The organism is Mesorhizobium sp. M0276 (genome assembly GCF_040321755.1).
Taxonomy (GTDB): Bacteria; Pseudomonadota; Alphaproteobacteria; order Rhizobiales; family Rhizobiaceae; genus Mesorhizobium.
This window is the reverse complement of the sequence record NZ_JAMYSC010000018.1, coordinates 1-55,483: the sequence shown is the minus strand read 5'-3', so window position 1 is coordinate 55,483 and position 55,483 is coordinate 1. Positions and strand designations below refer to the sequence as shown.

57 protein-coding genes (1 of these 57 cut by a window edge) are annotated in these 55,483 nt (G+C 63.1%); 36 read left to right on the top strand and 21 right to left on the bottom strand.

The genetic code is table 11. From position 1 onward, the window contains the following. Both NKJ01_RS16235 and NKJ01_RS16230 read right to left on the bottom strand, forming a co-directional pair. On the bottom strand, positions 1-589 hold the 5' portion of the coding sequence (locus NKJ01_RS16235) for a sugar ABC transporter substrate-binding protein (RefSeq protein ID WP_023761108.1). Its footprint begins 353 nt before the window's first position; only the first 589 of its 942 coding nucleotides appear in the window; the start codon lies at positions 587-589; its stop codon lies beyond the left edge, outside the window. A 296-nt stretch (positions 590-885) separates the two neighbouring features. Further along, positions 886-1,917, bottom strand: coding sequence for a LacI family DNA-binding transcriptional regulator (locus NKJ01_RS16230; RefSeq protein WP_352729339.1), 1,032 nt, complete (start codon positions 1,915-1,917; stop codon positions 886-888). A 168-nt stretch (positions 1,918-2,085) separates the two neighbouring features. Here NKJ01_RS16230 and NKJ01_RS16225 point away from each other — a divergent pair, with 168 nt between their 5' ends. The 3 genes from NKJ01_RS16225 to NKJ01_RS16215 are packed head-to-tail and all read left to right on the top strand — an operon-like array spanning position 2,086 to position 4,779. Next, entirely contained in the window at positions 2,086-3,177 is a 1,092-nt protein-coding gene (locus tag NKJ01_RS16225; RefSeq protein WP_352729337.1) for a fatty acid desaturase family protein, read from the top strand. A 52-nt stretch (positions 3,178-3,229) separates the two neighbouring features. Continuing rightward, positions 3,230-3,544: a Rieske (2Fe-2S) protein gene (locus tag NKJ01_RS16220; protein WP_352729335.1), complete on the top strand. Its 315-nt coding sequence runs from the start codon at positions 3,230-3,232 to the stop codon at positions 3,542-3,544. Continuing rightward, positions 3,541-4,779 (top strand): NAD(P)/FAD-dependent oxidoreductase, encoded by a 1,239-nt coding sequence (locus tag NKJ01_RS16215; protein ID WP_352729333.1) that lies wholly within the window; start codon positions 3,541-3,543, stop codon positions 4,777-4,779. The genes NKJ01_RS16220 and NKJ01_RS16215 overlap by 4 nt, the downstream gene beginning before the upstream one ends. Positions 4,780-4,823: 44 nt before the next feature. Here NKJ01_RS16215 and NKJ01_RS16210 read toward each other — a convergent pair whose 3' ends face one another. From NKJ01_RS16210 to hslV, 6 genes are all read right to left on the bottom strand, one after another. Beyond that, positions 4,824-5,783, bottom strand: a complete 960-nt coding sequence (locus NKJ01_RS16210) for a DUF1402 family protein (RefSeq protein WP_502898039.1) — start codon at positions 5,781-5,783, stop codon at positions 4,824-4,826. A gap of 235 nt (positions 5,784-6,018) precedes the next feature. Beyond that, on the bottom strand, positions 6,019-7,332 hold the full coding sequence (gene hslU / locus NKJ01_RS16205; RefSeq protein ID WP_352729331.1) for an ATP-dependent protease ATPase subunit HslU: 1,314 nt from the start codon (positions 7,330-7,332) through the stop codon (positions 6,019-6,021). A 4-nt stretch (positions 7,333-7,336) separates the two neighbouring features. After that, positions 7,337-7,936, bottom strand: a complete 600-nt coding sequence (locus NKJ01_RS16200) for a DUF2585 domain-containing protein (RefSeq protein ID WP_352729329.1) — start codon at positions 7,934-7,936, stop codon at positions 7,337-7,339. 49 nt (positions 7,937-7,985) lie between these two features. Continuing rightward, positions 7,986-9,140: a hypothetical protein gene (locus NKJ01_RS16195; protein WP_352729327.1), complete on the bottom strand. Its 1,155-nt coding sequence runs from the start codon at positions 9,138-9,140 to the stop codon at positions 7,986-7,988. After that, positions 9,137-9,649, bottom strand: coding sequence for a GNAT family N-acetyltransferase (locus NKJ01_RS16190; protein WP_352729325.1), 513 nt, complete (start codon positions 9,647-9,649; stop codon positions 9,137-9,139). Before NKJ01_RS16190 ends, NKJ01_RS16195 begins: the two co-directional genes overlap by 4 nt. A gap of 53 nt (positions 9,650-9,702) precedes the next feature. Beyond that, positions 9,703-10,254 (bottom strand): ATP-dependent protease subunit HslV, encoded by a 552-nt coding sequence (gene hslV / locus NKJ01_RS16185; RefSeq protein WP_023761119.1) that lies wholly within the window; start codon positions 10,252-10,254, stop codon positions 9,703-9,705. A gap of 213 nt (positions 10,255-10,467) precedes the next feature. Here hslV and hisB point away from each other — a divergent pair, with 213 nt between their 5' ends. From hisB to coaA, 9 genes are all read left to right on the top strand, one after another. Then, the gene (gene hisB, locus NKJ01_RS16180; RefSeq protein ID WP_352603109.1) at positions 10,468-11,067 is read left to right on the top strand and encodes an imidazoleglycerol-phosphate dehydratase HisB; all 600 of its coding nucleotides are present in this window, start codon (positions 10,468-10,470) and stop codon (positions 11,065-11,067) included. A 4-nt stretch (positions 11,068-11,071) separates the two neighbouring features. Continuing rightward, positions 11,072-11,548 carry a DUF2628 domain-containing protein gene (locus NKJ01_RS16175; protein ID WP_352729322.1) on the top strand — a complete coding sequence of 159 codons (477 nt, stop codon included), beginning with the start codon at positions 11,072-11,074 and terminating at the stop codon, positions 11,546-11,548. Beyond that, positions 11,548-12,198, top strand: coding sequence for an imidazole glycerol phosphate synthase subunit HisH (hisH, locus tag NKJ01_RS16170; RefSeq protein ID WP_352729320.1), 651 nt, complete (start codon positions 11,548-11,550; stop codon positions 12,196-12,198). The genes NKJ01_RS16175 and hisH overlap by 1 nt, the downstream gene beginning before the upstream one ends. 65 nt (positions 12,199-12,263) lie before the next feature. Further along, positions 12,264-12,554, top strand: coding sequence for a DUF1330 domain-containing protein (locus NKJ01_RS16165; RefSeq protein ID WP_352603115.1), 291 nt, complete (start codon positions 12,264-12,266; stop codon positions 12,552-12,554). Positions 12,555-12,558: 4 nt separating this feature from the next. Beyond that, positions 12,559-13,308: a 1-(5-phosphoribosyl)-5-[(5-phosphoribosylamino)methylideneamino]imidazole-4-carboxamide isomerase gene (gene hisA / locus NKJ01_RS16160; protein ID WP_352729318.1), complete on the top strand. Its 750-nt coding sequence runs from the start codon at positions 12,559-12,561 to the stop codon at positions 13,306-13,308. Beyond that, positions 13,305-14,141 (top strand): arginase family protein, encoded by an 837-nt coding sequence (locus NKJ01_RS16155; protein ID WP_352729316.1) that lies wholly within the window; start codon positions 13,305-13,307, stop codon positions 14,139-14,141. The genes hisA and NKJ01_RS16155 overlap by 4 nt, the downstream gene beginning before the upstream one ends. Next, entirely contained in the window at positions 14,138-14,932 is a 795-nt protein-coding gene (hisF, locus tag NKJ01_RS16150) for an imidazole glycerol phosphate synthase subunit HisF (protein WP_352729419.1), read from the top strand. Before NKJ01_RS16155 ends, hisF begins: the two co-directional genes overlap by 4 nt. 74 nt (positions 14,933-15,006) lie before the next feature. Then, the gene (locus NKJ01_RS16145) at positions 15,007-15,330 is read left to right on the top strand and encodes a phosphoribosyl-ATP diphosphatase (RefSeq protein ID WP_023761127.1); all 324 of its coding nucleotides are present in this window, start codon (positions 15,007-15,009) and stop codon (positions 15,328-15,330) included. A gap of 23 nt (positions 15,331-15,353) precedes the next feature. After that, entirely contained in the window at positions 15,354-16,313 is a 960-nt protein-coding gene (gene coaA / locus NKJ01_RS16140) for a type I pantothenate kinase (protein WP_023761128.1), read from the top strand. On the opposite strand, the gene NKJ01_RS16135 is transcribed toward coaA, so the two are convergent. The 3 genes from NKJ01_RS16135 to NKJ01_RS16125 form a co-directional block, all read right to left on the bottom strand. Further along, positions 16,300-16,944, bottom strand: coding sequence for an alpha-ketoglutarate-dependent dioxygenase AlkB family protein (locus NKJ01_RS16135; protein WP_352729313.1), 645 nt, complete (start codon positions 16,942-16,944; stop codon positions 16,300-16,302). The two genes, coaA and NKJ01_RS16135, sit on opposite strands and share 14 nt — an antisense overlap. A gap of 141 nt (positions 16,945-17,085) precedes the next feature. Then, positions 17,086-17,523: an alternative ribosome rescue aminoacyl-tRNA hydrolase ArfB gene (gene arfB, locus NKJ01_RS16130; RefSeq protein WP_352729312.1), complete on the bottom strand. Its 438-nt coding sequence runs from the start codon at positions 17,521-17,523 to the stop codon at positions 17,086-17,088. Positions 17,524-17,608: 85 nt separating this feature from the next. Then, positions 17,609-19,219 (bottom strand): phosphoenolpyruvate carboxykinase, encoded by a 1,611-nt coding sequence (locus tag NKJ01_RS16125; RefSeq protein WP_352729310.1) that lies wholly within the window; start codon positions 19,217-19,219, stop codon positions 17,609-17,611. Between the two features lie 343 nt (positions 19,220-19,562). Between NKJ01_RS16125 and NKJ01_RS16120 the strand changes: the two genes are divergently transcribed. From NKJ01_RS16120 to NKJ01_RS16050, 15 genes are all read left to right on the top strand, one after another. Next, positions 19,563-20,264, top strand: coding sequence for a response regulator transcription factor (locus NKJ01_RS16120; protein ID WP_013528337.1), 702 nt, complete (start codon positions 19,563-19,565; stop codon positions 20,262-20,264). Between the two features lie 201 nt (positions 20,265-20,465). Next, complete coding sequence (locus NKJ01_RS16115) at positions 20,466-22,250, top strand: sensor histidine kinase (RefSeq protein ID WP_352729308.1); 1,785 nt, start codon at positions 20,466-20,468, stop codon at positions 22,248-22,250. Positions 22,251-22,399: 149 nt separating this feature from the next. Then, the gene (locus tag NKJ01_RS16110) at positions 22,400-22,864 is read left to right on the top strand and encodes an HPr kinase/phosphorylase (RefSeq protein ID WP_352729306.1); all 465 of its coding nucleotides are present in this window, start codon (positions 22,400-22,402) and stop codon (positions 22,862-22,864) included. Positions 22,865-23,028: 164 nt separating this feature from the next. Next, positions 23,029-23,430: a PTS sugar transporter subunit IIA gene (locus NKJ01_RS16105; RefSeq protein WP_023761135.1), complete on the top strand. Its 402-nt coding sequence runs from the start codon at positions 23,029-23,031 to the stop codon at positions 23,428-23,430. Further along, positions 23,427-23,738, top strand: a complete 312-nt coding sequence (locus tag NKJ01_RS16100; protein WP_352729305.1) for an HPr family phosphocarrier protein — start codon at positions 23,427-23,429, stop codon at positions 23,736-23,738. Before NKJ01_RS16105 ends, NKJ01_RS16100 begins: the two co-directional genes overlap by 4 nt. Positions 23,739-23,914: 176 nt before the next feature. Continuing rightward, on the top strand, positions 23,915-25,315 hold the full coding sequence (ahcY, locus tag NKJ01_RS16095; RefSeq protein ID WP_352729304.1) for an adenosylhomocysteinase: 1,401 nt from the start codon (positions 23,915-23,917) through the stop codon (positions 25,313-25,315). 199 nt (positions 25,316-25,514) lie between these two features. Beyond that, the gene (locus tag NKJ01_RS16090; RefSeq protein WP_352729303.1) at positions 25,515-28,070 is read left to right on the top strand and encodes an ATP-binding protein; all 2,556 of its coding nucleotides are present in this window, start codon (positions 25,515-25,517) and stop codon (positions 28,068-28,070) included. Positions 28,071-28,078: 8 nt separating this feature from the next. Then, positions 28,079-29,590: a tRNA (adenosine(37)-N6)-threonylcarbamoyltransferase complex ATPase subunit type 1 TsaE gene (gene tsaE / locus NKJ01_RS16085; RefSeq protein WP_352729301.1), complete on the top strand. Its 1,512-nt coding sequence runs from the start codon at positions 28,079-28,081 to the stop codon at positions 29,588-29,590. Next, positions 29,587-30,315 (top strand): nucleotidyltransferase family protein, encoded by a 729-nt coding sequence (locus NKJ01_RS16080; RefSeq protein ID WP_352729299.1) that lies wholly within the window; start codon positions 29,587-29,589, stop codon positions 30,313-30,315. The genes tsaE and NKJ01_RS16080 overlap by 4 nt, the downstream gene beginning before the upstream one ends. Further along, positions 30,312-33,446 (top strand): double-strand break repair protein AddB, encoded by a 3,135-nt coding sequence (addB, locus tag NKJ01_RS16075; RefSeq protein WP_352729297.1) that lies wholly within the window; start codon positions 30,312-30,314, stop codon positions 33,444-33,446. The genes NKJ01_RS16080 and addB overlap by 4 nt, the downstream gene beginning before the upstream one ends. Further along, positions 33,443-36,961 (top strand): double-strand break repair helicase AddA, encoded by a 3,519-nt coding sequence (gene addA / locus NKJ01_RS16070; protein ID WP_352729295.1) that lies wholly within the window; start codon positions 33,443-33,445, stop codon positions 36,959-36,961. Before addB ends, addA begins: the two co-directional genes overlap by 4 nt. A gap of 74 nt (positions 36,962-37,035) precedes the next feature. Beyond that, positions 37,036-37,359 (top strand): thioredoxin, encoded by a 324-nt coding sequence (gene trxA, locus NKJ01_RS16065; protein ID WP_023761143.1) that lies wholly within the window; start codon positions 37,036-37,038, stop codon positions 37,357-37,359. Positions 37,360-37,581: 222 nt separating this feature from the next. Continuing rightward, positions 37,582-37,863: a cupin domain-containing protein gene (locus NKJ01_RS16060; RefSeq protein WP_352729293.1), complete on the top strand. Its 282-nt coding sequence runs from the start codon at positions 37,582-37,584 to the stop codon at positions 37,861-37,863. A 72-nt stretch (positions 37,864-37,935) separates the two neighbouring features. Continuing rightward, positions 37,936-38,184, top strand: a complete 249-nt coding sequence (locus tag NKJ01_RS16055; RefSeq protein ID WP_023761145.1) for a hypothetical protein — start codon at positions 37,936-37,938, stop codon at positions 38,182-38,184. Then, positions 38,181-38,594 (top strand): type II toxin-antitoxin system VapC family toxin, encoded by a 414-nt coding sequence (locus NKJ01_RS16050; RefSeq protein ID WP_352729291.1) that lies wholly within the window; start codon positions 38,181-38,183, stop codon positions 38,592-38,594. The genes NKJ01_RS16055 and NKJ01_RS16050 overlap by 4 nt, the downstream gene beginning before the upstream one ends. A 35-nt stretch (positions 38,595-38,629) precedes the next feature. On the opposite strand, the gene NKJ01_RS16045 is transcribed toward NKJ01_RS16050, so the two are convergent. From NKJ01_RS16045 to NKJ01_RS16020, 6 genes are all read right to left on the bottom strand, one after another. Continuing rightward, a complete protein-coding gene (locus NKJ01_RS16045) occupies positions 38,630-39,049 on the bottom strand; it encodes a VOC family protein (RefSeq protein ID WP_352729290.1) in 420 nt (139 codons plus the stop codon). A 26-nt stretch (positions 39,050-39,075) separates the two neighbouring features. Beyond that, positions 39,076-40,401, bottom strand: coding sequence for a bifunctional folylpolyglutamate synthase/dihydrofolate synthase (locus tag NKJ01_RS16040; RefSeq protein ID WP_352729288.1), 1,326 nt, complete (start codon positions 40,399-40,401; stop codon positions 39,076-39,078). A gap of 62 nt (positions 40,402-40,463) precedes the next feature. After that, positions 40,464-41,390: an acetyl-CoA carboxylase, carboxyltransferase subunit beta gene (gene accD, locus NKJ01_RS16035; RefSeq protein WP_023761149.1), complete on the bottom strand. Its 927-nt coding sequence runs from the start codon at positions 41,388-41,390 to the stop codon at positions 40,464-40,466. Between the two features lie 47 nt (positions 41,391-41,437). Further along, entirely contained in the window at positions 41,438-42,277 is an 840-nt protein-coding gene (trpA, locus tag NKJ01_RS16030) for a tryptophan synthase subunit alpha (protein WP_352729286.1), read from the bottom strand. A gap of 2 nt (positions 42,278-42,279) precedes the next feature. Further along, positions 42,280-43,500, bottom strand: a complete 1,221-nt coding sequence (gene trpB / locus NKJ01_RS16025) for a tryptophan synthase subunit beta (RefSeq protein WP_352655364.1) — start codon at positions 43,498-43,500, stop codon at positions 42,280-42,282. A gap of 78 nt (positions 43,501-43,578) precedes the next feature. Then, entirely contained in the window at positions 43,579-44,238 is a 660-nt protein-coding gene (locus tag NKJ01_RS16020; RefSeq protein ID WP_352729283.1) for a phosphoribosylanthranilate isomerase, read from the bottom strand. Between the two features lie 104 nt (positions 44,239-44,342). Between NKJ01_RS16020 and NKJ01_RS16015 the strand changes: the two genes are divergently transcribed. After that, entirely contained in the window at positions 44,343-44,561 is a 219-nt protein-coding gene (locus NKJ01_RS16015) for a hypothetical protein (RefSeq protein WP_352729281.1), read from the top strand. 3 nt (positions 44,562-44,564) lie between these two features. Here NKJ01_RS16015 and NKJ01_RS16010 read toward each other — a convergent pair whose 3' ends face one another. From NKJ01_RS16010 to NKJ01_RS15995, 4 genes are all read right to left on the bottom strand, one after another. Next, positions 44,565-45,323: a M48 family metallopeptidase gene (locus tag NKJ01_RS16010; RefSeq protein ID WP_352603157.1), complete on the bottom strand. Its 759-nt coding sequence runs from the start codon at positions 45,321-45,323 to the stop codon at positions 44,565-44,567. Positions 45,324-45,435: 112 nt separating this feature from the next. Continuing rightward, positions 45,436-45,915 carry a DUF2852 domain-containing protein gene (locus tag NKJ01_RS16005; RefSeq protein WP_352729279.1) on the bottom strand — a complete coding sequence of 160 codons (480 nt, stop codon included), beginning with the start codon at positions 45,913-45,915 and terminating at the stop codon, positions 45,436-45,438. A gap of 75 nt (positions 45,916-45,990) precedes the next feature. Further along, a complete protein-coding gene (locus NKJ01_RS16000; protein ID WP_352729277.1) occupies positions 45,991-47,175 on the bottom strand; it encodes a benzoate/H(+) symporter BenE family transporter in 1,185 nt (394 codons plus the stop codon). A gap of 4 nt (positions 47,176-47,179) precedes the next feature. Continuing rightward, complete coding sequence (locus NKJ01_RS15995; protein WP_352729275.1) at positions 47,180-47,968, bottom strand: alpha/beta hydrolase; 789 nt, start codon at positions 47,966-47,968, stop codon at positions 47,180-47,182. Positions 47,969-48,175: 207 nt separating this feature from the next. Here NKJ01_RS15995 and infC point away from each other — a divergent pair, with 207 nt between their 5' ends. From infC to NKJ01_RS15955, 8 genes are all read left to right on the top strand, one after another. Beyond that, a complete protein-coding gene (gene infC / locus NKJ01_RS15990; protein WP_013528312.1) occupies positions 48,176-48,712 on the top strand; it encodes a translation initiation factor IF-3 in 537 nt (178 codons plus the stop codon). A 205-nt stretch (positions 48,713-48,917) separates the two neighbouring features. Beyond that, positions 48,918-49,544, top strand: coding sequence for a methyltransferase family protein (locus NKJ01_RS15985; protein WP_023761159.1), 627 nt, complete (start codon positions 48,918-48,920; stop codon positions 49,542-49,544). Positions 49,545-49,749: 205 nt separating this feature from the next. Next, positions 49,750-49,953 carry a 50S ribosomal protein L35 gene (gene rpmI / locus NKJ01_RS15980; RefSeq protein ID WP_006201248.1) on the top strand — a complete coding sequence of 68 codons (204 nt, stop codon included), beginning with the start codon at positions 49,750-49,752 and terminating at the stop codon, positions 49,951-49,953. 93 nt (positions 49,954-50,046) lie between these two features. Next, positions 50,047-50,448 (top strand): 50S ribosomal protein L20, encoded by a 402-nt coding sequence (rplT, locus tag NKJ01_RS15975; protein WP_006201247.1) that lies wholly within the window; start codon positions 50,047-50,049, stop codon positions 50,446-50,448. A gap of 146 nt (positions 50,449-50,594) precedes the next feature. After that, positions 50,595-51,692, top strand: coding sequence for a phenylalanine--tRNA ligase subunit alpha (gene pheS, locus NKJ01_RS15970; protein ID WP_352729273.1), 1,098 nt, complete (start codon positions 50,595-50,597; stop codon positions 51,690-51,692). Next, positions 51,689-52,111: a GFA family protein gene (locus NKJ01_RS15965; protein WP_352729271.1), complete on the top strand. Its 423-nt coding sequence runs from the start codon at positions 51,689-51,691 to the stop codon at positions 52,109-52,111. Before pheS ends, NKJ01_RS15965 begins: the two co-directional genes overlap by 4 nt. After that, positions 52,108-54,516, top strand: coding sequence for a phenylalanine--tRNA ligase subunit beta (gene pheT, locus NKJ01_RS15960; RefSeq protein WP_352729269.1), 2,409 nt, complete (start codon positions 52,108-52,110; stop codon positions 54,514-54,516). Before NKJ01_RS15965 ends, pheT begins: the two co-directional genes overlap by 4 nt. Before the next feature lie 118 nt (positions 54,517-54,634). Next, positions 54,635-55,237 carry a nucleotidyltransferase family protein gene (locus tag NKJ01_RS15955; RefSeq protein WP_023761163.1) on the top strand — a complete coding sequence of 201 codons (603 nt, stop codon included), beginning with the start codon at positions 54,635-54,637 and terminating at the stop codon, positions 55,235-55,237. The last annotated feature ends 246 nt before the right edge of the window (positions 55,238-55,483 follow it).

The following is a 55,483-nucleotide window of genomic DNA, read 5'->3' as shown; positions in this document are numbered from 1 at the left end:
GGTTCCAGTTCGACGTCTGCTTGTCGATGATCTTGATGAAATTGCAATCCGGCGTCGCGATCACCTCTTCGATATCCTTGGTGCGCTGCACGGCGGCCTGGTTTGAGAGCTCGCCCATGATCACGTAGACGTTGGCTTCCTTCTTGCCGGCTTCCTTGAACAGGCGGCAGACTTCCTTGGTCTCGAGCGTGCCGGAATCCGCCTCGTTCGAGGCGACGAAGGCCTGGTTGTCGGGCAGCGTGTCGACATTGACCGGCTCGCGGTTGACGTAGACCAGCGGGATCTTGGCTGCGGCGGCAGCGTCCGACATCGCCTGCGTGGCCGAGGTGTCGACCGGATTGACGATGATCGCGTCGACGCCCGAGGCGGCGAAGTTCTTGATCTGGTCGAGCTGCTTGGCAACGTCGTTCTGCGCGTCCTCGACCTGCAGCTCGACGCCGCTCATGCCCTTGGCCTGCGCGATCATGCCGTTGCGCAGCACGGTCAGGAAGTTGTCGTCGAACTTGGCCATCGACACGCCGACCTTGGCGGCCATGGCAGATGAACTCATCAGCGCCGCGAAGGCGACGCCCAAAAGCAGTTTCTTCATTGTGTTTCTCCTCCACATATTGGTGTCCGGTTTCACCGATTTATCCGGAATCCCCGATCTCCCCGGGGAATCTCTCCCAACGGCCTTTTCTGCTCCGGATGGCGTTTTCCTAGGGGGAACGCCAGGCTCCCAGTTTGAAACAGATGTCCGGAACGAAAGGACCAAAATACGTAGCTGATGAAATATTTATTCCATTTCACATCGGGGCGTCAAGGGCGATTCAGCGGCCTGCGGGCCTATTTACGCATCGCCCTGATGGATTCTATCATTTGCCTCGGCGGCTCGCGCGACGGCAGCTAGATGTTTTCCGGCAGATAGATGTCAAAGGGCAGGAAGGTCTGGCCTGGAGCGTTGGCGGCGCCGGTTTCGATGGCATGCGCCATCAGGTCGACAAGCTCACGACATAAAGCGGCGAGCGGCGTCGAGATCACCATGGTGAGGATGTTGTCGGCGAGTGCCGCGCGCGATTCGGCGTTGATCTCGTTGCAAACGACAACCGGCATTTTCGCGGGCTTTGCTGCCCGCAGCGCCGAAACCGCGCCTTCCATGCCCCCGCCGGCGACGTAGCAGCCGACAAGATCCGGATAGCGCGCCAGAAGATCGATCATCGCATCATGGGTCACCTGGTTGGCTTCCAGATTGACCAGCGTTTCAAGCACGCTGAAGTCCGGCGCATGCTCGCGGAAGAAGGAGCGAAACCCGATCTCGCGCAGCTCGTGGCCGTGGAAGCGGTGGCTGCCGACGAAGAGGGCGACCTTGCCGGGTTCCTTCGCTGCCTTGGAGATCATCCATGCGGCGGTGCGCCCGACCTTGCGGTTGTCGAGGCCGATATAGCCCTCCCGGATGCCGGCGGCAAAGTCGGACAGCACCGAAAAGACTGGCTGACCTCTCGCCTTCAAGGTTTCCACGACCGCTGTCAGGGTCGGATGGTCCGGGCCGACAACGGCGATAGCCCGCGATTTTGCCGCCAGCCTGCGCATCTGCGAGGCGATCTCGTCGGGAGCCAGGGAACTGGCGAAGTCGATGGTCGCAACGCCACGGAAGCGCTGCGATTGCGAGATGGCCAGCTCGAGTTCCCGCGCGAAGTCACCGTAGAAGGCATCATTGCCCCGCAGCAGCAGGAAGCCCAGCCGGTACTCCGGCAATTCCTGGCGCATGCGCTGCTTGATAAGTCCGGCGGCATGATAGCCGATATCGGTAGCGGCCTCGTAGACGCGGCGCGCGGTTTCCTCGCGCACCGGCAGCCGGTTGTTCAGCACGCGGTCGACGGTGGCGACACTGACGCCCGAGACGCGCGCCAGATCGGTGATGGTGGGCCGTTTCGCCATGCTTGCCTCATTGGATCGCCTGAGGCTTCCTACACCATTCTGATGGGAAATGATAGAAACTATCTTTATGATGTTGAGTCTATCATGATCTGGCACTATTTTTCAGGCTCGAAGCCAAATGGATTTCGGGCATTCGTTCCGACGAGTGCCTCGCCGAGGGAGGCAACCATGCATGCTGCGCCGTCCCGGCGTGACTACAGCCTGATCGGCCGCGACGCCAAGCTCGCCGTCGAGACCGGGCTGTCGGCGGCCGAATGGTATCACACCGAGATTCCGCGCAAGCAGATAAAGGAGCTGATGCAGCGCTCCGACGGGCCGGCGATCCGCGATACCATCATCTGGCTCGCTGCCCTGCTCGCCAGCGGCGCCGGCGGTGCCTGGTTCTGGGGCACATGGTGGTGCGTGCCGTTCTTCTTCGTCTATGGCGTTCTCTACGGCTCCTCGACGGATTCACGCTGGCACGAGTGCGGCCATGGCACCGCGTTCCGGACGCAGTGGATGAATGATGCGGTCTATCAGATCGCCTGCTTCATGATCATGCGCAATCCGGTGACCTGGCGCTGGAGCCACACGCGCCATCATACCGACACCATCATCGTCGGCCGCGATCCGGAAATCTCGGTCATGCGACCGCCGGACCTGGTCCGCGTCGTCCTGGGGTTCGTCGGTGTGCTCGACGCCTGGCATGCGATGACCGACATGCTGCGCAACGCCGCCGGCAACATCAGCGCCGCGGAAAAGACCTTCATTCCCGAGCAGGAGCAGTCAAGGGCGATCCGCGTCGCCCGTATCTGGACGGCGATCTATGCCACGACCATTGTGTTGGCGCTCTACACCGGCTCGTTTCTGCCGCTGATGCTGATCGGCCTGCCCAGGCTCTATGGGGCCTGGCATCACGTCATGGTCGGCCTTCTGCAGCATGGCGGCCTGGCCGACAATGTCACCGACCACCGGCTCAACAGCCGCACCGTCTACATGAACCCGATCAGCCGCTTCATCTACTGGAACATGAACTACCATGTCGAGCATCACATGTTCCCGATGGTGCCCTATCACGCGCTGCCGAAGCTGCACGAACTGATCAAGCACGATCTGCCGGCGCCGACGCCGTCGATCCTGGCCGGCTACCGCGAGATGATCCCGGTCTTCCTACGCCAACTGCGCAACGAGGACTATTTCCTCAAGCGCGAGCTGCCGCCGACCGCCAGGCCATACCGCGAGGAATTCCACAACGATGCCGTCGCGGTCGCGGCGGAATGATCGCTCGGTCGTCCGGATTTCCAGGCGAGCCCCGATTTTTGAGGAGGAATTTATGAGCGACTGGGTCGAGGCCTGTGACACCGGCGACATCGACGAGGAGGATGTGATGCGCTTCGATCATGGCGGACGCACCTTCGCCATCTATCGCAGCCCAGACGATGAGTTCTTCGCCACTGACGGCCTCTGCACGCATGAAAAGGTGCATCTGGCCGACGGGTTGGTGATGGACGACATCATCGAATGCCCCAAGCACAATGGCCGCTTCAACTACAAGACGGGTGGCGCCCGCGGCGCGCCGGTCTGCGTCAACCTGAAAACCTATCCGGTCAAGGTCGATGCCGGCAAAGTCCTGATCCAGGTCGGATGACCGACATGGCGCGAGGAATGGTCATTGTCGGCGCCGGCGAATGCGGTGGGCGCGCAGCGTTGGCCCTGCGCGATCTCGGTTATGAGGGGCCTGTGACGCTGGTCGGCGACGAGCCGCATCTGCCCTACGAACGCCCGCCGCTGTCCAAGGACGCCATGGTCAGCGATACGCCCGAGATCAAGGCAATCGCCAGCGATGCAATTCTGGCCGAGAAGTCGATCCGGCATATCCATTCCGTCCAGGCAGTCGCGATCGATCGCGCCGCGCATGCGGTTCGCCTGTCGGACGGCTCAGTCCTGCCCTATGACAAGCTCCTGCTGGCAACCGGTTCGACGCCGCGCAAGCTGCCGATGCCGGGATTGGGTTCGCGCTGCGTTTATCTCCGCACCTTCGCCGATGCACTCGCCATTCGCGCGCATCTCAAGGCCGGCAATCGTATCGCCATCATCGGCGGCGGCTTCATCGGCCTCGAACTCGCCGCCGCGGCGCGCAAGCTCGCAGCGTCGGTTACCGTCATCGAGGCGCAGCCGCGCATCCTGATGCGCGGCGTGCCGGCCGAAATCGCCGAGATCATCCATGAGGCGCATGTCGCCGAAGGCGTGAAGATCCTGTGCGGGACCGGCATCGCGTCCATCGCCGACGATGGCAACGAGGTGCGCATCACGGTTGCCGATGGACAGGAGATATCAGCCGACCTCGCCGTCATCGGCATCGGCGCCGTGCCGGTGACCGGGCTTGCGGCCGAAGCCGGCTTGGCGATCGACAACGGTATCGCTGTCGATGCCGAGCTGCGCAGCAATGATCCCGACATCTTTGCCGCCGGCGATTGCTGCTCGTTTCCGCTTGCCGTCTATGGCGGCCGCCGCGTCCGGCTGGAAGCCTGGCGCAACGCCCAGGAACAAGGCGCGCTGGCGGCCAGGAACATGCTGGGTGCCGGCGAGGCGCATGCGGCGGTGCCGTGGTTCTGGTCGGATCAGTACGGCCTGAGCCTGCAGATCGCAGGCCTCTCCGACGAGGGCCGCAGCACGGTGCGCCGTGATGTCGGCGATGGCGCCTTCATCCTCTTCCATTTGGCCGAAGATGGCAGGCTGGTGGCGGCCAGTGGCATCGGCCCCGGCAATGCGGTCGCTCGCGACATCAGGCTGGCCGAAATGCTGATCGGCAAGCAGGCGAAACCGGCATCGCAAGCGCTTGGTTCGCAATCCGTCAAGCTGAAGTCATTGCTGGCGGCGTGAGCTTGCGAAGGCGAAGACAGTCAGGAATGGAGGGCTGAGGCTCTCTAGAACAGCGCCTTCAGCTCCGGCAGCTTGTCGTTGACCAGCCAGCCGTAGTAATTCTCCTCCGGCAGCTTCTCCGGCTCTCCAGCAGCACGGCGCCTGTCGTTCTCCGCCTTCAGCGCATGCGCGCGCTGCTCCGGATTGCCGACATTGTAGAGCGTGGCGGTCAGCCCCGGATTGCCCGAAATATCGAAGCCGGCAATGCTCTTGTAGGCATCGATCGATTTCCTGATCGTCGCGGCGACGTAAGGCAGCGTCAGGTCTGGATCCATGATGGTCTTGTAGACCGAGTTGGGATCGGCGACATCGAGCTCCGGCAGGCCGGAAACCCTGTGCACCAGGTCGCTCATCTGCAGGGCGGTCAGCGGATTGAGCTGGCCGAGGCCGAAGGTCTGGCCGGCATAATAGGGCTGGAAGAAGGTTGCTCCGAAGCGGTCGTCTGGAAAGCTTGTCCCGCCAACGCTCTTGCCGCGAAACGAATGGTTCCACACCTGCTCACGGCATTCCCACAGATCATAGCTGTCCGAGACGCCGGCGCATTTCTTGAATTCCGGCCGCTGCACGAAATCAGTGACGTCCTCGCCGTCATAAGCGAAGGACAGCTTGCTCGACAGGTAAGAGATCGCCTTGACGTAATAAGTCTGCAGCCGGTCGTAGGCGTCGACATTGTAGGTGTGCTCGCCGACGATGGCGCCGACGATGTGCATAGGATCAATGCCGTAGGTGGCTGCTGCCTTCTTGATCTTACCGCGCAGGTCGGCGTCGTTCTGTAGCAGGGCGTAGACCTTGCGGTACTTCGCCTGGAAGGTGGTGTTGGTCGCCTGCGTGCGCCGGCTTGAAGCGCCGGGAATGTCCGGCTGCACGGCATTGCGGTTTCCCGCCGGCACCAATGTCGCGGCTTCAGTGGCGTACAGCGTCGCCGCCAGCGTCAAGCCGAGAATGAGCAGGATCAGTTTTTTCATGCGCCGCCGCCCAAGCAATTCCAGGAAAAGTGTGAAACGGTTTTCCGCCCGGAATTGCGTCAACCAAGAGATCGAGAATGCCGCGCAAACTAGGTAAAGCTCTTGATCGAGTCGAGAGCACCCCTTCGCCCAGCACTACGAAAGATGGCCAGATGGTACCATCTGGCCACACCCCAAACTGTTTGCCGGAACCGTGTCGTCCGGACCGGCGCCGGAATGACCCCGGCGCCGTCGTTTAAAGGATGAATCGCGACAAATCTGTGTTTCGCGACAGATCGCCGACATGCTTTTCCACATAGGCGGCGTCGATTGTGACGCTCGTGCCGTTGCGGTCCGGCGCGTCATAGGAGATTTCATCCAGCACTCGCTCCATCACCGTCTGCAGCCGCCTTGCGCCGATGTTCTCGACGCTGGCGTTGAGGTCGACGGCGATGCCGGCCAGCGAATCGATGGCGTCGTCGGTGAAGGTCAGGTCGACGCCTTCGGTCTTCATCAGCGCGATATACTGCTTGATCAGGCTGGCCTCGGTCTCGGTCAGGATGCGGACGAAATCGTCCTTCTCCAGCGCCCGCAGCTCGACGCGGATCGGCAGGCGGCCCTGCAATTCCGGCAAAAGGTCGGAAGGTTTGGAAACGTGGAACGCGCCCGAGGCGATGAACAGGATGTGGTCGGTCTTCAACGGTCCGTATTTGGTCGCCACCGTCGTGCCCTCGATCAGCGGCAGCAGGTCGCGCTGCACGCCTTCGCGAGAAACTCCGGCGCCCATGCCGCCTTCACGCGACGCGATCTTGTCGATCTCGTCGAGGAAGACGATGCCGTCATTTTCGGTCGCATCGAGCGCCCGGCGCACCACCTCATCCTGGTCGAGCAGCTTGTCGGACTCATCGTTGACCAGCAGCGCGTAGGATTCCTTGACCGTCGTCTTGCGCGACTTGGTCTTCTTGCCGCCCATCGCCTTCGACAGCATGTCGTTGATGTTGAGCACGCCGATATTGGCGCCCGGCATGCCGGGAATCTCGAAGCCGGGCATGCCGCCAGTGCCGGTGTCGGCGACTTCGATCTCGATCTCCTTGTCGTCGAGCTCACCGTCGCGCAGCTTCTTGCGGAAGCTATCGCGGGTGGCAGGGCTCGCCGTCTTGCCGACTAGCGATTCCAGCACGCGTTCCTCGGCATTGATATGGGCGCGCGCCTTGACGTCCTCGCGCATCTTCTCGCGCACCAGGCCGATGGCGATCTCGACCAGGTCGCGGATGATCTGCTCGACGTCGCGGCCGACATAACCGACTTCGGTGAATTTGGTCGCCTCGACCTTGACGAAAGGCGCACCGGCCAGCCGCGCCAGGCGGCGCGAAATCTCGGTCTTGCCGACGCCCGTCGGCCCGATCATCAGGATGTTCTTCGGCATCACCTCTTCGCGCATCTGGCCTTCCAGCTGCTGGCGGCGCCAGCGGTTGCGCAGGGCGATGGCCACGGCGCGCTTGGCGTCCTTCTGGCCGATGATGAAGCGGTCGAGTTCCGAAACGATTTCGCGGGGAGAAAATGTGCTCATATGACTAAATTCCACTTTGCCACTGCTTGATGGCCTCTAACGGATGCAGCAGCATGATCACGTTGAGTGTCAGATTGTCCCGGATCAGATAGCCGGTACCCAGTTCGAAGATGACGGCGAGACTGACGATCACCCATATAGGTAGCGTTCGCGCCATCACAAATCCCAGCACCATGGCCAGTGTGTCGGACACCGAATTGATGATGCTGTCGCCGTAATAATCGAGCGAAATGGTGCCGGCACGGTAGCGGTCGATGATGAAAGGGCTGTTCTCGACCAGCTCCCAGCCGCCTTCGATGAGGACGGCGAATGCCAGCCTCAGTCCGATCGGTGAGCGCGGAAACAGGAATCGCGCCAAGGCATAGAACAGGAAGCCGTGGATGAGATGCGAGGGCGTGTACCAGTCCGAAATATGCTGGGAATTCTCCGAACTCTGCACGACGCCATGCCAGAGCTTGACGTAGCCGCAGGTGCAGATCGGTGTCCGTCCCATCAAATAAAGCGTGGCGGCCTGGATGATGATCAGGCCAAGCACGATGAGCAGCCCCATCCGCCAGCTGTTTTCGTAGGCCGAGAGGTTTTTGTCCTCGCCGGATGCTTTCATGCCCTCATTCCCCCTCATGCCCGTCGTGCTCTTCGGTCATCACAGCCCGCTACGCCTTCAGCGGCGGCAGCCAGCGGATTACGGCCGCCGGCAAAGTGGGCTTGACGACAATTCGCCGGATACGCTGCCAGCCCGCCCCGAAAAGGATGATCAACGCGCCGACAACGACCAAGATCAAGGCAAAAGGTGGAATGCCAGTCGAATGGGAGGCGGAGTTGACCAGATAGTAGATGCCCAGCGAGCCGAAATAGGCCAATGTGGGAACCAACAGCGAACGGCGATCTATGGCGAGCGCAACATAAACGAAGCCAAGGATCAGGATCGTCAGCATGATGGTCGCATTGGCGTCGGGCGCGATATGTCCGAATGCGACGTTCTGGCCAGTTGCCATGATAAAGAGCGGATGCACCAGCATGGGCGCCGATACGACATGCAGCCAGAACGCACAATCGGACCAGATCTTGCGTCGATCCCGGTCGTGGATGTCGAAAGCCACGGCCGTCGAGAATACGATCAGGCCGCAGATCAGCGGCATGTAGAGTGCCGCGCGGAGTAATTCGGGAACATCCTCGAGGCTTGGCGGCGCAACCGCGCCTGTCGTCACGCCGTCGTACAGGACTATCGCCGTTTGCAGGAAAGCAAGTAGGGTGAAGGCGATGGCGATGACCCCGGCAAGGACGGGGACGCGAAAGCGCCAGAAATAGATCGCCGCCGCCGCTATTCCCCCGCCGAGAAACAGGTATCCGGCCCGGGAAGCCGTCTGGCGCAACGCCAATAGCTGCCAGATGGTCTCCGGCATGCGGATGTCAAAGCTGGCCTCAACCCGCAGTGCCAGCGCGACCAGGATGGCGACCGTGAAGATCAGGGCAAGCACGGAAGAAGACAATTTCATCCGATGCTGACGCGTGACAATTTCGGCGAGCGCCCAGGCGAAAACCGCAAGAATGCCCGCAATCCAGAACGTCTGACCAGGAAGCATGGTGATGAGGATGAAGAAAATACCGGCGTTGAGCAGAACAGTCCCGACGGTGATGAAGAGATCATTGCCGCCGCCGACCAGCCGCAGGTTTTCCTCGTCACCCTCATCATCGACGAGCTGGGCCTCAGCCGCGAACGAGCGCTCCATGGCCTCAAGTTGATCCCGCAGCGTCTGCGAAATCAGACCCGAGGCGATTGCCTTGTCGAGTGTTTCCGCGCGGATCAATCGGGCTCCTGTGGCGCGTCGCGCGCCATCATCAATGCTGGCCCGTATTCCGATATTCTGGCGTCAAAGGCAACAAAGCCAGCCTTTTCATAAGCGCGGATAGCCCGCCCGTTGGCGGGATCCGGGTCTATGATGACGCGCGGCACGCCTTCCTCTAACAGCTGTTCGACGAACTGGCGCACGATTGCCGAGCCATGGCCGAGCCCGACCAGCTCCGGCCGGCCGATCGACAGGTCGATGCCGAGCGTTCCGTATGGCTGGTCGGCATAGGGGTGGTCGTCTTCCAGATGCGGGTCGTAGCTCTGCAGATAGGCGATCGGCTTGCCGTGGAGTTCGACAATCAGCGGCTCGACGGAGATCGAGTCGATATGATCGCGAATCTCGGCGATTTCCGTTTCGGGATCGTCCCACCACTCTGCCACATGCGGCTCGGCGAGCCAGCCGGCGATCATCGGCAGGTCTTTCTCGGTCACCGGCCGAAAATCATATCTATCTTCTTGTTCAACCATGATCTTTCCCGAAAACCGGTTTCCACTTTTCGGGATCATGGTCGGCGGCCGGGTCAGCCGGCATCGAGCGTTTCGATGACGAAATTGTTGTTGGTGTAGACGCAGATATCGGATGCGATCTGCATCGCCTTGCGGGCGATCTCCTCGGCGTCCTTGTCGCTGTCCATCAGGGCGCGCGCCGCGGCCAGCGCGAAATTGCCGCCAGAACCGATGGCCATGACGCCATGTTCGGGCTCGAGCACGTCGCCGGTGCCGGTCAGCGCCAGCGAGACCGACTTGTCGGCAACCAGCATCATCGCTTCCAGCCGGCGCAGATAGCGGTCGGTGCGCCAGTCCTTGGCGAGTTCGACGCAGGCGCGCGTCAGCTGGTCGGGATATTGTTCGAGCTTGGCTTCGAGCCGCTCCAGAAGGGTGAAGGCGTCCGCCGTGGCGCCGGCAAAACCGGCGATCACATTGCCGCTCTTGCCGATGCGGCGCACCTTTTTGGCGTTGCCCTTCATGATAGTCTGGCCAAGGCTGACCTGGCCGTCGCCGGCGATCACCACCTTGTTGCCTTTGCGCACCGTCACGATGGTCGTGGCGTGCATGGTCAGTTCGTTCGACATTTTCCGGCTCCGAGCAGCGCTATCCCAAAAGGCGATTGGCGCGGTACGAGTGACTTGATCGGCCATATGTATGCATGGGCCCGATGATTGCAAACCGCTCGATACCCACCCGGATGGCAACTGGCAATCGCCGGATCATGCTGCTAGAAGGCTCTCGTTTTCAAGCCGGTGCAGGCTTGGAACGCGTGAAAACCCTGGGACAAGGACAAGGTCATGTCGCCCCGCTCCGCCGAAGCCAGCCGCAAGACCAAGGAAACCGACATCGCGGTATCGGTCCATGTCGACGGTTCGGGCAAGTCGGACATTTCGACGGGCGTCGGCTTCTTCGACCATATGCTGGACCAGCTTTCCCGCCACTCGCTGATCGACATGACGGTCAAGGCCAAGGGCGACCTGCATATCGACGACCACCACACAGTCGAGGACACAGGCATCGCGCTCGGCCAGGCGCTGGCCAAGGCGCTCGGCGAACGGCGCGGCATCATGCGCTATGCCTCGATCGACCTTGCCATGGACGAGACACTGACGCGTGCCGCGATCGACGTGTCCGGCCGTCCGTTCCTGGTCTGGAACGTTTCCTTCTCGTCGCCGAAGATCGGCACGTTCGACACCGAACTGGTGCGCGAGTTCTTCCAGGCGCTGGCGCAGAATGCGGGCATCACGCTGCATGTCACCAACCATTATGGCGCCAACAACCACCATATCGCCGAGACTTGCTTCAAGGCGGTGGCGCGTGCGCTGCGCATGGCACTTGAACGCGACCCGCGCCAGCCGGACGCGGTACCCTCCACCAAAGGATCTTTGAAGGGATAGCGTCATGACCGCCTATGTCGTCATGGAACCGCCGGGCCGCAGCGAGAGGGCCGATACAACGGCCTTTGTCCGCGACGGCTTCGCCTGGCTGGGATTTCTGGTGCCGCCACTCTGGTTCGCCTGGCATCGGCTGTGGATCGAGGCAGCCCTTGCCTTCGTCGTCATGGGCCTGCTTTCTATGCTTGGCCAAAAGCTCGGCCTTGGCCCGGCCGCATCGCTGCTCTCGTTGCTGGTTTCGCTGTATGTCGGACTGGAAGGGCAGGGGCTGCGCATATCGGCACTTCGCCGGCGCGGCTGGCACGAATGGGGCGTGGTCGAGGCCGGATGGCTCGATGATGCCGATACGCGCTATGCGCTCGAGACGGAAGCGCTTTTCGATCAGCCCGCACCGGGACCGCGCATGGTCCCGGACGCTGCCCTGGCGCGGCCATCGCAGCCGGGCATGGCGCTGGGGCTGACCCACATTCCGGGAAGACGCTGATGCGGGTTGCCATCATCGATTACGGCTCGGGCAATCTGCGCTCTGCCACCAAGGCTTTCGAGCGTGCCGCGCGGGAAGCCGGCATATCCGCGGACGTCGACCTGACCGCCGATGCGGAGAGGGTGCGCACGGCCGATCGCATCGTCCTGCCCGGCGTCGGCGCCTATGCCGACTGTGCGGCCGGCTTGCATGCGGTCGAAGGCATGTGGGAGGCGATCGAGGAGGTCGCGATTGCCAAGGGCCGGCCTTTCCTGGGCATCTGCGTCGGCATGCAGCTGATGTCGCAGCGCGGCCTGGAAAAGATTGTCACCAATGGCTTCGGCTGGATATCAGGCGACGTCAAGGAGATCAGGCCGGCCGATCCGGCACTGAAAATCCCGCAGATCGGCTGGAACACGATCGACCTCAAACGCCAGCATCCGCTGTTTGCCGGCATTCCGACCGGGCCGGACGGGCTGCATGCCTATTTCGTCCATTCCTACCATCTTGATGCGCGCCAAGCGGACGAGGTCCTGGCGGTCGCTGACTATGGCGGCCCGGTGACGGCCACGGTCGCCCGTGACAATCTCGTCGGTACGCAGTTCCATCCTGAAAAGAGCCAGGCGCTGGGCCTGGCGCTGATCACCAATTTCCTACGCTGGAGGCCCTAGAGCATGATCCCGAAAAGTGGCCCCCGGTTTTCGGAAGAGATCATGCTCAAGCGAAGGGATAACCCATGAGTAAGAAAGGCTACTGGATGGCGATGATCGATGTCCGCGATCCCGATGTGTACAAGCAGTACATCGAGGCGAATGCCGTCGCCTTCGCGAAATACGGCGCGAAACTCCCGGTGCGGGCCGGTCGTTACGAGAGCCCCGAAGGACCGACCGGCAACCGTCACGTGCTGGTCGAGTTCGAGTCCTACGACAAGGCGGTCGAATGCTATCATTCGCCGGAGTATCAGCACGCCTCGAAGTTTCGGCTTGCCGCCTCATCAGGCCATTTCGTCATCGTTGAAGGCGCCTGAACGGATGATCCTTTTCCCAGCCATCGACCTCAAGGACGGCCAATGCGTGCGCCTCAAGCACGGTGACATGGCCACCGCGACCATCTACAATGACGATCCGGCGGCCCAGGCCAAGGCCTTCGAAAAACAGGGCTTCGAATGGCTGCACGTCGTCGACCTCAATGGCGCCTTCCAGGGCCAGAGCGTCAACAGCGCGGCGGTCGGCGCCATCCTCAAGGCGACGAAGAATCCGGTCCAGCTCGGCGGCGGCATCCGCACGCTGGCGCAGATCGAGGACTGGCTCGATCGCGGGCTGGCCCGCGTCATCCTCGGCACGGTGGCGGTGCGTGACCCCGGCCTGGTCAAGCAGGCCTGCATGGCTTTCCCCGGCAAGGTGGCCGTCGGCATCGATGCCAAGGGCGGCAAGGTTGCCGTCGAAGGCTGGGCGGAGGCGTCGAGCCTCGGCGTCATCGAACTGGCGAAGAAGTTCGAGGGCGCCGGCGTCGCCGCCATCATCTACACCGACATCGACCGCGACGGCGTTCTGACCGGCATCAACTGGGATGCCACCATCGACCTTGCCGACGCCGTGTCGATCCCGGTCATCGCTTCCGGCGGCCTCGCCTCGATCGCGGACATCGTGCGCATGACCATGCCCGACGCGCAAAAGCTCGAGGGCGCGATCTCCGGCCGCGCGCTCTATGATGGCCGCATCGACCCGACCGAGGCGCTGGCGATCCTGAAAGGCCGGCCTGCGGCGGAGACGCGGTCGTGAAAATCTCCATCATTCTGGCCTCTTATGACAGCGGCCACTACCATGGCGGCATGGGCCAAGGTCCGGATTCGCTGATATCGGGCGGTCTCGTGGACGCGCTGACCATAGCTGGCCACGATGTTGCCGTGGAAGACATCGGCAAGGTCGGAGACATTCAGGAGCGCGAGATCGCCACCGGCTTTGCCGTCTGCAACGCGGTTGCCGCCGAGGTTCGCCTTGCCCGTGACGCCGGTCGGTTTCCCATCGTTCTTGCCGGAAACTGCCTGACCAGCGCTGGCGCGGTCGCCGGCGAGGACGCCGATGCGATCATCTGGGCCGACCAGCATGGTGACCTCAACACGCCCGAGACATCCATATATGGCTTTCTCGACGGCATGGCGCTGGCCACTGTTCTGGGCCTGTGCTGGCGCCCGATGGCGGCGGCCATTCCCGGCTTCAAGCCGATCGATCCGTCACGCTGCGTGCTCATCAACGCACGCGATCTCGATCTCGCGGAAGAGCGACTCCTCGAGACATTGCCGATCGTCCAGACGGAATGTCCGGGAGTGGCCCAGGCGACCGAAAGACTGAAGGTCGCCGGCGCCAGACGCGTGCACATGCATCTCGACCTCGACGTGCATGACCCCCAGCAGCTGCAGGCCAACCGCTACGTCAGTTCCGGCGGGCCGAGCCCGGAGCAGTTGCGCGACGCGGCTTGTGCCGTGGCGCTTGCGGTGCCGGTCGTCGGCATCACTGTTTCCGCCTATGATCCGGCCTTCGACGCGCAGGGCGATGTCCCACCGCTGGTCGGTCAGTTGCTCAACGATCTCATCGCCACGATAGAGGGCCGCTGATGCTGAAAGCCCGTGTCATCCCCTGCCTCGACGTCAAGAACGGCCGTGTCGTCAAGGGCGTCAACTTCGTCGATCTGATCGACGCCGGCGATCCGGTCGAGGCGGCCAAAGCCTATGACGCCGCCGGCGCCGACGAGCTCTGCTTCCTCGACATCACCGCTTCGTCGGACAATCGCGAGACTATCTTCGACGTCATCGCACGCACCGCCGAACAATGCTTCATGCCGCTGACCGTCGGCGGCGGCGTGCGCCAGGTCGCCGATATCAGGAAGCTGCTGCTGGCCGGCGCCGACAAGGTGTCGATCAACACGGCGGCGGTGAAGAACCCGGATTTCCTCGCCGAGGCGGCCGACAAGTTCGGCAACCAGTGCATCGTCGTCGCCATCGATGCCAAGAAAGTGTCCGGCGCCGGCGAGGCCGACCGCTGGGAGATCTTCACCCATGGCGGGCGAGAAAAGACCGGCATCGATGCGGTCGAGTTCGCGCGAAAAATGGTCGATCGCGGCGCCGGCGAGATCCTGCTGACCTCGATGGACCGCGACGGCACCAAGACCGGCTACGACATCGCGCTGACCCGCGCCATTGCCGACGCGGTGCGGGCGCCGGTCATCGCTTCCGGCGGTGTCGGCACGCTCGATCACATGGTCGAAGGCATTCGCGATGGCCATGCCGGCGCGGTACTGGCGGCCTCCATCTTCCATTTCGGCACCTATACGATAGCGCAGGCCAAGGCGCATATGGCCGCCGCTGGGCTGCCGATGCGGCTGGACTCGCTTGGCAATCGGTCCTAAAGCATGATCCCGAAAAGTGGGAACCGGTTTTCGGCAAAAAGATCATGCTGAAACAAGCAGATAGATGAACGGTCATGACCGAGTTTTCGCTATCCGACCTGGAAAAAATCGTCGGGGAACGCGCCCATTCCGGTGATCCGGACTCCTGGACTGCAAACCTGTTTGCGCGCGGCATCGACAAGGCGGCGCAGAAGCTTGGCGAAGAAGCGGTCGAGACCGTCATTGCCGCCGTCAAGGGCGATAAACAGGCCCTCGTTTCGGAAAGCGCCGATCTTGTATATCATTGGCTCGTCGTTCTCGGCCTCTCCGGGGTTCCGCTGAGCGACGTGCTTAGGGAACTCGAACGCCGCACCGGGCATTCGGGCATCGCCGAGAAGGCGTCACGGCCCAAGGGCTGACCGCGAGGAAGGCAGGTATCTCGATGGATCAGCTCGCGCCAACCGAGAAATATTCCCCCTTTCGCTTCTTCTCCGCCGAGCAATGGTCGCAATTCCGCGCCGACACGCCATTGACGCTGAGCGCGGACGAATTCCGCCGCCTGCGTTCGCTCAACGACCCGATCGACCTCGAAGAGGTCAAGCGCATCTATCTGTCGCTGTCGCGGCTTTTGTCCGCGCATGTCGAGGCGAGCCAGCTGCTGTTCAGGCAACGCCAAGCCTTTTTCAACGCGGTGGACATAGTCAAGACGCCTTTTATCATCGGCATTGCCGGTTCCGTCGCGGTCGGCAAATCGACCACGGCGCGCGTGTTGAAGGAGCTGTTGGCGCGTTGGCCGTCGAGCCCCAAGGTCGACCTTATCACCACCGACGGCTTCCTGCTTCCCAACGAGGTCCTGCGCCGCGAGAACCTGATGGAGCGCAAGGGATTTCCGGACAGCTACGATGTCGGCGCGCTGCTGCGCTTCCTCTCGGGGATCAAGTCGGCGCTGCCCGATGTCCGCGCGCCGGTCTATTCGCATCTGACTTATGATGTCATTCCCGGCGAGTTCGTCACCATCGATCGGCCCGACATCCTGATCTTCGAAGGCATCAATGTCCTGCAGCCCGGCAAGCTGCCGCAGGACGGCAAGATCGTGCCCTTCCTGTCGGATTTCTTCGACTTCGCCATCTATATCGATGCCGACGAGAAGCTGATCCACAATTGGTACATCTCCCGCTTCATGCGGCTGCGTGAGACCGCTTTCCGCAACCCGGAGTCCTTCTTTCACCGCTATTCGCAGCTCTCGGAGGGTTCGGCGCGCGCCATCGCCGAAGGTCTGTGGACCAACATCAACCTGAAGAACCTGCGCGAGAACATCCTGCCGACGCGGGCCCGCGCCGACCTCATCCTGCGCAAGGGCGCCGACCACCGGGTCGAGGAAGTGGCGCTCAGGAAGCTGTGACGGCCGGCTTCGTCACCCGTCGCAGCGTCAGATTGATGCGGCCGCCATTTTTCAGCAGCGCCGAAGTCGAGGGATAGATCCGGTCGACGCCGTGGAAGCACAGGCGGCCTTCGCCGCCGAGCACCACGACATCGCCGCTTTTCAGTCGAAACGACTTTGTGCCGCCCTCGCGCGTCGCCCCCTCGCGCGTCACTTGGCCAACCCTGAACAGGCAATCGTCGCCGAGCGAGACGGAAACCACCGGCGCCGAAAAATCGGCCTCGTCGCGGTCCTGGTGGAGGCCCATCTTTGCCTCCGGCGTGTAGAAATTGACCAGGCACGCTTCCGGCGGATGCGGATAGCCCGAGACCTGCCGCCACAGCTCGATCAGGCTGTTCGGGATTGGCGGCCATGGCGCTCCGGTCACTGGGTGCGTCGGCTGGTAGCGGTAGCCTTGCTCCTTGTCGGTAACCCAGCCGAGCGGGCCGCAATTGGTCATGCGCACGCTCATCTCCTTGCCGGTGCGCGGCATGGCCGGCACGAACAGCGGCCCCTGCTGCACGATGCTTCTCACCTCATCGACCAGCGCTTCCTGCACGCTGCGTGACAGGTAAGCCGGCATGTGGCGGACGCCTTTGGGCAGGACGAGCATAGGCTTGGTCGCTAGATCCGTTTGTCAAAAGTCAAGCATGCCATCGCCAAATGAAAACGGCGACCCGAAAGTCGCCGCTCATGTCATTTGCGGTTCGAAATTGGAAGTTGTTTTGTGCGCTCGCCATTGGGTGTGTAGTGCTTAATCGTTCTCCACCCGGCCGCGCAGTTTCTTGATCGTGCCGCGTCCGGCCTTGCTCTTCAGCCGCCGCTCCACCGCACCCTTCGACGGCCGCGTCTTCTTGCGCGGCGGCGGCGGCGGTTCGGCGGCCTTGGCGACCAGCGCCGTGAGCCGTGCCCGTGCGTCCGCCCGGTTCTGTTCCTGGGTGCGGAAGCGGCCTGCTTCGATGACGATGACGCCGTCCTTGGTGGCACGCTGGCCGGCAAGCTTGATCGTGCGCTCGCGCACGCGCTCCGACAGGCCCGTTGCGTTGGCCGCGTCGAAGCGCAGCTGCACCGCCGTCGCCACCTTGTTGACGTTCTGGCCGCCCGGGCCGGACGAACGGATGAAGTCCTCGTGCAGGTCGCCCGGGTAGATCACCGCTTCGTCGGCAATGATGATGTTGTCGTCGCTCGCCATGCCGCAGTCATGGCGCGGCGGATCAAAAAAGAAAAGGCCCGATCGAGACCGGGCCTTTCAACGACGGCTAAGCCCGATGGCGTGATTACTCCGCCGCTTCCTGCATGCGTGGCGCGGCGCCCAGCACCACGGCGTCGACATGGCGTTCGAATTTCTCGAAGTTGACGGCGAACATGCCGACCAGTCTTGCCGCCTGCAGGTCATAGCCGGCCTTGTCAGCCCAGGTCGAGCGCGGGTCGAGAATGGCGCTGTCGACGCCGCGAACCGCCACCGGCACCTCGAAACCGAAATGAGGATCGGTGCGGAACTCGGCCGTCTTCAGCGAGCCGTCGAGTGCGGCGGCAAGCAAGGCCCGCGTCGCCTTGATCGGCATGCGCTTGCCGGTACCGTAGGCGCCGCCGGTCCAGCCGGTGTTGACCAGCCAGCAATCGGCGCCATGGCGGGCGATCAGCTCGCGCAGCAGGTTGCCGTATTCCGATGGATGGCGCGGCATGAACGGCGCGCCGAAACAGGTGGAAAACGTCGCTTCGGGCTCAGTCACGCCCTTTTCGGTTCCGGCCACCTTGGCGGTGTAACCGGAGAGGAAATGATACATCGCCTGCGCCGGGCTCAGCCGCGCGATCGGCGGCATCACGCCGAAGGCGTCGGCGGTCAGCATGATGATGTTGTTGGGATGGTTGGCGCGTCCCGTCTTGCTGGCATTGGGGATGAAGTCCAGCGGATAGGCGCAGCGCGTGTTTTCGGTGAGCCTCCCATCGTTGAAATCCGGCACGCCATCGACATCGAGCACGACATTTTCCAGCACGGTGCCGAAGCGCCGCGTGGTGGCAAATATTTCCGGCTCGGCTTCCGCCGACAGCTTGATCGTCTTGGCGTAGCAGCCGCCTTCGAAATTGAAGATGCCATGCGGCCCCCAGCCATGCTCGTCGTCGCCGATCAGCGTGCGCGAGGGATCGGCCGAAAGCGTCGTCTTGCCGGTGCCCGACAGGCCGAAGAAGATGGCTGCATCGCCGGCCGCGCCCTCATTGGCAGAGCAATGCATCGGCATCACGCCTTTCGCCGGCAGCAGATAGTTGAGCATGGTGAACACCGACTTCTTCATCTCGCCGGCATAGGAGGTGCCGCCGATCAGCACGATCTTGCGCGTGAGGTCGACGGCGATCACCGTTTCGGTACGGCTGCCGTGGCGGGCTGGATCGGCACGGAAGGACGGCAGGTCGATGATGGTCATGTCCGGTACGAAATGCTCGAGTTCGGCGGCATTCGGACGGATGAGCAGATTGCGGATGAACAGCGAGTGCCAGGCAAACTCGGTGACGACCCTGGTCGGCAGCTTCAGCTCCTCATCGGCACCGCCAACCAGATCCTGGACGTAAATATCCTTGTCGGCGGCATGCGCCTGGAAATCGGCAAGCAACGCGTCGAACTGGGCCGGCGAGATCGCCTTGTTGTTGTCCCACCAGATATGCGGCTCGGTGGCGCCGTCGCGGACGACGAATTTGTCCTTCGGCGAGCGGCCGGTGTGCTGGCCGGTCTCGGCGAGCAGCGCGCCGTGCGCGGTCAGCCTGGCTTCGCCGCGTCGGATCGATTCCTCATAAAGGGCTGCCGCACCGAAATTATAGCGCACCACGCCGGTGGTTTTCAGGCCGATATGATCGATCGCGCAGGCAGGATTGCGTTTGCCGACTTCCGACATGGGTGTCCCTTCTTGGATTTGCCGCATCTTTGCCGGCGTGTTTCCGACAAGCCCGCACCGCGGACTGAAATGCTCAGAAACAGAAAAGGCGAATGATATCAAATCATTAATCGATTTAAATATTTTGAAAGTTGTTTAAATCGTTTATATGTGCAAAAAGTTCGGCGGTTGCCCAAAGGATTGGCGATGTACGTTCGTCCAATCCATATCGAGGTAGGATTGTGGCCGCCGGCATGCCGCGCGTGACAGCGGGCAAGGCCTATGCCACATTTTGTACCTAATTTGTCCTGCAAAAGCCCCTTCTCTACGAAAGAAGGGACAGCTCATGAGGGAGCCGCTTGAAATGGCAACAATCGCGCTTGTCGACGACGACCGCAACATTCTGACATCGGTGTCGATCGCGCTCGAATCCGAGGGGTATCGCGTCGAGACCTACACGGATGGTGCGTCAGCGCTGGAGGGATTGGCGGCACGCCCGCCTAACCTTGCCATCCTCGACATCAAGATGCCGCGAATGGACGGCATGGAACTGCTGCGCCGGATGCGCCAGAAGTCCGACCTCCCGGTGATCTTCCTGACTTCCAAGGACGACGAAATCGATGAATTGTTCGGCCTCAAGATGGGCGCCGACGATTTCATCCGCAAACCGTTCTCGCAGCGTCTGCTGGTCGAGCGGGTGCGCGCCGTGCTGCGCCGTGCCAGTGCCCGCGAGGCCGCCGCCAAGACACCCAGCCAGCAGGCCCGCTCGCTCGAACGCGGTCAGCTCGTGATGGACCAGGAGCGCCACACCTGCACCTGGAAGGGCGAGCCGGTGACGCTCACCGTCACCGAGTTCCTGATCCTGCATTCGCTGGCGCAGCGTCCCGGTGTCGTAAAAAGCCGTGATGCGCTGATGGATTCGGCCTATGATGAACAGGTCTATGTCGACGACCGCACCATCGACAGCCACATCAAGCGGCTGCGCAAGAAGTTCAAGGCCGTCGACGACGACTTCGAGATGATCGAAACCCTTTACGGAGTCGGATACCGGTTCCGCGAGGCGTAAGATGCATGTCGCCCAAAAGTGGTTCCGGTTTTGGGAAGACGACATGCACCAGAGCAAGGTGATGCATGTCGCCCAAAAGTGGTCCCGGTTTTTGGGGTGACGACATGCACCAGAGCAAGGTATTTCATGTCGCCCAAAAGTGGTCCCGGTTTGGGATGACGACATGCATCTAACTAGAGACTAGGCGGGAGCTGCTATTCGATGGCAGTCGAGGCACAGCGAAGCAGACCGGCGGGCGCCTCGAGGCGGCCGTCGCGGATCATGCCGTCCTTCGTGTCGAAGATCACGGTCCCGATGCGCCGCTTCCTCGGCCATCATATCTTTTCCAGCCTGACGCGGCGTATCCTTTTCCTCAACCTTGCCGGCCTTGCCGTCCTGGTGACCGGCATTCTCTATCTCAACACCTTCCGCGACGGGCTGATCGACGCCCGCGTCGAAAGCCTGATGACGCAGGGCGAGATCATCGCCGGCGCGATCGCGGCGTCGGCGACGGTCGAGACGGATTCGATCAGCATCGACCCGGAAAAGCTGCTTGAGCTGCAGGCCGGCGAAAGCCTTGGACCGGGCTCCGACCAGCTCGACAATCTCGACTTCCCGATCAACCCGGAACGTGTCGCGCCGGTGCTGAGAAGGCTGATCTCGCCGACCCGGACCCGCGCCCGCATCTATGATCGCGACGCCAACCTGCTGCTCGATTCACGCCATCTCTATTCGCGCGGCCAAATCCTGCGCTACGACCTGCCGCCGGTCGAAGAGGAACAGCCCGATCTGCTCGAGCGCATCCAGAAATTCGTCTTCGACTTCTTCCGCAACACCGAGCTGCCGGTCTATCACGAGCAGCCGGGCGGCAATGGCGCCGCCTTCCCGGAAGTGGTCAAGGCCCTCACCGGCAGCCCGTCTACCATCGTGCGCATATCGGAACAGGGTGAGCAGATCGTTTCCGTGGCGGTGCCAATCCAGCGCTTCCGCGCCGTTCTCGGCGTTCTGATGCTGTCGACCGAAGGCGGCGATATCGACAAGATCGTCGCCGCAGAGCGCAAGGCGATCCTGCGCGTCTTCGGCATCGCGGCCTTGGTCACCGCCATCCTGTCGATGCTGCTCGCCTCCACCATAGCCAATCCGCTGCGCCGGCTGTCGGCGGCGGCGGTGCGGGTGCGGCGCGGCGTCAAGAGCCGTGAGGAAATCCCCGACTTTTCCGACCGCCAGGACGAGATCGGCAATCTGTCGATCGCGATACGCGACATGACCAAGGCACTCTATGCCCGCATCGAGGCGATCGAAAGCTTTGCGGCCGACGTGTCGCATGAATTGAAGAACCCGCTGACGTCGCTGCGCAGCGCGGTGGAAACCTTGCCGCTGGCCAAGAACGACGATTCGCGCGGTCGGCTGATGGACGTCATCCAGCACGATGTCAGGCGGCTGGACCGCCTCATCACCGATATTTCCGATGCCTCCCGTCTTGACGCGGAGCTCGCACGCGAAGATGCCGGGACCGTCGACTTGAAGAAATTCATCACCGATCTCGTCGTCGTTTCGCGTGAAGCCACGCGCAACAAGAAGGCGGTCGAGATTGAGTTCAAGGTCGCCAAACTGCCGCAGGGCGTCAAAGGCTATTTCGTCGTCGGCCATGATCTGCGCATCGGCCAGGTCATCACCAACCTGATCGAGAACGCCCGCTCCTTCGTTCCCGAGGACCATGGCCACATCGGCCTGTCGCTGGCGCGCGCCGGCAAGTTCAACATCATCACCGTCGACGACAATGGTCCCGGCATCCGGGCCGACAACATCGACCGCATCTTCGAACGCTTCTACACCGACCGGCCGGCCGGCGAGGCGTTCGGCCAGAATTCCGGCCTTGGCTTGTCGATATCCAGGCAGATCGTCGAGGCCCATGGCGGCACCTTGACCGCCGAGAACATCCCCGGCACCAAACCCGGCGAGATCAAGGGCGCGCGCTTCGTCGTGACGCTGCCGGCCGAAGCATGATCCCGAAAAGTGGAAACCGGTTTTCTCGGACGAACGGTTCCGTTCGTCCAGAGATCATGCTTCATTCAACAGGCATGATCCAGCAAAGTGGAAAACGGTTTTCGGACAAGATCATCATGCTTAATCCAAAAACATGATCGTGCAAGATCGTGCCTGATCCAGTTGCGCAGCCTGAAAACATTCACGGAACCGCGATCCTGATCGGCGAGCGCGGCGTCCTTATCACCGGGCCGTCCGGCGCCGGTAAGACGACGTTGGCGCTGACACTCCTGGACCATTGCCGCGCGCGCGGACTGTTCTCGCGGCTGATCGGCGACGACAGGCTGCTTGCCGCGGCCCGCGCCGGGCGGCTGGTCTGTCGCGTGCCGGCGACCATCGCCGGTCTCGCCGAAGTGCCTGGGTTCTTGCCGCGACCGCTGCCGTTCGAGCCGGGCGGAGTGATCGACCTGCATGTGAGGCTGGTGCCAAAGGTAGAGATGGCCCGTTTCCAGGAGGAGGAAATCAGCGAGCCTGTCGCAGGCTGCCCGGTGCCGCGTATCGACCTTGCCGAGCGTAACGCCGCCACGGCACTGCCCGCCGTGATGGCGCGGCTGTCGATCGCGCCTTTTCTATGATCCGCCCCGGCTTTTTTGCTGCAATGCGTCAAAATGGCATGGACCTGCGCAATTTTGGGCTTGTCAACGGGCCGTGCGTCGACAAGATAGCGCTCCCGCCGCCTGGAATGGCTGGCGAGCATAAAATGCGCCTGTGAAGCGGCGATGACGGGAGCCACCAAAGAATGATCGGACTCGTGCTTGTAACGCACGGTCAACTGGCCGCCGAGTTTCGACATGCCGTGGAACATGTCGTCGGGCCACAAGACAATTTCGAAACCGTGGCGATCGGCGCCGATGACGATATGGAGCAGCGTCGCCGCGATATCGTCGACGCTGTTGCCCGTGTCGACACAGGGGCGGGGGTCATCGTGCTGACCGACATGTTCGGCGGCACGCCCTCCAACCTTGCCATCTCGGTGATGGAGTCCGGCCGCACCGAAGTGATCGCCGGCATGAACCTGCCGATGCTGATCAAGCTCTCCTCGATCCGCAAGGGCGACAATATGGCCGCCGCGCTCGACGAGGCGCAGGCGGCCGGCCGCAAATACATCAATGTCGCCAGTCAGCTTCTGAGCAGCAAATGAACGCGCTGTCCCCGGAAAAAGATCAGATCGCCAAGGATACCATCACGAGGGACTTCCCCATCATCAACCAGCGCGGCCTGCATGCCCGCGCCTCGGCGAAATTCGTCCAGCTGGCCAGCGGTTTCGACGCCTCGGTGCATGTCGAGAAGGACGGCGTCCAGGTCGGCGGCACCTCGATCATGGGCCTGATGATGCTGGCGGCAAGCCCCGGCTACTCGATCCGCGTCACCGCCAGCGGGCCGCAGGCGCGGCAGGTGATCGACGCTCTGGAGCAACTGGTGGCATCCCGCTTCGGCGAGGAAAGCTGATCCGCCACACCGCGAACGCATGTCCGAGAGACATGCACGAATAAAGATTTCTTTATATCCCATTGTCGTCCCGGTGCCGATCTGCTAGTCAACCCGGCAATTCGCGCCCTTCAACGCGCCTGCCGGCGTGGGCGCATCCGCAACCAATTCGCAGCACAAAACTTCGGAGCACTGCCATGACGGGTAGCAAGGACTATGTGGTCGCCGACATCTCGCTTGCCGGCTGGGGCCGCAAGGAAATCGAGATCGCCGAGACCGAAATGCCGGGCCTGATGGCCAGCCGCGAGGAATTCGGCGACAAGCAGCCGCTCAAGGGCGCGCGCATCACCGGCTCGCTGCACATGACCATCCAGACGGCGGTGCTGATCGAGACGCTGAAGGCGCTCGGCGCCGATATCCGCTGGGCCTCCTGCAACATCTTCTCGACCCAGGATCACGCGGCCGCGGCCATCGCCGAGGCCGGTATCCCGGTGTTCGCCGTCAAGGGCGAGTCGCTCGAGCAGTACTGGGACTACACCGACAAGATTTTTCAGTGGGCCGACGGCGGCCTCTCCAACATGATCCTCGATGATGGCGGCGACGCCACCATGTACATCCTGATCGGCGCCCGCGCCGAGGCCGGCGAGGACGTGCTGTCCAACCCGCAGAGCGAGGAAGAGGAATACTTCTACGCGCAGGTCAAGAAGCGCCTGAAGGCCTCGCCCGGCTTCTTCACCAAGCAGAAGGCGGCGATCCGCGGCGTCACCGAAGAGACGACGACCGGCGTCAACCGGCTTTACCAGTTGCAGAAGAAGGGCCTGCTGCCCTTCCCCGCCATCAACGTCAACGACTCGGTCACCAAGTCGAAATTCGACAACAAGTACGGTTGCAAGGAATCGCTCGTCGACGGCATCCGTCGCGGCACCGACACGATGATGGCCGGCAAGGTCGCCGTCGTCTGCGGTTACGGCGACGTCGGCAAGGGCTCGTCGGCCTCGCTCAAGGGCGCCGGCGCCCGCGTCAAGGTCACCGAGGTCGATCCGATCTGCGCCCTGCAGGCGGCGATGGATGGTTTTGAAGTCGTCACGCTGGAAGACGCGGCACCCACCGCCGACATCGTCATCACCACCACCGGCAACAAGGATGTCGTCACCCTCGACCACATGCGCTCGATGAAGGACATGGTGATCGTCGGCAACATCGGTCACTTCGACAATGAGATCCAGGTGGCCGCGCTGCGCAACCTGAAATGGACCAACGTCAAGCCGCAGGTGGACATGATCACCTTCCCGGACGGCAAGCGGATGATCCTTCTGTCCGAAGGCCGCCTGCTCAATCTCGGTAACGCCACCGGCCACCCGAGCTTCGTCATGTCGGCGTCTTTCACCAACCAGGTGCTGGCCCAGATCGAGCTGTACACCAAGCCCGGCCAGTACGAGAACCAGGTCTATGTCCTGCCCAAGCATCTCGATGAAAAGGTCGCGCGCCTGCATCTCGACAAGCTTGGCGCCCGCCTCACCGAATTGTCCGGTGAGCAGGCGGCCTATATCGGCGTCACGCCGCAGGGTCCGTTCAAGCCGGAACACTACCGCTATTAACGAAATCTAAAATTGCTACCAGATATTGAGGCCGGGCGATTGACTTTTCGCCCGGCTTTATTTTTGCGCGCAATCGCCTTCACGACGATTCGGCGAGGGTTTATTGTCAGCTGATTCGCGACGCTTCCAGCCCGAGAGGGGTTCAAGAGAGGTGTGCATCAGGGCGGTCTTGCATTCAGGCGGCGGAGAGGACCAAGACATGCCGGGGCAACACCCGCACAGAGCGGGACGGGCCGTTTCCGGCGGCCATGACGATTCGAGGATCACTGGCTCCGCCTTGCAAAGCGGGGGCCTGTCCTGGCGCGTCCGTGCGTCGATATTCCTTGCCACTTCCGCGCTTGCCGGCCCGTTGGCAGGTGCTGTCGCGCATGCCGAGACCGCTGGTTCCGCCGTCGCCGGATTGTCGATGAGCGCCGTCGAGGTGATGCAGCTTGCCGTGTTTGTCGGGGTGACGGGCGCTGCGCTTCTCTCGGCCATCGTTCTCATCCGCGAAAGAGCCCGCACCTCGGCGGAAAATGTCGAGCTCAGGAGCCGCCTCGCCGATATCAACGCGGCGCTCCGCCGCTCGGAGGCGCTGCTCAATCTGCGCGACCAGCGCGTGGTCGTCTGGGCCGCGGAAAACAAGAAGCCGGAACTCATCGGCACATTGCCCGTCGAAAGCGGCGCTCCGGAGGACCGGGCCGCTTTTCTTGCTTTCGGCCGCTGGCTGATGCCGCGTTCGGCGGCAGCACTTGAACATGCCGTTGCGGGATTGCGCGAAAAAGCCAAACCCTTCGACCTCGTCATCGAATCGCAGGCCGGCGCTCCGCTCGAAGTGCATGGCCGCAAGAGCGCGGCGCATGTGCTCGTGCGTTTTATCTCGCTTTCGGAGACGCAGCGCAGCCAGGCCAGGCTGAAGATCGAGAACCAGCGACTGGCCGCCGACCATGATACGATGATCGGCCTGCTCGACGCGCTGAACATGCCGGCCTGGCTTCGCAGCGCGGATGGGCGGCTGAAGTGGGTCAACCGGGCCTATGCCGATGCGGTCGAATCCGAAAATGCCGAAACCGCGGTTCGGGAGGCAAAAGAGTTCCTCGGCGGCCAGGCACGCGACGCGATTGCCGCCCAGCACAAGACACATCCGGTCTTCGAACAGTCGCTTTCCACCGTGATCGAAGGTGATCGTCGTGTGTTTGCGGTCACCGATTTCGCCGGCAGCGATGGCTCGGCCGGCCTCGCTTGCGACACCAGCGCCATCGAGACGGTTCGCGGCGAATACGAGCGGACCGTCAGGAGCCACGCCGACACGCTCGATCAGCTCAATACGGCGGTCGCCATTTTCGACACCGACGAGAAGCTGCGGTTCTTCAATCAGGCCTTTCAGAAGCTGTGGGGCCTCGACAGTGGTTTCCTGCACAGCGCTCCCGACAATGCGCTGCTGCTCGACCGGCTGCGCAGCGAGGGCAAGATCGCCGAGCAACCGGAATGGCGCCGCTGGAAGGAAGGTCTGCTCGGCGCCTATCGTGCCGTGGAATCGCAGGAGCATTGGTGGCATCTGCCGGACGGCAAGACCATCCGCGTCGTTGCCAACCCGCAGCCCAAGGGTGGCGTGACCTGGGTGTTCGAGAACCTGACCGAGAAGATGGACCTCGAAAGCCGCTACCAGACAGCGGTGCGGGTCCAGGGCGAGACGCTCGACAATCTTGCCGAAGGCGTGGCGGTGTTCGGCCCCGACGGCAGGCTTCGGCTGTCGAATCCCGCCTTTGCCACACTCTGGGGTTTGAGCGGCGAAGCGGCCAAGCCAAATGTCCACGTCTCCACGATCCGCGACCTTTGCAACCGGCAGGCGGCGGACAGCCCCTGGCCAGGCTTCGTCGCCGCCATCACCGGCTTCGACGACGAGCGCCGCGACCGCCACGGCCAGACCGAACTCAACAACGGCAATGTGCTGAGCTACGCCATGATCCCGTTGCCCAACGGGCAGGTGATGATGACCTTCGTCGATGTTACCGACAGCGTCCATGTCGAAAGGGCGCTGAAGGACAAGAACGAGGCGCTGCAAAAATCCGACCAACTCAAGAACGAATTCGTCCAGCACGTCTCCTATGAACTGCGCTCGCCGCTGACCAACATCATCGGCTTCACCGAACTGCTGTCGCAGCCCACGACCGGTCCGCTGACGCAGAAACAGAGCGAATATGTCGAGCATGTCAGCTCGTCGTCCTCGGTGCTGCTCACCATCGTCAACGACATCCTCGATTTGGCGACGGTGGACGCCGGCATCATGCAGCTCGACATTTCCGAGGTGCACGTCGATCGCACCATTGCGGCCGCGGCCGAACTGGTCGCCGACCGGCTGGAAGAGCATTCGATCAGGCTTGAGGTCGACGCCAGGGCTGCGCCGAAGACGTTCCACGGCGACGAAATCCGCGTCCGCCAGATCCTCTACAATCTGCTTAGCAACGCCGCCAACTACGCCCCGGAAGCCAGCACCATCCGGCTCACTTGCCGCAATCTGGCGGACGGGGTGGAATTCTCGGTTCATGACGACGGCCCCGGCATGCCGCCGGACCTGCTCGATTCTGTGTTTCGCCGCTTCGAGCCGCGCGCCAATGGCGGCCGCCGGCGCGGTGCCGGTCTCGGCCTGTCGATCGTCAAGAGCTTTGTCGAGCTGCATGGCGGCAGCGTTCGCATCGAAACCGGCAAGGACAAGGGCACGACCGTCATCTGCACTTTTCCCGACATGCCGGGCATCCGCGCCGCGGCCGAGTAGCACGCTCGATGACGGGATTGGTGCTGGAGCGTTTGCTCGCCGACGAGACACAGACAGCACGGCTGGGCGAAGATCTTGCCCTGTCGCTGCGCCCGGGTGATGTGCTTGCCCTCAAGGGCGATCTCGGCGCCGGCAAGTCGACGTTGGCGCGGGCCTTGATCAGGACCTTGGCCGACGATGCCAGTCTCGATGTTCCGAGCCCGACCTTCACGCTGGTGCAGAGCTACGACACGCGCATCCCGGTCCATCATTTCGATCTCTACCGCCTGTCCTCGGCGGCCGAGATCGATGAGCTCGGCTTCGACGAAGCCCTGACCCAAGGCGCCGCTTTGGTCGAATGGCCGGAACGGGCCGAAGATTATCTGCCGAAAACCACGGTCCTGATCGAGCTCGTCCAGCATGGCGACGGCCGGTTGGCGAGATTGTCGGGGCAGGGCGCTCCCTTCGATCGGGCGGCACGATCGCTGGCCATGCGCGACTTTCTCGTGAACGCCGGCTGGGGGCAAGCGCAGCGCCGCCATTTCGTTGGCGATGCTTCGGCCCGCTCCTACGAGATCGTTTCGCTGCCGGACCGGAAGCCGCGAGTGCTGATGAACTCGCCTCGGCTGGTGCTCGGCCCACCCGTGCGCGACGGCAGAGCCTATGCCGAGATCGCTCATACCGCCCAGTCGGTCTCCGCCTTCGTCGCCATCGACCGCGCCTTGAAGGCCGCCGGCGTCAGCGTTCCGGAAATCCATGCCGAGGACCAGGAGCAGGGATTCCTGCTGCTCGAACATCTTGGTTCTGAAGCATTTCTCGGCAGCGATGGCCAGCCAGTGGCCGAGCGCTATGCGGCGGCGGCCAAACTGCTGGCCATGATGCATGGCAGGACCTGGCCGCAGCGCCTGGAAACAGGGCACGGCGGCTTCCATGATGTGCCGCCTTTCGACCGCGACGCCATGATGATCGAAGCCGATCTGCTGGTCGACTGGTACGTGCCGGCGCTATCGGGCAGCCCGGCAAGCGACAGCTTGCGCTCCGGCTACCACAGGGAGTGGAATGCGCTTCTCGACCGTCTGCACGGCCGCGAAGTCACGCTGATGCTGCGCGACTTCCATTCGCCCAACATCATCTGGCGCGGCGATCGTTTCGGGCATGACCGGCTTGGCATCGTCGATTTCCAGGATGCGCTGATCGGCCCGTCCGCCTATGACGTCGCCTCGCTCGCCATGGACGCGCGCGTCTCGATGTCAACCGAGATCGAGAGGGAGACGCTCGATGCCTATATCGCGGCGCGCCACGCAGCGGGCGCTTTCGACGAAGCAAGTTTCCTGGAATCCTACGCCATCATGGCGGCGCAGCGGAACTCCAAGATCCTCGGCATCTTCGTCCGGCTCGAAAAGCGCGACGGCAAACCCTATTATCTGAAGCATCTCCCGCGCATTCGCGATTATCTGCGCCGGGCTCTGTCTCATCCGGCGCTGGCAAGCCTGCGCGAGTTCTACGACAGCCACGGTTTGCTGGAGGAGCGAGCGCTGTGACAGCAAAACCGGACACTGCCATCGTACTTGCCGCCGGGCTCGGCAAACGCATGCGGCCGATCACCGACACCATTCCCAAGCCGCTGGTCAGGATCGCCGGCAAGACGCTGCTCGACTGGAGCCTCGACAGCCTGGCCGCCGCCGGTGTCGGCAAGGCCGTGGTCAACGTCCATTATTTTCCCGAACAGATCGTCGCCCATGTCGCGGCGCGCACTGCGCCACGCGTCGTCATTTCCGATGAGAGCGAAAGACTTCTCGATTCCGCCGGCGGCATCGTCAAGGCGTTGCCAGAATTGGGTGAGCAGCCCTTCTACATCCTCAACGCCGACACCTTCTGGATCGACGACGGTCCCCTCAATCTCGAGCGCCTCGCCCTTGCATGGGACGCGGCGAAAATGGATATTCTGCTGATGCTGGCGGATCTTAATCAGGCGACCGGACACTGCGGCAGCACCGATTTCCTGGTGGCACCGGATGGTGCCTTGCGGCGCTCGAAAGGCGATCCGGCGGGCCTGATCTATGCTGGGGCGGCGATCGTCCATCCGCGCCTGTTCGGGCAAGCAGCGGCCGGGCCGCACTCGCTCAACGCCTATTTCGATTCGAGCATCGCCGCCGGGCGACTGTTCGGCATGCCGATGCACGGCCAGTGGATCACCGTCGGTACACCCGATGCCATTGCGCTCGCCGAAGCGGCGGTCGCCGGCGCGTTAATCGAGTCGCAATGAGCGGCTCAAGCCGCGTTTTCTCGATCCCGCCCGGAGCGCCGTTTCTACCGACGCTTGCCGAAGCGCTGCTTGCCGGACGCCTTGTTCCTGGCTTTCGCTTTGACGGCGATCCGCTCGCTTTGGCCGATGTCACCATCTATGTGCCGACGCGCCGCGCCGCGCGCGCCTTGCGGGGTGTCTTCGTCGACAGTCTGGCGGCGCGCGGCGGCGGCGGTTCGGCGATCCTGCCAGTCATCCGCCCGCTCGGCGAATTCGACGAGGACGAGGCCGTATTCGAGACCGAGGCAGCGGCGGCCATCGATCTCGCGCCGCCGATCGCCGCGACTGAGCGCCTGTTGCTGCTGACGCCACTGGTGCGCGCCTGGAAACGCCGGCTGCCGGCCCATGTCGCCGCGCTCTTCGCCGAGGAGATCGTCATCCCGGCCTCCACCGCCGACGCGATCTGGCTGGCGCGCGATCTCGCCCGGCTGATGGACGAGATCGAGACGGAAGGAACGGATTGGGCCAAGCTCACCGATCTGGTGACCGGCAATCTTGCCGGATGGTGGCAGGTGACGCTCGAATTCCTCGGCATCGTCACCGACGCCTGGCCGAAATTCCTTGCAGAAAGCGATCGCTCCAATCCGGCCGCGCATCGCAGCGCGCTGATCCGCGCCGAGGCGGCGCGGCTGCAGCGCAATCCGCCCGCTGGACCGGTCATCGCCGCGGGCTCGACCGGCTCCATTCCGGCCACCGCCGAACTGCTTGCGGCGATCGCCCGCTTGCCCGGCGGCGCCATCGTGCTGCCAGGCCTCGACCGGTCGCTGGACGAAGCGTCCTTCCAGGCAATCGCCGCGCCCGGCGCCCGCCCGGCGGTGCTTGGCCATCCGCAATATGGTCTGGCCAGGCTGATCGGCAAGATCGGCGTGCTGCGCGGCGATGTCGAGGAGATCGACGCGGCCGAGCCACGGCTTGCGCTTCGCGCCGCCCTTGTCGGCGAAGCCCTGCGGCCGGCCGAGACCACCGAATTGTGGGCCGAGACGCGCAATGACTTTTCGGCGTCTGACGTCGCCGGGGCATTCGCCGGCGTGACCTTGCTCGAAGCAGCCAGCGAGCGCGATGAAGCCGTGGCCATCGCCGTTGCGCTCAAGCGCGCGGTCGAAAACCCAGGCCAAAAGGCCGCTCTCGTCACCGGCGACCGCGCGCTGGCGCGACGCGTTTCGGTCGAGCTCCAGCGCTTCGGAGTTGTTGCCGACGATTCCGGTGGCACGCCGCTCGCCAACACCCCGGCGGCCAGCCTGCTCAGGCTGGCACTCGAGGCGGTGTTCCGGCCAGGCGATCCCGTCGGCCTGCTGTCGCTGCTCAAGCATCCGCTGCTTGGCCTTGGCCTCGAACGGGCTGATGTGCGCCATGCGGCGGAGCTGGTCGAACTGGTGGCGCTGCGCGGCGGCACCGGCCGCCCCGACATCGTTTCGCTTCCGGAATTGTTCGAGGCTCGCCTCACCGGCCTGGGCAGCGGCAGCCGGCCGCCCTTCTGGTTTTCCCGGTTGACCGTGCGCGCCATCGAAAGCGCACGGAATTTGCTGGACCGTCTCACGCAAGCACTGGCGCCACTTGCGGCTTTCCGGGGCCAAGGTGACGCCGACCTTGCCGCGCTGGTCACAGCCAGCGTCGTCGCACTCGAAAATCTCGGCCGCACCGCCGATGGCGGCCTTGGCGAACTCTATGCCGGTGACGCCGGCGAAAAGCTTGCCGACCTGCTGCGCGGGCTGATCGCGGCTTCCGCGCCCTTGTCGTTCGCGGCGAACGAATGGCCCGACGTGATGGCGGCGCTGGTCGCGCCTGAAACGGTAAAACCGGCGCAAGGCACCGACAGGAACATCTCCATCTGGGGTGCGCTGGAAGCACGCTTGCAGACTGTCGACACGCTGGTCATCGGGGGGCTGAACGAGGGCGTATGGCCGCGCAAGCCCGAGAGCGACCGCTTCATGTCGCGGCTGATGAAGACCGGCATCGATCTCGAACCGCCGGAACGGCGCATCGGCCTTGCCGCGCATGATTTCCAGATGGCCATGGGCGCGAAGAAGGTGCTGCTGGCCCGCTCGGCGCGTGCCGGCGATGCACCGGCGGTGCCGTCGCGCTGGTTGCAGCGCCTGCTCACCTTCATCGGCAACGACCAAGCGGCAGCGCTGCGCCGCCGTGGTGATGAACTGCTCACCTGGGCGCGCGCGCTCGACTCCGGTCCAAGACAGGATTTCGCGCCGCGGCCGCAGCCGAGGCCGCCCTTGTCAGTGCGCCCTGGCCATTTCTCGGTCACCGAGATCGAGACACTGCGCCGTGATCCCTATGCCGTCTACGCAAGGCGAATCCTCGGCCTGATGCCGCTCGATCCGGTCATCCGCGACCCCGGTGCGGCCGAGCGCGGCACGCTGTTCCATGCCATCCTGCACCTGTTCGCGGCGCGCGTCGCCGACCCACGCGCGCCCGACGCGCTCGCTGGCCTCATATCAGCCGGCCGTGCCTGTTTTGCCGATGCAGCCCTTCCAGTCGATGTCGAAGCGGTGTGGTGGCCGCGTTTCGAAAAGCTTGCCGCCAACATCATCGAGTGGGAGCGCACGCGCGCCGGCGCGGTGATCCGGCGGCATGCCGAGGAGCGCGCCGGAAAGACCGTCGTTGGCCAGTCCGGCGTGACGCTGTCCGGCTATGCCGACCGTGTCGACCTGCTGGCTGGCGGCATGGCCGACATATTGGACTACAAGACCGGCTCCTCGCCGTCCAAGGCGCAGGCGCACACGCTGCTGGCGCCGCAACTGGCGCTGGAGGGCGCTCTGCTCAGGCGCGGCGCCTTCAAGGATTTGGGCGCGCGTGAACCGTCGCAACTGGCCTTCATCAGGTTGAAGCCGAATGGCGAGGTGTTCGAGGAATCGATCCTCGAACACAACCGCCAACCGCGCACCGCAGCCGATCTTGCCGAAGAGGCCTGGGCGCGGCTGGAAAAGCTGTTGATCCACTATGCCGACCCGGCGACCGGTTACCTGTCGCGCGCGCTGCCGTTTCGCGAGGGCGAGACCGATGGCGATTACGACCATCTTGCCCGCGTGCTGGAATGGTCGGCCGGCGGCGACGCCGGTGACGAGGGAGGGGAGGCATGAAAAAGGCCTATCCCATCCCGAGCGACACCGCGACCAGCCAGGCCCGCGCCGCCGACCCTCAGAATTCCGCCTGGGTGTCGGCGAACGCCGGCTCCGGCAAGACCCATGTGTTGGCCCAGCGCGTCATCCGGCTGCTGCTGCGCGGCACCGATCCGTCGAAGATACTGTGCCTGACCTACACGCGCCCCGCTGCCGCCAACATGTCCAATCGGGTGTTCTCGACACTGTCGGAATGGACGACGCTCGGTGACACGGATCTGGCGGCAAAGGTCGAGGCGCTGGAGGATCGCCGGCCCGATATCGAAACCATGCGCCGGGCGCGGCGCCTGTTCGCCGAGGCCCTGGAAACGCCCGGTGGGCTGAAGATCCAGACCATCCATGCCTTCTGCGAATCCGTGCTCCACCAGTTCCCGCTGGAAGCCAACATCCCGGCCCATTTCGAGATGCTCGACGGCCAGATGGAGGCATCGCTGTTTGCCGCCGCGCGCCGCGACATGATCTCCGGCACCGCCGCCGGCGATAAGGGTCTGGCTGAGGCCTTTGCCACCGTCCTCGACCGGGGCGGCGAAGCCGGGCTCGATGCCTTGCTGGGCGAGATCGTGCGCAAGCGCGACGGCTTGCGCACTTTCATCGACGCGGTCGGGCGCGACGGCACGCGCTTCCAGGTGCTGTTCGACGAATTCCATTTCCGCTCCGGCCAGACCGCCGAGGGCATAGCGGCATCGGTCTGGCCGCTGCCGGGCTTCCTGCCTGACTATTTTGCCGGCTTTGCCCAGGCTGCTGAAGCCACCGACGCCAGATCGGTGCTGAACAACATCCTGCCCTATGCGCGCCAGGCTTTCGCCGAGGGCGACCCCATTCGCCGTCTGCAATTGCTCGCAAGAGCCTTCCTCAAGACCGATGGCGATGCCTACGACCCGGCGAAGGCCTTCAAGAAAGCTCTGGTCGATCGGCTGCCGGATCTGGCGGAGCGCTATCTCTCGGCGACAAAAGCCATCATCGAAACCGTCGACCGGCTGGCTCTGTTCCGGATGCTGGAAGGCACGGTTGCCGCGCTGACCATCGCCGACTGGCTGATCGCCCGCTATGAAGTGCTGAAGCGCAGCCGCGGCTTTCTCGATTTCAACGACCTGATCACCCGCACCGTCAATCTTCTGGCGCGGCCCGATGCCGGCCCCTGGGTGCAATACAAGCTCGACCAGGGAATCGACCACATCCTGCTCGACGAGGCGCAGGATACCAGCCCGGATCAATGGGAGGTTGTGAAGCGGCTGGCGGAAGAGTTCTTTGCCGGCTTCGGCGCCCGCGACAAGGTCCAACGCACCGTCTTCGCAGTCGGTGACGAGAAGCAGTCGATTTATTCGTTCCAGGGTGCGGCGCCGGATTCCTTCGCCGACAGCCGGCTGTTGTTTGCCGGCAGGGTGCGCGACGCCGAGGCGTCCTTCGCCGATCTGAAGCTGACCTGGTCATTCCGCTCGACCGACGATGTTCTGGCCGCCGTTGACCGCGTCTTCGCCGATCCCCTGGTGCGGCGCGGCATCAGCCACGATCCCGATCCGCTGAGCCACAAGGCGATCCGCACCGATGCGCCGGGATATGTCGAGGTGTGGCCGTCGGTCGGCGCCGACGTCGTCGACGAGCCCGACGATTGGACGCAAGCCATCGACCATGCGCATGCACCGGCGGTTCGCGTGGCCGAGAACGTCGCCGCCACCATTGCGGGCTGGATCGGCACCAGTGAGATCATCGAAGGCCGCGGCAAGCGGCTGCGGCCTGGCGACGTGCTGGTGCTGGTGCGCAAGCGCGACCGCTTCGTCCATGCGCTGACTCGCGCCTTGAAACGCCGCGACATTCCGGTCGCCGGCGCCGACCGGCTGAGCTTGCCCGGTCATATAGCGGTCAAGGACCTGATCGCGCTCGGCCATTTCCTGATCCAGCCGCAAGACGACCTGTCGCTCGCCGCCGTGCTGCGCAGTCCGATCTTCGATTTGCCCGAGGAGGAATTGTTCACGCTCGCTGCGCAGAGGTCGGCTGGGTTGTCGTTGATCGCATCGCTGCGCCAGCTTGCCGGCGAAAGCGAGCGACTGACAAAGATCGTCGCGCAACTGGACATCTGGACAAATGAGGCCGCGTTCAAGCCGGTCTTCGAGTTCTATGCCGGGCTGCTGGCGCGCGATGGCGTGCGCAAAAAAATGATCGCGCGGCTCGGGCCTGAAGCCGGCGACATTCTCGACGAGTTCCTGAGTTTCTGCCTTGCCGAGGAGCGGACCGGCCTGCCTGGGTTGGAAGCCTTCCTGTCGACACTGGAAAACGCCGGTCCCGAGATCAAGCGCGAGATGGACCAGACCCGCGACGAGGTCCGGGTCATGACCGTACACGCAGCCAAGGGCCTGGAAGCGCCGGTGGTGTTCCTGGTCGATGGCGGCTCCGCCCCGTTCAGCGACCAGCATCTGCCGCGCCTGATGCCCTTTGATGGCTCCGGCGCCACCTGGGATGGCAAGGGCTATCTCTGGCGCTCGGCCAGCCACGTCGCCAACGGCTTTTCCAAAGCAGCGGCAGCGCGGGCACGAGAACTTGCCGACGACGAATACCGCCGGCTGCTCTATGTCGGCATGACCCGTGCCGAGGACCGGCTGATCGTCTGCGGCTATCACGGCAAGCGGGCGCCGAACGCCGGCACCTGGCACTCGATCGTCAGCCGCGCACTGGTCGGCGCTCCGGAGAGCCAGCAGCATCCGCATCCCGCCGGCGGCGAGCCGGCGCATCGTTTCCATGTCACGAAGCTGCCGCCGGTCGCACTGGTATCCAGCGAGCAGGCACGGCAGGCCGACGCTTTCGAGCCTTTGCCGTCGGGCCTGTTCCGGCCCTTGCCGCCGTTCGAGGACTTGCCGCGTCCCCTGTCGCCATCCGGCGCCGCGGCGCTGATCGACGAAGGCAAGGAAGCCGTGATCGACAAGGCGTCGCCGGTTATCGATGCCGATGCGGAGCCAGGTTTTGCCGTGCTGCGTGGGCTTGCCCTGCACAAGCTGCTGCAGATGCTGCCCGGTATTGCCGAGCCCGAACGCGCGGGAGCAGCGGAACGCTACCTCGCACGAACCGGCGCCGGCTGGCCTCCGTCAGAGCGGGAGAAAGCCTTGGCTTCGGTCACTTCGATCCTTGCGGATCCCCGCTTCAGTCAGCTGTTTGCGCCGTCGTCGCGTGCCGAGGTCGCGATCATGGGCAGCCTGGAGGTCAAGGGCAAAAAGCGCTCGATTTCCGGCAAGATCGACCGGCTGGCGGTGACGCCGGACGCGGTCTCGATCGTCGACTACAAGACCAACCGGCCGGCACCCGCCTCTCTGGCCGAGGTCCCGCCGGCCTATGTCCTGCAGCTGGCGCTCTATCGTGCCCTGCTGCAGCCGCTTTATCCCGGTCGCGCGGTCCAGGCGGCCTTGCTGTTCACCGAGGCGCCGCGGCTGATCGAGCTGCCGGCGAGCGCCATGGACGACGCCCTTGCTCGACTCACGGGAGCGTGACACAACACCTGCTTGAAGAAGGGTGCGATCACCACCACATTTGGTGCGACGAAAAATTTCGAAAGGATTTCTGCATGACCACTGTCAAGGTCGACAAGAGCAATTTTCAGGCCGATGTGCTTAACGCCAGCGTACCGGTCGTCGTCGATTTCTGGGCGGAATGGTGCGGTCCCTGCAAGATGATCGCGCCGGCGCTGGAAGACATCGCCACCGAACTTGGTGCCAAGATCAAGATTGCCAAGCTGAACATTGACGAGAATCCCGAGCTTGCCGCGCAGTTCGGCGTGCGCTCGATCCCGACGCTGATGATCTTCAAGGGCGGCGAAGTGGCCGACATGAAGGTCGGCGCGGCGCCCAAGACCGCGCTGTCGCACTGGATCAATGGCAGCCTCGCCTGATCCATCTGAAATTCCTGATATCAAGCCCGGCCTCGCGCCGGGCTTTTTGTTGGCGTCACTACAGGGCCGCGCGTCTATGGCCGCACGCTGTAGCAATTGGATTGGCGCATGATCCTTTCGGAAAATCGAGACCGAGTTTCTGGGTCATGCGCTGGGCGGCTCTGGCCCTCACATCCGGGCACTCCATGTCTTCTGTTGGCGGTGCAAGCAGGGAGAAACGACATGACCGGATCCGCCAGGGCCACCGTCTTCATCGACAATGAACGCGTCATCGTCACCGAATACCGCTTCGCGCCGGGCGAGAACACCGGCTGGCACCGCCACGGCCACGACTATGTCGTCGTGCCGCTGATGGACGGCAAGGTAAAGCTGTTGACCAAGGACGGCGAATCCTTCGCCGAGATGACGAAGGGCGCGCCCTATTTCCGCAGGGAAGGCGTCGAGCATGATGTCATCAACGCCAATGAAGGCGAGTATGCCTTCATCGAGATCGAGCTAAAGTGATGGCATGCCATCATCTGCCATCTTGATGGCAGGAGCAGAAAAGGCTATATCTTTCTCAAAAGGGAGTTTGAAATGGCCGAACCCCAGCTTTCCGTCCGCAGCGCAAAAGCACGTGATCTTGCGCATCGACTCGCTCGTCGCGAAAACCGCTCAATAGCTGATATCGTCGAACGCGCGCTTGAATCCTATGAGATTCGGGAGGCCGGGCGAGAACCGGCATCCGCCTTCTACTCTCGCCTGACGGCAAGCGTTGGCGTCGACATCGATCTGGAAGAAATCATCCGGGAAAGCCGCAAGGTCCATACAGGGCCGGAGCTTTGATTTTCGTCGACACCAATGTGATTTCAGAGAGCCTTAGAAAGGCGCCTGACGCGGCTGTCATGGCTTGGCTGGTCCGCAACGATGCCGAACTGGCGCTTCCTACGGTGGCGATTGCCGAAATCGCTTTCGGTATCCAAAAGATACGACCTGACGAGCGTGCCGATCGCCTGGAGCAAGGTCTTTCCCAATGGCGCCATCGCTTTGCCGGTCGCATTTTTGGGCTGACGGAGGAGGCGGCTCTGGCTTATGGCGAGATTATGGAAACGGCGACGCGCCAGGGCCGGGGCATGTCGGCACCCGATGGCATGATTGCAGCGATAGTACGCGTGAATGGCGGTCAGCTGGCAACGCGTAACGTGAACGACTTCGGCCCGGCCAACCTTGAGATGATCTCACCTTGGGATTTCTAGGGCGTTTCACCGTTTCACGGAGAAGCAGGAATGCTCTACCAGTCGGCGATACGATCGCCGCCGGCGAATTGCGCGCTTTTGGCGGTGTATTCAAACAGCTCGATCTTCACACCGTTGGGATCGCGTATCCAGGCCTGAAACGTGTCGTCGCAGGCGTGCTTCTTATCCGTGACATCGACGCCTTTCGATCTGATATGGGCGATCGCCGCGTCGATGTTTTCAACCTCAAGGCAAAAGTGGTTGATCTGGTTGAGCTCGCTGTAGCTGGCCCCATCCTTCTGGAACACCTCGACATGGCTGCGCCCGCCGCAATTGAGGTAGAAGCCGAAGATCTTGCCGTCGCGGAGGAAATTGAACTGGGTGTCGAGGCCGAGCACGTCGCGATAGAAGCTTCGTGTCGCTTCCAGGTCATGCGCTAAGATGCAGACATGGGCGAGCTGCCTGACCTTGATCATGACTGGCTCCTCTCGAAGGTCTGGCCTCAGGTCGGCGGCGTGCCGTTCTCGGCCAGCACCGCGCCGGCCAGGTACAATGAACCGCCGATCAAGATGCGCGGCGGCGGGCCGTCCCAGGTATCGCGCAGCAGCATCAGCGCATTGGCAACCGAACTCACCGGCTCGGCCGTCAGTCCCGCCTCCGTCGCGCGGATCGCCAGTTCGTCGTTAGGCACGCCGGCCTCGCTGAGGCTCACCGGCACCGTGTAGACATGCCGGGCCAAGCCTTTGAAGGCCCGGAAATAGCCACTCTGGTCCTTGGTGTTGATCATGCCGGAAATGAGGAAGAGCGGACGCGGGTTCTTTTCTTCCTGCTCGGCCAGCGCTTCGGCAATCACCATGCCGGCGCCCGGATTGTGGCCGCCGTCCAGCCAGATGTCGGCACCCTTCGGTGCCAGTTCCGCCAGCCGGCCCTGCGCCAGCTTCTGCATGCGGCCTGGCCAGGCGACATTGATCATCGCCTTTTCGGCAGCGCGATGGCTGATCTCGAAACCGGCCGCCTTGACCGCGGCGATCGCCGCCGCCGCATTGGCGAATTGGTGGCGCCCCGGCAGCCGTGGCGGCGGCAGGTCCATCAACCCGTCCTCGTCCTGGTAGACCATGCGGCCGTTTTCCTCATAGGCGAGGAAATCCTGGCCGTAGACGAAGGTCGGGCACTCAAGCCGATCGGCGGTTTCGATCAGCACCTGCAGTGCCGTCTCGCTTTCCTGTGCGCCGATGACCACCGGGCAGCCAGGCTTGATGATCCCGGCCTTTTCGGCGGCGATCAGTTCGACACGGTCGCCGAGATAGGCCTCGTGATCGAGCGACACCGGCATGATCACCGATACGGCAGGCTCCTTCACGACATTGGTGGCGTCGAAACGGCCGCCGAGCCCGACCTCGATAATGGCGGCATCGGCCTGGTGTTCGGAAAACAGGAGGAAGGTGACGGCGGTGAGGATCTCGAAGACGGTGATTGTCTCGCCTTCGTTGGCCCTGGCGACGCGCGCTATGGCATCGGCGAACACCCTGTCCTCGACCAGCCTGCCGCCGCCATCGGCGGCCAGCCGGTAGCGCTCATGCCAATTGACCAGATGCGGCGAGGTGTGGACATGGACGCGGTAGTCCGCCGCCTCGAGCAGGGCGCGCGAAAACGCGGCGCACGAACCCTTGCCATTGGTGCCGGCGATGTGGATGACCGGCGGCAGCCGGTCCTGCGGGTTGTCAAGCCGCTCCAGCAGCCGCGAAATGCGGTCGAGCGAAAGGTCGAAGCCTTTCGGGTGAAGCGCCATCAGGGCTTCGATTTCGCGGTCGGCGGCAAGCGTCATCATGGAAGAATCCTATGCGGGCCGCAAAGCACGCGCAATCGCGGTTCGCGGCGCACGATGTCGCGTCAGGCGTGCGGTCGGGCTTCCGTCGGAATGGTGGCCGGCGGCAGGATTTCCGGCTCGATCGGCTTTTGCTCCTCCGGCAGCTTGAGCAGCATCCTGAGCAGGCGCGCGATGGTTTCGCGCAGTTCCAGCCGCGACACCACCATGTCGACCATGCCGTGCTCCATCAGATATTCGGAGCGCTGGAAGCCATCTGGCAGCTTTTCGCGGATGGTCTGTTCGATCACGCGCGGTCCGGCAAAGCCGATCAGCGCGCCGGGCTCGGCGATGTGCACATCGCCCAGCATGGCGTAGGAGGCAGTGACGCCGCCGGTGGTCGGGTTGGTCAAGACGACGATGTAGGGAAGACCGGCTTCCTTCAGCCTGTCGACGCCGACCGTGGTCCTCGGCAATTGCATGAGGGACAAAATACCTTCCTGCATGCGGGCACCGCCGGAGGCGGCAAAGAGGATGAGCGGCCGCTTGCGCTGCAGGGCGACTTCAAAGCCATGCACGATGGCGTCGCCGGCGGCCATGCCGAGCGAGCCGCCCATGAAGGCGAAGTCCTGCACCGTCACCACAACCGGCAGGCCCTCGACGGTCCCCAGCGCGTTGATGATCGCATCTTCCAGGCCGGTCTTGGCCTTGGCGTCCTTCAGCCGGTCGACATAGCGCTTCTCGTCGCGGAACTTCAGCGGATCCTGCATGACCTTGGGGTTATCCAGGGTCTCGTATTTGCCGTCATCGAAGAAGAATTTCAGCCGCTCCTTGGCCGAGATCTTCATGTGATGGCCGGACGAGGGGATGACGAACTGGTTGGATTCCAGATCCTTATGGAACACCATCTCGCCGGTCTCCGGATCCTTGATCCAGAGATTCTCGGGCATGTCGGTGCGCCGGCCGAGCATCGAATTGATCTTCGGGCGAACGTAGTTGGTGATCCAGTTCATCGCTTCGGCTCCTGTCCTGACGAAGAGTTGGGTAAAGAGGTAGGAAACTATTCGGCGGCAGCAAGGCGGGCCGAGCGCACACCTTGCGCAAGGCCGCTGACCAACGTGGCCACGGCTTCGGCAGGGTCGGCGGTCTTTTCGCCTTTTGGCCCCAGCACATTGGCCACCGCATTGACGATCGCGGTGCCGACGACGACGCCGTCGGCATTGGCGCCGATGACGCGTGCCTGCTCGGCGGTCTTGACGCCGAAGCCGACGCAGACCGGCAGGTCGGTATGGCCCTTGATGCGCTTGACTGCCGCCGCCACCTTGCCGGTGTCGGCCAGCGCCGAGCCGGTGATGCCGGTCATCGACACATAGTAGACGAAGCCCGACGTGTTCTGCAGCACCTTGGGCAGGCGCTTGTCGTCGGTGGTCGGCGTCGCCAGCCGGATGAAATTGATGCCGGCCTTGAGCGCCGGAATGCACAGTTCCTCATCCATCTCCGGCGGCAGGTCGACGACGATCAGTCCGTCGATGCCGCTGGCGATCGCGTCCTTGAGGAAGCGGTCGACGCCATAGATGTAGATCGGGTTGTAGTAGCCCATCAAAACGATCGGTGTCTCATTGTCGCCGGTCCGGAACTCCGCCGCCATCTTGAGCGTCTTGACCAGCGTCTGGCCGCCTTTCAGCGCCCTGAGGCCCGCGGCCTGGATCGCCGGACCGTCGGCCATCGGATCGGAAAACGGCATGCCTAGCTCGATGATGTCGGCGCCCGCGCCCGGCAGTGCCTTCATGATCGACAGCGAGGTGTCGTAGTCCGGATCGCCGCCCATGAAATAGGTGACGAGCGCCGGGCGGCCTTCGGTCTTCAGCTTTGCCATGCGGCGGTCGATGCGGGTCACCATGATCAGATCTCCATGCCCAGCATCGAGGCAACCGTATGCACGTCCTTGTCGCCACGACCGGACAGGTTGACGATCACGATCTGGTCCTTGTCCATCGCAGGCACGATCTTCACCGCATGCGCGATGGCATGCGCCGATTCCAGCGCCGGGATGATGCCTTCGACCCGGGTCGTCAGCTTGAAGGCCTCCAGCGCCTCGTCGTCGAGAATAGGTACATATTCGACGCGGCCTGAATCGCGCAGCCAGGAATGCTCCGGTCCGACGCCGGGATAGTCCAGTCCGGCCGAGATCGAATGGCCGTCCATGATCTGGCCGTCGGCATTCTGCAGGAGATAGGTGCGGTTGCCATGCAGCACGCCCGGCGCGCCGGCATTCATTGAGGCGCAATGCTCGATGCCATCGAGGCCGCGCCCGCCGGCCTCGATGCCGATGATGCGAACCTCTTTGTCGTCGAGGAAGGGATGAAACAGGCCGATGGCGTTCGAACCGCCGCCGACAGCGGCGATGATGGTGTCGGGCAGCCGGCCTTCCTGTTCGAGGATCTGCGCGCGCGCCTCGATGCCGATCACCGACTGGAAGTCGCGCACCAACTCCGGATAGGGATGCGGGCCGGCGGCGGTACCGATCAGGTAATAAGTGTCCTCGACATTGGTCACCCAATCGCGAAGGGCCTCGTTCATGGCGTCCTTCAGCGTGCCGTGGCCGGCGGTCACCGGCCGCACTTCGGCGCCGAGAAGCTTCATGCGGAAGACATTGGGGCTTTGCCGGGCGACGTCGGTCGCGCCCATATAGACCACGCAGGGAAAGCCGAAGCGGGCCGCGACCGTGGCCGATGCCACGCCATGCTGGCCGGCACCTGTCTCGGCGATGATGCGCTTCTTGCCCATGCGCTTGGCCAGCAGGATCTGGCCTAGGCAGTTGTTGATCTTGTGCGAACCGGTGTGGTTCAAATCCTCGCGCTTGAAATAGACTTTCGCGCCGCCGAGATGGCGTGTCAGGCCTTCAGCGAAATAAAGTTTCGAGGGTCGCCCGGCATAGTGGGTCGAGAGGTCGGTGAGTTCAGCCCTGAAATCCGCGTCGTTCTTGACCTCGTTCCAGTGCCGCTCCAGGTCGAGGATCAGCGGCATCAGCGTTTCGGCAACGAAACGACCGCCGAAAATACCGAACATGCCCTGCTCATCGGGTCCGGTGCGGAAGGAATTGGGTGTCGCCGGCTTGTTCATCGCCGATCTCCTGGCATCTTGATGTCTTGAGCATGTTCTTGTCGGAAAACCAGTTCCCACATGCTCTGTTTGAACCGGTCAGGCGGCGCGGTTGTCGCGCGCTGCCCTGACGGCCCGGAAAAACTGTTCGATCAGCGCCGGATCCTTGACGCCCGGCGCGCTTTCCACGCCTGAGGAAATGTCTATTCCGGGCGGGTTGGCAAGCTGAAGGGCCTCGCCGATATTGGCGGCGTTGAGCCCACCGGAAAGCATGTAATCGACGCCGGCGTCAAGGCCGACAAGAATGCGCCAATCGAAGGCCACTCCGTTGCCGCCCGGCAGTTCGGAGCCTTTCGGCGGCTTGGCGTCGAACAGGAACCGGTCGGCGATGCCGACGAACGGCTTTATCCGTTCGAGATCCGCGGCCTCGCTGAGCGGCAGCGCCTTCATCACCGGCAGGCCATAGCGGGCTTTCATCTCGGCCACCCGCTCCGACGTCTCCGCGCCATGCAGCTGCAGCATGTCGGGCTGCATCTTGGCAACGATTTCGTCCAGGAAGGTGTCGCCTGCATCGACGGTGACCGCAACCGCAGTCGCCTTGCCACGCGCCGCCTCGCGCAGACGGCCAGCCTCGGCAGGTTCGACATAGCGTGGGCTTTTGGCAAAGAAAATAAAGCCGACATGGCTGGCGCCGCAGGCCAGCGCCGCGGCCATTGCCCCGTCGGTCTTCAAGCCGCAGATCTTGATGTCGAGTGCCATGCGCGGGAATTGGCATGAAAAGCGAAAAGAGTCGAGAAAAAGCATACTGTTTGCCGGCAACGCCAAAGGCGCTACCTATGGATGGACAAGGCGGGAGTACGATCATGACCGAGAGAACCGTTGCCGAACTCAGGCAGAAGATCACGCAGGCGCGCGAGGTCATTGCGCACCTGATGGACAAGGCCGCCTTCAACGGCGCCGAGGCGCACCGCGCGCTCGACTATTTCGGCAGTGATGCCTTCGACCGCAATTTTTTGCCGTGGCCGCATCATAGCGAAGAGGGGCTGCGCCCGGAGGAACTCAACGCGACGAATGACGATTGACGGTTATTCGAACATGATCGCCTGAAGCGCGCCGCCATTGCGCTTCAGCCAGACCTTGCAGCGCTCGGTGTCCGGGCAAAGCTGCTCGCACAGTTTCCAGAATTTCGGACCGTGGTTCATCTCCTTGAGATGCGCGACTTCATGCGCGACGAGGTAATTGATCACCGGCGACGGCGCCATCATGATCCGCCAGGAGAAGGACAGATTGCCGTCGGAGGTGCAGGAGCCCCAGCGGCTCGACGTGTCCTTGAAGCGGACGGCCTTGGCGCGTTTGCCCAACGCCTGTGTGTGCTTGAGCACCAGTTTCTCGATGTCCTTCTTGGCCTCGCGCTTGAGAAAGTCGGCGATGCGGCGCGGCAGGTGTATGCGATCGCCGTGCACGATCAGCAGCGGGCCGCGCTCATCGCTCGACACCGTCACGGTTCCGCGTTTTGACGGCTCGTGGACGATGCGGTGCGCCACGCCACGCACCGGGATCTTGATGCCGGGTCGCACCTGCGGCCGAGCCGGGACCTTGGCCAGCCGCTGTTCCAGCCAGTCCTGATGGCGGTCGAGGAATTTTTCCACCTCGCCCCGGCGCAAGCCCGGCGGCACCGTAATGCGCAGGCCACGGCCGCCGGAATCGATGCGCAGCGTCAGCCGCCGGGCGCGGTCGTTTTCGACGATCTTGAGCGGCAGCGAGCGGCCGGCAACGACATGCTCGCGCTCTTCGACAGGCGCGGGCTTGGGCTTTGTCAAATTGCGGAAGAAGCCGAAGGACATGGCCGGACGATACGCGATTCGAGGAAAACGGGTAGAATAAAGAATGGAACAAAAAAGAAACGGCGCCGCTCGTGCGACGCCGTTTTTTCACGATCTGACCAGTCGCCGGATGTCAGTCGTCAAGCAGGTTCGAACCCTTGCCGCGCTTGGTGGTCGTCCCGGTGCTCGGATCGGTCTTCGTCGGCGCCGTAGACTTGTTGCGGTTGGCCATGAAGCGGTCGAACTCGTCCTGGTCCTTGGCGCGGCGCAATTCGCGGGCGTACTCGTCGAACTCGGTCAGCATCTCGTCGAGCTTGCGGCGTTCCTCAGCGAGGCGCTCAAGTTCTTTTTCGCGCCAGTCGTCAAAGGCGACGTTGCCGGTGCGGGCGGAGCCGTGACCCCAGCGCGCCGCCTTGTCGGAGCCACGGCGGCAGCCGGCGAAGATGCCGTCGGTGGCCCGGTTGACGTCACGCTTCAAGCCGTCGAGGCGGTCGCCCCAGATGATGTAGGCGAGCATGGCGAAGCCGAGTGGCCAGAACACCATGAAACCGATCACCATCAACGCGATGGTTGCCGGCGTCCAGGCCGGGCGGATCAATGCAGATGTGTTCATTTTCTCCCATTCCTTCGGTTGGAGACAGCCTAGACCGGCTGCGTGGAATCGAAATGGGAAGAAGAAAACGGCGATTCAAGACAATATCCGCCAAAACCGGACAAGAGGCTGAAATGATTGTTGCTTTTTGAGCGCTTCGAGGAAAAGAACGGCCAACCCGGCAACAAGTCCCCAAAACGCGGCGCCGACGCCGAACAGCGTCAGTCCCGACGCAGTGACGGCGAAGGTGACGGTGGCGGGCATGCGTTCGCCTTCGTCCTTCAAGGCGATCGACAAAGCATTGGCAAGCGGCGACATCAGCGCCAGACCGGCCACCAGCACGATCAGGCTCTGCGGCAGGACGGCGAAGATCGCCACCAGCGAAGCGCCGAAAATGGCGAAGATGAGATAGGCGAGCGCATAGAACGGGCCGGTCTTCCAGCGCTCGGCGGGGTCCGGATGGACGTCAGGCCCGGTGCAGATCGCTGCCGAAATCGCCGCCAGATTGGTGGTCGAGCCGCCAAACGGCGCCGACAGCAGCGAAAACAGGCCGGTGATGCCGATCAGCGGGCCCGGCTCCGGGTGATAGCCGGCGGCGCGCAGCACGGCGAGGCCCGACAGGTTCTGCGAAGCCATGGTGACGAGATAGAGCGGCAGCGCGAGGCCGACAATCGCGGCGGCGCTGAACTGCGGCGCTATCAGCGTCAGCGTCGACAGTTCCGGTGTCGGCAGGCCGCCGACGCGGCCGGTGAGAAATGCCGCGAGGCCGCCGCCGATCAGCACGACCAGAACCGACACTGCCGGATTGAACAGCCTGATGAAGAAAAAGGCCGCGATCAGCGGCAGGATCAGCCATGGATCGGCGGGGATGGCCTTGACCGCGTTGATAGCGAAGCTGACGAGAATGCCGGCCAGCATGCCCGAGGCAACCGACGCCGGTATCCTGGCGATCAGCCGCGTCAGGGGCCCGAACAGGCCGGTGACTATCAACAGGATGCCGGTGACCATGAAGGCGCCGACCGCTTCGCTGATCGAAAAGCCGCTCGAGGCGGCGATCAGCGCCAGGCCCGGCGTTGACCATGCGGTGATGACAGGCATCTTCGTGCGCCACGATAGCCACAGGCACTCGATGGCCATGGCCAGACAGATGGCGGTCACGCCGCTCGCCGTCTCGATCTGCGTCGCACCGACCGCCTTGGCGGCGGCAATAACGATGGCCAGCGTGCCGCCGAAGCCGACGATAGCCGCGACGAAGGCGGATATCGGAATGGAAAGGCGCATCAGGTCAGTTTCCCCTCTGTGCCATCGCATCGACGGCCCGCACCAACATGTCGAGATCCTGCGGCCGCGACAGGCGGTGGTCGCCATCGGGGATCAGCGACAAGGTCACGTCGTCGGCCGGCAGCAGGCTGACCAGCTTCAGCGCGTGGCTTGCCGGCACGTCAGCATCGGCCAGTCCCTGCAGGATGTGCACCGGACAATGCGTATCGATTGGGCCCGTCATCACCCTGTTTTCGCGCCCGTCCTCGATCAGAGCGCGCGTATAGATGTAAGGCTCGGCGGAATAGTCCGACGGCTCCTCGAAGAAGCCTTTCTTGACGAGATCGCGCTTCTGCGCCTTGGTCAGCACCGGTTCGACCAGTTCGGTGGTAAAATCAGGCGCCGGCGCCAGCAGCACCAGGCCGACGACGTTGCTGCCGCCCGCTTTGTGCAATTCCTGCACCATGCGCAGCGCTATCCAGGCGCCCATCGAGGAGCCGACCAGGATCTGCCGGCCCTTGGTGAAATGCCGGAACACGGCAAGGCTTTGCGCAAGCCATGTCGAAATCGTCCCGTCGGCAAAGGCGCCGCCGGATTCGCCATGGCCTGAATAATCATGGCGCAGGAACGCGCGGCCTTCCCTTGCCGCCCAATCCGACAGCGTCTGCGCCTTCGTGCCCAGCATGTCCGACTTGTAGCCGCCGAGCCAGACGATGCCGGGCGCGGAGCCGGCACTATGGCGCACCGCGATGCGCGATCCCCCAACACCGGGAAAGATTGGGACATCGATAAAGACGGGGGGCGTGGCGTTCATGGCTTTTTCCTCAACGTCGGTCTTGTGGCACAGCCAGCGGCGAGGCGGAAAGTGCTCGCGATGTTTCTTTGTTTGGTGCAGGGCAGCGATCAGGGTGATTTTCTGTCAATGCTGTGCTATTGACTCCGCCCGCGCGCTCACCACATTGACGCGTCCACACATCAACACTGACAAACCCTGAACGAAACGGCCAAGGAGACCACGACCATTCGCAGACCTTTCAAAGCAGCGGCGCCGACCAAGGATGGCCCGCGCTCCAACCGTGATATCCGGGTGCCCCGGGTCCAGCTTATCGACGCCGAAGGCCAGAACCGCGGCGATGTTTCCATCAACGACGCATTGCTGCTCGCCGAGGAGGCTGGGCTTGATCTCGTCGAGATATCGCCCAATGCGGTGCCCCCCGTCGTCAAGATTCTCGATCTCGGCAAGTTGAAATACGCCAACCAGAAGAAGGCGGCCGAGGCGCGCAAGAACCAGAAGGTCATCGAGATCAAGGAGATCAAGATGCGCCCGAACATCGACAGCCATGACTACGAGACCAAGATGAAGGCGGTTCGCCGCTTCTTCGAGGAAGGCGACAAGGTCAAGCTGACGCTGCGGTTCCGTGGCCGTGAGATGGCGCATATGGAACTCGGTATGCAGCTTTTGAACAAGGTCCGCGAGGAAGTGGCGACGATCGCCAAGGTCGAAGCGGAACCGAAGCTCGAAGGCCGGCAGATGATGATGGTGCTGTCGCCGCGCTAAGGTGTGCTGAACTATCAACACACCTCAGTCCCGATGACGCGCTAACGCGCTTAAATCCGCCTGAATCACATCCCAAGGCGTCCCGGCGATCGGCGGGACGCCTGTTTTCTTTGGCCGAGGCTGCGATCGCCGGTTTTTTATGCATGTCACAAGACCGCGCCTTCGGGCGACGTGCATCACGCTCTACGATGATCGGATTCCAAGGTTGGATAAAGAACTCAAATACGGGCTGGGCAATTACCAGCGTACGCGTCGGATGGTGCTTGCGGGGCTCGTGGCGGTGCTGTTCGCAGCGCTGCTGTTCGGCCAATCGACCTTTCCGCCCGACACGCCGGTGCATGAGTCGATCGAAATGTTCGGCGTGCTGCTGATTTTCCTCGGCATCGTCGGGCGCCTTTGGTCGACGCTCTACATAGGCGGACGCAAATCTTCCGAGGTGGTGACCGGCGGGCCTTACTCGATCACCCGCAACCCACTCTATGTCTTCTCGACCGTAGCTGCGGCCGGCGTCGGGGCGCAGATCGGCTCGTTCTCCGGCATCGCTCTCTTCGCGCTTCTGTGCGCGGGCGCCTTCCATATCGTCATCCTGCGCGAGGAGAAATTCCTCAAGGAAGCGCTTCCCGCCACATATCAGGCGTATCTGGCGAGAGTGCCGCGCTTCTTCCCGAAGCTTTCCCTCTACCAGGAGGGTGATACCGGCAGCTTCAAGCCGCGCCTGTTGTTGACCACGCTGCTCGACGGCCTGGTGTTCCTCGTCGCGCTGCCGGCCTTCGAACTGATCGACGGCGCCCAGCAGTCGGGCATGCTGCCGGTATTGTTCCGGCTGCCCTGACTCAAAGGGCAGAGCCCGCATCTCTACAGGTGTTGCACAGCCGCCGGCTTTGACGTATAGGACCGCCGTTCAAGAAAACCGCCCGGCAGGGCATGCCGTGGCGGTTTCATTTGCTTTTCGGGCTTTGGTCGGCCCGAAGCGAACAAGACAAGAGGCGTGGAGTGCCGGAGGCACGACAGGGACCTCATAGAAACGGAGTAGCAAAATGCCCAAGATGAAGACCAAGTCCGCCGCCAAAAAGCGGTTCAAGATCACAGGTACGGGTAAAGTTCTGTCGGCTGCGGCCGGCAAGCGTCACGGCATGATCAAGCGTTCCAACAAGTTCATTCGAAATGCCCGCGGCACGATGGTTCTGGCTGAACCGGATGGCAAGAAGGTCATCAAGAATTTTCTGCCGAACGGCCTCTAAGGCATTCGGTCCGGACACGCATTTGTTTTACGCAATTCCGAACGGAAAACCGCAAGGCACTTTTCCTGGAATTGCTTTTAAGGAGATCATGACATGGCACGCGTAAAGAGAGGCGTCACCTCGCACGCCAAGCACAAGAAGGTCCTGAAAGCCGCCAAGGGCTTCTATGGCCGCCGCAAGAACACCATCCGCATCGCCAAGCAGGCGGTGGAAAAGTCGCTGCAGTACGCTTACCGCGACCGCAAGAACCGCAAGCGCTCGTTCCGCGCGCTGTGGATCCAGCGCATCAACGCAGCGACCCACGAGCATGGCCTGACCTACGGCCGCTTCATCGACGGCCTCAACAAGGCCGGCATCGAGATCGATCGCAAGATCCTGTCGGACATGGCCATCCATGAGCCGCAGGCTTTCGCAGCCCTGGTCGCCAAGGCCAAGGTGGCGCTCGAATATCTGAAGAACACCACGCCGAACGCTTTTGAAAGCGCTGTCGCCTAAGACCAGCGCTTCCCAAGCATTCGCAATTCTGATTTGGGGAACCCGCGCTGGCACGGCTGGCGCGGGTTCTTTTTTGACCCTGATGTAACCAAAATGGTGACGACGAACCAAAATGGTGTCGGTTGCCCGATCGAGAGAGTTTCGCCGTGAACGACACAGCTGGAAATCTTGAAGCGCTGGGGGCCTCGCTGCTTGCCGACATCGCAGCGGCCTCCGACGAGGCCTCGATCGAGGCCGTGCGCGTCGCGGCTCTTGGCAAGAAGGGTTCCATCTCCGAAATGCTGAAGACGCTCGGCGCCATGACCGCCGAGGAGCGCCAGGTGAAGGGCCCTGCGATCAACGGCCTCAAGAATCGCGTCACCGATGCGCTGACGGCCCGCAAGGCCGAGCTCAGGGATGCGGCGATCACCGCGCGTCTCGCCGCCGAAAGGGTCGACGTGACGCTGCAGGTGCGGCAGTCGCCGGCCGAGCGCGGCCGCATCCATCCGATCAGCCAGGTCATCGACGAGATCGCGGCGATCTTCGGCGATCTCGGCTTCTCCATAGCCGAAGGTCCAGATATCGAGACCGACTACTACAATTTCACCGCGCTGAATTTCCCGGAAGGCCATCCGGCGCGCGAGATGCACGACACCTTCTTCTTCCAGCCGGACGAGAAGGGAGAGCGCAAGCTTTTGCGCACCCACACCTCACCTGTGCAGATCCGCACCATGGAGACGAAGAAGCCGCCGATCCGCATCGTCATTCCGGGCAAGACCTATCGTCAGGATTCCGACGCCACCCACTCGCCGATGTTCCATCAGGTCGAGGGGCTGGTCATCGACAAGACGGCGAATGTCGCTAACATGAAGTGGGTGCTGGAGGAGTTCTGCAAGGCCTTCTTCGAGGTGCCGCAGGTCAAGATGCGCTTCCGGCCGTCCTTCTTCCCGTTCACCGAGCCGAGCCTCGAGGTCGACATCCAGTGCGACCGCTCGCGGCCGGGCGAAGTGCGCTTCGGCGAAGGTTCCGACTGGATGGAGATCCTCGGCTGCGGCATGGTGCATCCCAACGTGCTGCGCCATGGCGGGCTCGATCCGGACGAATATCAGGGCTTTGCCTGGGGCATGGGCATCGACCGCATCGCCATGCTGAAATACGGCATGCCGGACTTGCGCGCCTTCTTCGACGCGGATGTGCGCTGGCTGTCGCATTACGGTTTCAGGCCGCTCGACATGCCGACCTTGTTCGGGGGCCTAAGCGCATGACAGCGCCGCACGCTGGCGGCTGCCGCTGCGGCGCTGTGCGGTTCGAGGCCACGGCCGAACCGCATCACGTCAGCTATTGCCACTGCGGCGATTGCCGGCGGGCGAGCGGCGCGCCGGTATCGGCCTTTGTCGGCTTCCTGGCCGGTCAGGTCGCGTTCACAGGCAAGGCGCTGAAGATGTTCGAGAACGGCGCGGTGACGCGCTCGTTCTGCGGCGTCTGCGGCTCGCCCATCGCCTATGTCGACGAGCGGCTGGAGGACGACATCTATTTCATGCTCGGCGCCATGGACGCACCAGCCAATTTCGAGCCGACGCTGCATGCCTATGTCAGCGAGCAGCTTGCCTTCCTGCATATGTCTGACGACCTGCCGAGACATCTGAAAACAAGCGTCAAAAGACCAGACGGAACAGTCCAATGAAATTCACCCTCTCCTGGCTCAAGGATCATCTCGAGACCGACGCCACGCTCGGCGAGATCGTCGAGCGGCTGACCTCGATCGGCCTCGAAGTCGAGCATGTCGACGACAAGTCGAGCCTGAAACCCTTCGTCATCGCCAAGGTGCTGACGGCGGTTCAGCACCCCGATGCCGACCGGCTGCGCGTGCTGACCGTGGATACGGGCGATGGCAGGCCACCCGTGCAAGTGGTGTGCGGCGCGCCTAACGCCCGCGCGGGTCTGATCGGCGCCTTTGCCGCGCCCGGCACCTATGTCCCCGGCATCGACGTGACGCTGACGGTCGGCAAGATCAGGGGCGTCGAAAGCCATGGCATGATGTGTTCTGAGCGCGAGCTGGAACTGTCGGACGAGCACGACGGCATCATCGACCTGCCCCAGGATGCGCCTGTCGGCACCAGCTTCGCGGCCTATGCGCATCTCGACGATCCGGTCATCGAGATCAACCTGACGCCGAACCGGCCTGACGCCACCAGCGTCTACGGCATCGCCAGGGATCTGGCGGCGAGTGGACTTGGCCGTCTCGTCGGCGGCGCGATCATGCCGCATGTCGGCAACGGCATGTGCCCGGTCAAGGTGACGATCATAGCGCCGGAGCTCTGCCCCGGCTTCGCGCTGCGGCTGGTCAAGGGCGTCAAGAACGGCCCGTCGCCGAAATGGCTGCAGCAGCGGCTGATCGCCATTGGTCTGAGGCCCATCAGCGCGCTGGTCGACATCACCAACTACGTCACCTTCGATCGCGGCCGCCCGCTGCATGTGTTCGATGCCAGCAAGGTCTCAGGCAATCTCACCGTGCGCCGTGCGCGCGATGGCGAAAAGGTACAGGCGCTCGACGGCCGTGAATACGCGCTGACGCCGGAGATGTGCGTCATATCAGATGAAGACGGCGTCGAGTCGATCGCCGGCATCATGGGCGGCGAGCATTCGGGCTGCGACGAGAACACCACGGACGTACTGATCGAATCGGCCCTTTGGGACCCGATTACCACCGCGCGCACCGGCCGCACGCTCGGCATCATCACCGACGCGCGCTATCGCTTCGAGCGCGGCGTCGATCCCGAGTTCATGGTGCCCGGCGTCGAGCTGGCGACCAGATTGGTGCTCGATTTCTGCGGCGGCACGCCGACGGAGATCGAAGTGGCAGGCTATGCCGGCCACACACCAAGGATCGTCTCCTTCCCGCTCTCGGAAGTGAAGCGGCTGACCGGCATCGAAGTGCCAACATCGGAGAGTCGCCATATCCTGTCGCGCCTTGGCTTCAGGCCTGAGGGCTCGGGCGACGTCATCGATGTGGCGGTGCCGTCCTGGCGTCCCGATGTCGACGGCAAGGCCGATCTGGTCGAGGAGGTGATGCGTATCCACGGCGTCGACAACATCGCCCCGCAGCCGCTCGGCGCGCATGACGCGGTCAACGCGAGAATACTCACCACGCTGCAGGTCCGCACCCGTACGGCCAAGCGCGCGCTTGCCGTACGCGGCATGATGGAAGCCGTCACCTGGTCGTTCATTCCGGCCAAACACGCCGAATTGTTCGGCGGCGGCCAGACCGCGCTGAAGCTCGCCAACCCGATCGCCGCCGACATGTCCGACATGCGGCCCTCGCTGCTGCCGGGGCTGATCTCCGCCGCCCAGCGCAACGCCGACAGGGGCATTGGCGACGTGGCGCTGTTCGAAGTTTCGGGCACCTATGAAGGCGACGGCGCCGACCAGCAGCGGCGCGTGGCCGCCGGCGTGCGCCGCGGTACCGCCAAGCTCGACGGCTCCGGCCGCAACTGGGCCGGCAATTCCGGCCCGGTCGGCGTGTTCGACGCCAAGGCCGACGCTATCGCCGCGCTCGAAGCCTGCGGTGCGCCGGTCGAGCGGCTGCAGATCGAGGCAGGCGGACCGGGCTGGTATCATCCCGGCCGTTCCGGCACGATCAAGCTCGGCCCGAAAACCGTGCTCGGCACCTTCGGTGAATTTCACCCGAAGACGCTTGAGGGCCTCGACGCTTCCGGGCCACTCTGCGGCTTCGAAGTGTTCGTCGATGCCGTGCCCGAGCCGAAGGCCAAGCCGACGAAGACCAAGCCGAAGCTCGAGCTCTCCGCCTTCCAGATGGTCAAGCGCGACTTCGCTTTCGTCGTCGACAAGACCCTCGAGGCCGGCAAGCTGGTGCGCGCAGCGCTCGCCGCCGACAAGAAGCTGATATCAGGCGTTTCGGTCTTCGATATTTTCGAAGGGGCATCGCTCGGAGCGGGCAAGAAGTCGATCGCCATCGAAGTATCGATCCAACCGGTCGAGAAGACGTTGACCGACGAGGATTTCGAGGCATTGGCCAAGCGCATCGTCGATAATGTCGGCAAGCAGACCGGCGGCGTTCTGCGCGGCTAGAGCAATTCTGGGAAAACTGCGTAACGATTTTCCCGGTAAAAACGCATAGCGCTTTCCCTTGGGAATTGCGCAGGAACCAAGATTTGCGGGCAGGTGGCGAATCGCCGTCCAAAGGGCGATGGACCATCTGCGCTATTCCGGCCTTCCTTTCGAAACGCAACGCATGGCGTTTCTTGAGATCGTCTCGGCCGATCCGCTTGTTCGCGAAGCGCTGACGCATGCCCGCGCGCTTGGTCTTGCCGACTGGCTGGTCGTCTCCGGCGCGCTCTACAACTCTGTCTGGAACCATCTGACCGGCAAGCCGCCGGGCTATGGCATCAAAGATGTCGACCTGTTCTATTTCGATGACAGCGACCTGTCCTACGAGGCGGAGGACGCGGTGATCCGCCGCGCGGCGGTGCATTTTGATGGACTGGCGCTGCCGGTCGAGGTGCGCAACCAGGCGCGGGTGCATCTGTGGTATCCCCTAAAATTCGGGCAACCCTGCCCGCGCTACACGAGCTCCAGCGAATCCGTCAGCTATTTCGCCTCTAAGACCCACGCGGTCGGCGTGCGATACGACGCGGACGGGCAGCTCGATCTCGTTGCGCCGTTCGGGCTCGACGACATCTTTTCGTTCCGCATCGTGCCGAACCGGGTGATGGACAATCAGCGCACGCACGAGGTGAAGGGCAAGCGTGCGAAGGAGAACTGGCCGGAGATTAGTGTGGTGCCGTGGTAGTGATGCCGAAACAAAAAACGTCGGCGCGAGGCACCCCCCTCTGGCCTGCCGGCCATCTCCCCCGCAAGGAGGGAGATTGGCAGCTTCGGCCTTGTCGCTCCTCTTGCAACCTTGGCGATTGGCGAAAGCAGCAACGGCATCCGATCTCCCCCCTCGAGGCAGGCAGGGCTGTCCGGGGAAAGTTTTGAGTGAATCGAAATGCCGCATGTGCATGCCCCGTAAAACGGGGTTTGTCCGTCTTCTCTC

What these genes read in the sequence shown, in the direction of transcription:
- NKJ01_RS16230 (WP_352729339.1), bottom strand. Translation starts at nt 1,917, where the DNA reads ATGGCGAAACGGCCCACCATCACCGATCTGGCGCGCGTCTCGGGCGTC.
- NKJ01_RS16225 (WP_352729337.1), top strand. Translation starts at nt 2,086, where the DNA reads ATGCATGCTGCGCCGTCCCGGCGTGACTACAGCCTGATCGGCCGCGAC.
- NKJ01_RS16220 (WP_352729335.1), top strand. Translation starts at nt 3,230, where the DNA reads ATGAGCGACTGGGTCGAGGCCTGTGACACCGGCGACATCGACGAGGAG.
- NKJ01_RS16215 (WP_352729333.1), top strand. Translation starts at nt 3,541, where the DNA reads ATGACCGACATGGCGCGAGGAATGGTCATTGTCGGCGCCGGCGAATGC.
- NKJ01_RS16210 (WP_502898039.1), bottom strand. Translation starts at nt 5,783, where the DNA reads ATGAAAAAACTGATCCTGCTCATTCTCGGCTTGACGCTGGCGGCGACG.
- hslU (WP_352729331.1), bottom strand. Translation starts at nt 7,332, where the DNA reads ATGAGCACATTTTCTCCCCGCGAAATCGTTTCGGAACTCGACCGCTTC.
- NKJ01_RS16200 (WP_352729329.1), bottom strand. Translation starts at nt 7,936, where the DNA reads ATGAAAGCATCCGGCGAGGACAAAAACCTCTCGGCCTACGAAAACAGC.
- NKJ01_RS16190 (WP_352729325.1), bottom strand. Translation starts at nt 9,649, where the DNA reads ATGGTTGAACAAGAAGATAGATATGATTTTCGGCCGGTGACCGAGAAA.
- hslV (WP_023761119.1), bottom strand. Translation starts at nt 10,254, where the DNA reads ATGTCGAACGAACTGACCATGCACGCCACGACCATCGTGACGGTGCGC.
- hisB (WP_352603109.1), top strand. Translation starts at nt 10,468, where the DNA reads ATGTCGCCCCGCTCCGCCGAAGCCAGCCGCAAGACCAAGGAAACCGAC.
- NKJ01_RS16175 (WP_352729322.1), top strand. Translation starts at nt 11,072, where the DNA reads ATGACCGCCTATGTCGTCATGGAACCGCCGGGCCGCAGCGAGAGGGCC.
- hisH (WP_352729320.1), top strand. Translation starts at nt 11,548, where the DNA reads ATGCGGGTTGCCATCATCGATTACGGCTCGGGCAATCTGCGCTCTGCC.
- NKJ01_RS16165 (WP_352603115.1), top strand. Translation starts at nt 12,264, where the DNA reads ATGAGTAAGAAAGGCTACTGGATGGCGATGATCGATGTCCGCGATCCC.
- hisA (WP_352729318.1), top strand. Translation starts at nt 12,559, where the DNA reads ATGATCCTTTTCCCAGCCATCGACCTCAAGGACGGCCAATGCGTGCGC.
- NKJ01_RS16145 (WP_023761127.1), top strand. Translation starts at nt 15,007, where the DNA reads ATGACCGAGTTTTCGCTATCCGACCTGGAAAAAATCGTCGGGGAACGC.
- coaA (WP_023761128.1), top strand. Translation starts at nt 15,354, where the DNA reads ATGGATCAGCTCGCGCCAACCGAGAAATATTCCCCCTTTCGCTTCTTC.
- NKJ01_RS16135 (WP_352729313.1), bottom strand. Translation starts at nt 16,944, where the DNA reads ATGCTCGTCCTGCCCAAAGGCGTCCGCCACATGCCGGCTTACCTGTCA.
- arfB (WP_352729312.1), bottom strand. Translation starts at nt 17,523, where the DNA reads ATGGCGAGCGACGACAACATCATCATTGCCGACGAAGCGGTGATCTAC.
- NKJ01_RS16125 (WP_352729310.1), bottom strand. Translation starts at nt 19,219, where the DNA reads ATGTCGGAAGTCGGCAAACGCAATCCTGCCTGCGCGATCGATCATATC.
- NKJ01_RS16120 (WP_013528337.1), top strand. Translation starts at nt 19,563, where the DNA reads ATGGCAACAATCGCGCTTGTCGACGACGACCGCAACATTCTGACATCG.
- NKJ01_RS16115 (WP_352729308.1), top strand. Translation starts at nt 20,466, where the DNA reads ATGGCAGTCGAGGCACAGCGAAGCAGACCGGCGGGCGCCTCGAGGCGG.
- NKJ01_RS16105 (WP_023761135.1), top strand. Translation starts at nt 23,029, where the DNA reads ATGATCGGACTCGTGCTTGTAACGCACGGTCAACTGGCCGCCGAGTTT.
- NKJ01_RS16100 (WP_352729305.1), top strand. Translation starts at nt 23,427, where the DNA reads ATGAACGCGCTGTCCCCGGAAAAAGATCAGATCGCCAAGGATACCATC.
- ahcY (WP_352729304.1), top strand. Translation starts at nt 23,915, where the DNA reads ATGACGGGTAGCAAGGACTATGTGGTCGCCGACATCTCGCTTGCCGGC.
- NKJ01_RS16090 (WP_352729303.1), top strand. Translation starts at nt 25,515, where the DNA reads ATGCCGGGGCAACACCCGCACAGAGCGGGACGGGCCGTTTCCGGCGGC.
- tsaE (WP_352729301.1), top strand. Translation starts at nt 28,079, where the DNA reads ATGACGGGATTGGTGCTGGAGCGTTTGCTCGCCGACGAGACACAGACA.
- addB (WP_352729297.1), top strand. Translation starts at nt 30,312, where the DNA reads ATGAGCGGCTCAAGCCGCGTTTTCTCGATCCCGCCCGGAGCGCCGTTT.
- addA (WP_352729295.1), top strand. Translation starts at nt 33,443, where the DNA reads ATGAAAAAGGCCTATCCCATCCCGAGCGACACCGCGACCAGCCAGGCC.
- trxA (WP_023761143.1), top strand. Translation starts at nt 37,036, where the DNA reads ATGACCACTGTCAAGGTCGACAAGAGCAATTTTCAGGCCGATGTGCTT.
- NKJ01_RS16060 (WP_352729293.1), top strand. Translation starts at nt 37,582, where the DNA reads ATGACCGGATCCGCCAGGGCCACCGTCTTCATCGACAATGAACGCGTC.
- NKJ01_RS16055 (WP_023761145.1), top strand. Translation starts at nt 37,936, where the DNA reads ATGGCCGAACCCCAGCTTTCCGTCCGCAGCGCAAAAGCACGTGATCTT.
- NKJ01_RS16045 (WP_352729290.1), bottom strand. Translation starts at nt 39,049, where the DNA reads ATGATCAAGGTCAGGCAGCTCGCCCATGTCTGCATCTTAGCGCATGAC.
- NKJ01_RS16040 (WP_352729288.1), bottom strand. Translation starts at nt 40,401, where the DNA reads ATGATGACGCTTGCCGCCGACCGCGAAATCGAAGCCCTGATGGCGCTT.
- accD (WP_023761149.1), bottom strand. Translation starts at nt 41,390, where the DNA reads ATGAACTGGATCACCAACTACGTTCGCCCGAAGATCAATTCGATGCTC.
- trpA (WP_352729286.1), bottom strand. Translation starts at nt 42,277, where the DNA reads ATGGTGACCCGCATCGACCGCCGCATGGCAAAGCTGAAGACCGAAGGC.
- trpB (WP_352655364.1), bottom strand. Translation starts at nt 43,500, where the DNA reads ATGAACAAGCCGGCGACACCCAATTCCTTCCGCACCGGACCCGATGAG.
- NKJ01_RS16020 (WP_352729283.1), bottom strand. Translation starts at nt 44,238, where the DNA reads ATGGCACTCGACATCAAGATCTGCGGCTTGAAGACCGACGGGGCAATG.
- NKJ01_RS16015 (WP_352729281.1), top strand. Translation starts at nt 44,343, where the DNA reads ATGACCGAGAGAACCGTTGCCGAACTCAGGCAGAAGATCACGCAGGCG.
- NKJ01_RS16010 (WP_352603157.1), bottom strand. Translation starts at nt 45,323, where the DNA reads ATGTCCTTCGGCTTCTTCCGCAATTTGACAAAGCCCAAGCCCGCGCCT.
- NKJ01_RS16005 (WP_352729279.1), bottom strand. Translation starts at nt 45,915, where the DNA reads ATGAACACATCTGCATTGATCCGCCCGGCCTGGACGCCGGCAACCATC.
- NKJ01_RS16000 (WP_352729277.1), bottom strand. Translation starts at nt 47,175, where the DNA reads ATGCGCCTTTCCATTCCGATATCCGCCTTCGTCGCGGCTATCGTCGGC.
- NKJ01_RS15995 (WP_352729275.1), bottom strand. Translation starts at nt 47,968, where the DNA reads ATGAACGCCACGCCCCCCGTCTTTATCGATGTCCCAATCTTTCCCGGT.
- rpmI (WP_006201248.1), top strand. Translation starts at nt 49,750, where the DNA reads ATGCCCAAGATGAAGACCAAGTCCGCCGCCAAAAAGCGGTTCAAGATC.
- rplT (WP_006201247.1), top strand. Translation starts at nt 50,047, where the DNA reads ATGGCACGCGTAAAGAGAGGCGTCACCTCGCACGCCAAGCACAAGAAG.
- NKJ01_RS15965 (WP_352729271.1), top strand. Translation starts at nt 51,689, where the DNA reads ATGACAGCGCCGCACGCTGGCGGCTGCCGCTGCGGCGCTGTGCGGTTC.
- pheT (WP_352729269.1), top strand. Translation starts at nt 52,108, where the DNA reads ATGAAATTCACCCTCTCCTGGCTCAAGGATCATCTCGAGACCGACGCC.
- NKJ01_RS15955 (WP_023761163.1), top strand. Translation starts at nt 54,635, where the DNA reads ATGGACCATCTGCGCTATTCCGGCCTTCCTTTCGAAACGCAACGCATG.